Raw genomic sequence first — 47864 nt, forward strand, 5'->3', positions numbered from 1 at the left:
GCTGGAGCAGGTGGTGGTGAAGGTTTGGGTCTTCGCCGTCCGGCATCCACGGCGAGGATCCCGTCGGGAATGCCGGCCAGCCGAAGGCGATGTCCTCGGAGCCGAGCGCGCCAGGTCGTTGCGGCCACTCGGTGAGTAGGTCCTCTATGTGTATACCGGGCATGAGCCTGGCCATGTCGTCGGCCTCGGGTCCCAGTTCGAGGGTGTCATAGGCCCGGTCCCAGGGATCAGGGAAGGCGAACCCGGGCGATGCCACCCACGAGACCGGCGCGAAGACGCTCGACCGAGCGGGCGGAGTTGTCTCGACGGCGTGCGCGGAGCGTGCCGCGATCACCCTTCCCACCTGTGGTTCGTTTCCGACGAACTTGGCCGCCAGCGCGAAGGCGGCGGGGTCGCACTGCTCGGAGTCGCTGTCGAGGTAGAAGAAGTTGAGCAGGCCCGTCCCGGCTGGGAGGAGGTCACCGAGCCAGGGGGCCAAGGCATCGGTGTCGAGGATGGCGAGCAGGCTCAGCGGAAAGCCCTCGAAGGCCGGCCAGGGCGTGCCCGGTTCGAGTAGCGCCCGGCCGCCGAATCGACTGTGCCCGGCAGCCTCGCCCGGCCCAGCTGCGGTGAGCGCGAAACCGGGCCGGGCGAGGGCGACGAAGCGGGCGGCGAGTTCTGCGCCGAGACGTTCGGCGCAGAACTCGCGCAGTTCGGAGAGCGTGGTCTCAGGGTCCATCCCGGCATTCAAACACCCACCTGTGACAGGCGGGACAGCCGTTTCCCTCAGACCGCACCCAGCGGTGGCACGCCGAGCCCCCATGCCTGGCAGAACGTCTTGCGCCGACTCGCCCGCTGCTATGAACGCCGGACCAATGTCATTGAAGCCTTCTCCGACCTCACCGGCACCATCATCACCGTGCGCAGTCTGATCCGCCGAGCCTGGACCACCCACCACTGGGATACACGCCCCTACCAGCCACCTATCTGCGCGACTACTTACTCGGTGGTGGCCGCGTTGGAGACCGTCCGCACGTCCTGGACGGCGGTGCTGGACGCGGTGCGCCTGGACCCCGGCGCCGACGTCGCTGCGGTGACCACGGTCCAGCTCCGCGAGGTCGTCGAACGGCTCGTCGCCGCCGGCCAGTGGAAGCAGGGCGACCCCAACGTCCTGGTCGTGCTGGACGCCGGATACGACGCGCCCCGCATCGCTCACCTGCTGGGCGACCTGCCCGTCGAGATCCTGGGCCGACTGCGGTCGGACCGGGTGATGCGCCGGCCGACGCCCTCGCTCAAGGAGTACGCCCTGTCCTATTCCCAGGGCGGGCGACCGCCGAAGCACGGCGGCGAGTTCGTCTTCGGCGACCCGGCCACCTGGGGCACCGAGCAGGCCGTGACGGTCACCGACACTCGCCGCTATGGGAAGGCGACCGCGCAGGCGTGGGACCGGCTGCATCCGAGGCTGACACGTCGGGCGGCCTGGCTCGATCACGATGGCCCGCTGCCTCTCATCGAGGGCACAGTCATCCGTCTGGTCGGGGAGAAGCTGCCCAGCGGCGGGGTCAACAAGCCGGTCTGGCTGTGGTGGTCGGGCACCGACGCCACCCCGGGCGACGTGGACCGCTGCTGGCAGTCCTTCCTCCGCCGCTTCGACATTGAACACACATTCCGCCTGTTCAAGCAGACGCTCGGATGGACCAAGCCCCGGCTTCGCAGCTCGGAAGCAGCCGACCGGTGGACCTGGCTGGTGATCGCCGCCTATGCCCAGCTCCGGCTCGCCCGCCCGCTGGCCGCTGACCTCCGGCGCCTCTGGGAGAAGCCAGCCGAGCCGAACAGACTCACTCCCGCCCGCGTCCGACGGGGGTTCAGGAACCTGCGCACGAAGACCGGCACTCCTACCGGTGCACCGAAACCGTCCCGCCCTGGACCTGGCCGTCCGCCGGGCTCAAAGAATCGTCACCCCGCCACCCGTCATGACGTGGGCAGAGTCCTCGCAACCGGCGCGGCGTATACCCGTCCCGCCCATCGCAAGGTGGGCACCAAGCCGCGCCGCACAGTGTGAACCCGCAGCTCACGCCACCTACGACAACCGATGCACCTCCCACCAGGCAAAATGAGCGACATGGTCAACGACGGGAACACCAGCTTCGTGCTGCCGCGGGGGGCGACAGGTTTCTTCTGGCCGAAGGAGGGCCCGCTCCCCAAGACCGACCTGCGGGCGTTCCGCACCGCTCTGTATGCCGCTGCCCGCGGCGCCGGAGGCAAAGTGGGCGAGGTGGAGGAACAGGCATACCCGCGGACCTTCCACACCGCATCGGTCGTCGGAGGCGCAGGCGAGAGCATCGTCCTATGTCACGGTCATCACCCCTGGATCGCCTTCGCCCAGACACGTCGGAACTGGTACGGGGAGGAGTTCCTCGCACCGCCTCCGTGGGCTCATGCCTTTACCGACGCGGGCTTCGTCGTCCTGAGCAGCGAGTTGCTTGCCACACCGCTTTCCAACGTGGACACCTCAGTGCTCGGGCCGGGCGAGTGGCGTGAGGTCCGCTTCTACAGCATCACGACGTTGGGCGGAGTCCTCTTCAACGCATGGGACTGACAAGCTTAGCCCGGACATCGAACTCGCGGCGGCTGCGCAGAACCGGCCCTGTGGGCAGCGCAGGTGCGGGTTCACCGGATCGGATGCCAAGTGGCCTCCGGGGGCGACCTCCTGGGCGAAGCCCAAGGTCCCGATGGTCTGACTCGCCGGTTGTGCTCGTGGTTGCTCTCTGGCGAGACACCGCCGCCCCCGATCTCCCCCGTGGAGATCGGGGGCACTTTCGTCGCTTCCCGAGGAGAATCCCGCCATGGATGCAGGAGTTGCGGCCGTCGTCGGTGCGGCCATTGGTGGAGGCCTGGCCGGGTTGACGGCCACTGGGACGAGCTGGTTCAACCTTCGAGTGGCCCGGCTTCAGCACAAGGCACAGGAAACAGAGGCCGCTCGCCAGCGGCGCTTCGAGAGCCTGCGAGAGAGACGGGAACCGAGGTCTCAGGCATATGCGGACCTGGTTGATGTGGTCCAGGAGCTCCTTGATCTCTTTCGTGCGGTGTCGCAAGAAGAGGCGCACGCCCGGATCGACGAACTCAACGACTCTGCGCGGAAACGCCGCGCAGTCGTGGCACTGGCAGGGCCTGAGAACGTTGCGCGCGCCGCTGCGGAGCTTTCCCGCACGGTAGCAACGTTGAGGAACCGGGTCCTGCATCAGGACTCACATGCGCAGAGGACCGTTCTCGCCGTACAGGACTCCTTGGAAGCATTCACCGACGTGGCCCGCGCTGCCTTGGAAGACGACGGCACCGGCCACCCGCTGACCTAGGTTCTGTCTGGAATTCGGATCACGAGTTGCGAACCGGTCCTGAGCGCGCCGGATAACGCTGCCATCAGCCGCAAACGGTGGCGGTCCTACTCCAGGCGTCATTGGTAGCAGCCTGGGTGCCCGGCCGAACCTATGGGCCCCACGGCGGGGACGGCCCCGTTGGTCCTGACGGGGGCAATCGCCCCTGATCAGACATAGAAGCCCCCGGCAGCGCTCGGTGCAGGAGCAGCCGCCGGGGGCTGCACGTCGCCCAGGCCCCCGGGGAAGGCGCCGGGAGACGGCTCCACGAGGTGTCTGTCGCCTATTTCGGGTTGGCGGCCGTTCGTTCCTGCCCGGAGGCGTCTCGGCGCCACTCGCGGCAGCCGGTGCCCCGGCAGGGCGGTCCGGAGTGGTTGGAGTAGGCGGTAGCGGTGCTGTACTGCGGGTGGTCCGGGCCCAGGACGCACTGCTCCCACGCGGCCCGCCCATCGCTGGACAAGTGCGCACCGCCAACCAGCCCGTATCCACCGGATTTGAGCTGGTGCCACGTTAAGAGGTGTAACGACACCGGTTCCTCGCGTATACCTTCCCGTCTCGCTCACCGCGCTCGGTCCATCCGGCAGTGCCGGACCGACACGACTTTGTCGAGGCTGCTCCCACCCTCCCCATTGATCCCTGGGTCAGGCTGCCTCCAGCTTCATCCCGCCGCTACGACGGCGGGAAGATGGATGGTCTTGCACCTCCATTCGGAAACAGCAGCGCCTCGTGGCGCACTTGCAGTCGTAGCAGAGCAGACCTTCTCCGAACTAAGCCGTCACGCCGATTGATGACTTGTGTAGCCTCCGGTCGGTGGAAACGGGACTGAACGCAGACGACTGGTTGGCGGATACGCGGACGTCTTACGACACCCTCGCTGCAAGCTACGCAAAGCTGACACGTCACCTCTTGGACGAAACACCCGAGGAACGCGCGGTCCTGGCCCTGTTTGCCGACCTGATGCGTGCCCAAGGCGGCGGGCTGGTCGCGGACGTGGGGTGCGGGACAGGCAGGATCACAGGACACCTGCGGAACCTTGGCCTGGATGCGTTCGGCATCGATCTGTCACCTGGAATGATCGATGTGGCCCGTCGTGAACACCCCGGTGTGCGGTTCGATCTCGGTTCCATGACGGACCTCGCCTTGGCCGACGCCTCCGTGACTGGCCTGGTCGCCTGGTACTCACTGATCCACATTCCTGACGACGAGATCAGCTCGGTTCTTTCGCATTTCCGTCGAGTGCTGCGGCCCGGTGGGCCGTTGCTGCTCAGCTTCCATGTCGGCGATGAATCGCGGTTGAAGACTGAGGGCTATGGCGGCCACCCGATGAAGGTCTATGTCCATCGCCGGCAGCATGACCAAACGATTGAGTGGCTGAGCGAAGCTGGCTTCGCCGTCGAGACGCACAAGACTCTCACCTCTGCCGAGAGCAAGCTGGGAGGGATCATCCTCGCGCGTCGTCAACCTTGATCGGCTCCGCCAGTCGCGTGGCGGAACCGATCAGGTGGTCCATGCGGCGATCTCGCCGAAGGTTGGCAGGCCCAGATGGATGACTGAGTGCTTGAGAGCGGCATCGAGCTGGCTCGGAGAGCACGAACGGAGGCGCGGCGAGCCCGCGTGCACACCCGGCTCACCTCCGCTCGCGCGGAGAGCACGGGTCAGGGAGAGCCAGCCTGGTGTAGGCCAACGGCTCACCTCCGCTCGAGCGGAGGTGAACCGAAGGTGGAGCCGGAGACGATCATCCCGGTGTCGTGCTCTCCGGGCGAGCGGAGGTGAGCCGTGGGCGGTATGGGGCATGGCTCGTCGGTGTGCGTGTTGGCGCTCTCTGCCGTCCGGACCGTGGCACTCGTGCTTGGTGGTGGCCGATGGATGGGCGGTGATCCGTTATGTCCCTGGTCGGCGGGCTATGGAGCCTCTACGCCCTGCTGGGCCGGTTTTTGGGCCGCGAACTGTCCGCTGGAGCGAAGGTGTTGGGTGACGACTACCGTGCGCAGCACCGTGCCTTCCAGGTCCTGTTCCCGCCGCCAGGCGTCGTCATCGAGGCCGGCATCGTCGGCATCGAGGCCGGCATCGTCGGTACGGCGATCGACCGGCGGCTGCGGCTGGCCGTCACCGTGGCCGTGCCCGTCGTCGACGCTTCCCTGATTGGCATTGCCCTGTCGGGCGGGATCGGTGGCCGCGGTGCCGGCCTTTGGATACGCGTTGCCGGTAACGAACTTGCGGTGCGGCTGACTGAGACGGTGCGCTGCCTGGATTTCGGCAACAGGAATGAGCCGATCGGCTACGGCCAGGGCGAAGAGGTGGAACTGGCCTGCATGTTCATCGCTGCGGCTTGGTACCAGGTCCCTTGCCCGTACCCCGATCGGCTTCGCTTTCACTCCGCTGGTCAAGGCCGCCCTCGAGGGCCCCGGCGCGTTCACGTTCACGCGGCTGCTGGAGCTCCCGGACCGCGACTTTTGGTGGCTGAACGTCACCAACCAGCTCCCTGCAGCCGCCCAGGGCCTCCTGGAGGCTCTGCGCGCCCACACCAGGCCCGAGGACTGCGTCGGTGGGCCGACGTTCGCCGGCGTCCAGATCACTGCCGACGCCGACGCCGACGCCGACGTCGTCGTCGATGGTCCGCTCCTCGACTTCAAGAGCGCCCGCCACCGGCTGAAGGAGATGTCGCAGCGCACGGCATGGCAGCTGACCGGTTACCTGCTGCTTGATGCCGCCGACCGGACCGGATCGACACGGTCGGCCTCTACCTGTCCCGCTCCGGAGTCCTCACCTCCTGGCCCGTCAACGACTACCTCGCCCTGCTGGGCACCTGCCGCCGCGACCTCACCGAGCTGCGCGGCGTGTTCGGGAAACTCCTCGCCGGATGCCGGATGCCGGGGCCAGGCCGATGGCCGGTACTTCGGCACGGAGGATGAGACCGAGCGCGTCCGTCAGCTGCTGGAGCGCCTGGTACCGGTCGCTGGGCCCGGCTGTTGCCCGGTGTGCACCCAGCCGCTACCCCGTAGCCACCCGCCGGCCCCGGAAGTTCTGCACCGTCTGGTGCCGCGACCGGGACAAGGTCCTGCGTTGCCGCGGGCTGATGCCCGGCGGCCTTCGCCCGCTACTCCTTGCCCCTCGCGAGTAGCGCCTGGACCTCCGAGGCGACGCGGCGGTTGTGAGCCTCAGAACCCGAATCCTCAGGTAGACGGCACATTGTGTGAGGGGCCGTCGCCTGCAAGGCTTTCCCGGGCGTCGGTGCTCGGCGGGCGGCTGGCGAACTCCCCCGTCTCTACGTCAGCCTTCCGGGGTGCCCATGGTCCCGAAGGTCTTGCGCATCAGCGCGTCGATGGTTCCCGGCTTGTCGACCAGGGAGTCGAAGAGGTCCGCGAGCAGCCACAGCACGAAGCCGTGGACCATGGCCTCCTTGGGCTCGATCGTCCCGAACCGGTCGCGCCAGGCCACGGTGTCCATGCCCATGGCGGCAGCCATGAGGACGCCGGTGGCCATCGGCACCTGCTCCGGGTCGGCCAGCTCGAAGGAAGGCAGCCGACGGATCACGGCAGGGATGAGGTCGTTGAGCGGATCGAGCTGCTCCCCGCCTCCGGGCGACTCAGCGATCAAGTACCCGGTCAGCACCCCCACCAGGAACACCGTGCCCCGGGAGGCTTCCTCACGCCCGAGGGAGTCCATCGCCGCCTTCACCCGCTGCTGCGCCTCCTGGCGCTCCTTGGCGGGCGTCCGCTTCTCCAGGACCCGGTAGGTGTCCCAGGCCGCACGGACCGCCTCATCCATCACTACGCCGTCGCTGCTCATGAAGGCGACCGTAGGCGAGACGTCTTGATCCGCGAAGACCGGCACCGGTATCACGCACAGCCGTGTCCGCTCCGGTGACCGTCTGGATGATCAGGGCTGTCGCGTGGAGGGGGTGTGCCACCGTGTCCAGTCGGGCGGTGAGGACGTCTGCTGGTGTGTGGTCACGTCCTCGCGCGGACGGTGCGCCGCTCGTTGTCGAGGCCCTTGCTTCGGCTGTGCAGAGCTTGTTGTTCTGGGGCTGCCTGTCCGTACGGGATGTGCCGCTGCTAACGCTGGGAGGGGGTTTTGTTGGTGTGCGGCGAGGCGGCTGGTTTGGGGTGTTGCTGGTTCGCTGAGAGGGGGGATTGGCGGCTCGGACAGCCGCCCTCCTTGTGGCCTGTGAATGGGTGCGCCGGTGGCATCGGATGGGCGTCAGCAGGGGTGGGAGAGCTCTTCCTGGTCAGAGGGCATCGTAGTAGTGATCATGACTGTCGCGCGGTGACCAGGTTGCTGCCGCCGGATGCCCATCATGGGGCTGACCGGCTGCCATGGGCGTGCCTGTTCACAGCGGTTCGGCTGTGACGAACCACGCGACCGCGCGCGAGCCCGCCTGTGGTCACTGACTTCTTTCGCGCACTCCTGGACCGATTTTCCTAGCTGCTCCGTTGGATCGGGCGTGTGCCGCATCGCGCACTCGGTCAGAGAGCATGGGTTTAATCGATCCCTGGATGAGTTTTCTCGCTATTCACCCCCGCCCAGCGACACCACTGTGAACTCTTCGGTCTGGTCCTGTTGACGGTCGCTACGCCAGTGCCGCCACCGGGAGGCGACATACGCCCTGCGCTCGTCGCTGATCAAGGGAACAGTTTGCAAGGCGGATTCGGGGTTGGATACGGCCCTGAAGAGATCGGACATGACGGGGTGGGTGGTAAAGGTCGGGGGGAGCCCTTTTAGAATCCAACTGTTGTCCTTTCTGGTTAAGGTGACATATCCTTCTGCATCTTGAGCTGGTTTGAGCATGTCAAAAGTATAGAAACTTTCATTGCTTCGGCGCATGTGGTCCCGCTTTGAGCGCATGTAGTCATGGTCGGGATGGGGAGAGGTTCCTGAACGGAACTCAGCGTCGCGCCCATAGATAAGAACGTACTGGGGTTCGAGTACACGGCGGTTGAATTCTGGTGCATAGGTCTTGAGGAAGACCGACTGGTTATCGGGTTGTGAGAACCAGACTTTCCATTCCACCAATTGATCGAGTGCTTCCGTGAGTTTGGCAGTTGGTGTTTGGGTTCCTGGGCTGAACCAGGGCTTTGAGGGACTTTCGATCTCGATGCAGATGGGGCGCACATTAGCGGTGTCTCTGCGGACCCACATGAAGTCAGGAATGCGACGCCTGCCCAAGCCCTGGAGCTCGGGCAGGCTGATGACCGACCACAGGACGGGGCCATGGTGTCCAGCGCCGACGTCGTCAGCCGCTCCTGGTAGGAGGCATGGGTGTGCCTCCAGAAAACGCTGTGCATCTACCTCGGAGCAATTCGAGGACAGGAGTTTTCCCCATTCATGTGCAAGCCAGGTGGTATATGTTTTCCAATCCGTTGCTCGGGGGCGAGTCGGATCGTCACTTGCTCTGACGGTGTTGAAAACCATCCTTGAATCACTCCGGACGTGTTCGTAGGATCGCAACTTGGCGACCTAGGTAGTTAGATGCATCGTGGTGTGTTCGTCTGTTCTTCATGGACCGGTACGTGTAGCAGTTCCTTCCACCTTTATGCCCAGGTCATGCCCAGCTTCCGTAGCGCGTCCAGTGTCCAGGGGCGGTTTTTCTGATCAGTGGGTCGTGGTTTGGCCTGGGCTGATCAGTTTGGTGTCTGTTGGTGGTAGCGCTTCAAGTTCCGGTCGTGAGGGCCGGTGATGGAGGCGATGAGGGCGTGGGCTGTGTGCTGAGCTGGGACTTGGGGCCTTGACCCCTGATGTTGGACACACGAGACACTGGATCCTGAGGATCTGAGGACGGATATCTCGTGGTCATGAAGAACTACCCGCCGGAGTTCAAGGCGGACGCGGTCGCGCTGTACGAGTCGCGGCCGGAGCGAGTCGTCCGCGAGGACGGCGGACGCAGGAACCGGCTCAGCCGCCGGCCCCGCTGGAGGCTGAGAACGCGGCCTTGCGGAAGAAAGTCCGTGAGCTGGAGGAGGAACGCGAGATCCTGCGGAAGGCCGCCAAGTATTTCGCCGGGGAGACGCGCTGGTGAACCGCTTCCTGCGTGTCGCCGACCTCCAGCGCCGTTACGGCGTGAAGCGGCTCTGCAGCATCCTCGGCGTCAGCCGCTCGAGCTTCTACTACTGGCGCCGGACAGCCACGGACCGGGCCGCCCGGGAGGCGGCCGACGCGAGGCTGGCTGCCCGGATACGGGCGGTGCCTCAGGAATCGGACGGCACTTACGGAGCCCCGCGGATCACCGCCGAACTTCGCGAGACGAGTGGTGCGGCGGTCAACCGCAAGCGAGTCGCCAGGATCATGCGGGCGTCGGGTATCGAAGGAGTCCGGTTGCGCCGCCGGCACCGCACCACCGTCCCCGACCCGGCCGCGGCCAAGGCGCCGGACCTGATCGGCCGCGACTTCACCGCGGACGAGCCGAACACGAAGTACGTCGGCGACATCACCTACCTGCCCATCGGCGGCGGGAGATTCTGCTATCTGGCGACCGTCATCGACCTCGCCTCGCGCCGCCTGGCCGGCTGGGCGATCGCCGACCATATGCGCACGGATCTCGTCACTGACGCCCTGGCAGCGGCGATCCGCACCCGAGGCAGCCTCGCCGGATCGATCATGCACACCGACCACGGAGCCCAGTACACGAGCAGGGCCTTCGCCCAAGCCTGCAGGTCAGCAGGGGTGCGGCAAAGCATGAGCGCGGTCGGTTCCAGCGCGGACAACGCACTCGCCGAGTCTTTCAACGCGACCTTCAAACGCGAGACACTCCAGGAACGAAAGAGCTGGCCAGGCGAGCGCGAGGCCCGACTCGACGCTTTCAGATGGCTCCACCGCTACAACACCCGACGCCGACATTCCCGCCTCGGACAACGATCACCGATCGCCTTCGAGAACACCTTCCACCTCACACCAACTACGCTGGCGCCAGCCGCATAACCCGTGTTCAGGATTCGGGGTCAAGGCCCGCCTGCGCCTGGCCTCCGCTTCGCACAGGCGGCTACTCACCAATTGAGATGACTTCTTAACGCGCACACCCACCCGATCATGGTGACGAACACACGCTTCACCGCGCACGCGGAGAAGGCGGCAGCCAGGTAAGGAATCGCGTTGGTGGACAGCATGGCGCTGCGGCTGCGGCCCCGGCGGAGCCCACGCATACCGCGACTGCAATATTCGCGGGCTTCAGACAGGGGCTGCATAGCCAGTTCTACAGGGTTAGCCGCAAGCGCCATCAGGTCCTGTCAGAGGTGCCTGCTAGACTGTCAAAGACAGTGATTGAGAAAGGTTTTGAGGAACAGTCAGGGCCTCCCAGGAGAGCATCTGACGGGTCGACAGGAGGCTCCTTCTTGGTGTACACTAAAAGGAGAAAGACAGCGAGACCCACCGTAAATTCAGCACCACTCGAATCATAGCCACACCCGTATCTTGCGCCGGAGGTCGACACCCTCCGGCATATTTGTGCCCTAAAACAAACACGATGAGTAAACTAAGGATTACTATGAGTAATAAAAGTCAGAACACCACAGACCAGACCGCAGAATCGAACCAGGGACAGCACGACAACCCCTGCCGGCCCCGCCGCACAGTCAGGCAGCTGCTAAATTGCGGCGTTAAGGGAATCAACTTCTTCGGCAACGTCATCAGAATTATTCAGTTCTTCGAGGACCTATCATAACTACTAGGCATCTCAGTGAGGCCCGTGAATGCCACGAGGCCATTTTTTTTGCCCTGAACCAGAAGAAACAGACACGAGATTCCTCCGTATACCCGCAAAACACAGGAGAGATGCCCACCAACGAAAAACAACTAAAGGAGGCCCCTCCAAAAAATTAATTGGCAATCTTGATGCGTCATCCAGTTTGAGACTCCCATTGTTAGAGGTGTCATTCTTAAGATTGGAGGGGTGGTTAGTTGGTGCAGGGGGTGGGGTGTGGTCTGGGGTTGTGCCGGTTTTTGTGGGTGGTTTGGCGGGTGTTGGACGGAGTGTCTGGGTGTAATGGCTCGGGCGTTTTTTGCTTTTGGAAGGCGTTTTGCCTGGTCAGGCGTTTTTGGGAGGACGGTGGGGGGGTTGGCGGGTGGGGCGTCGTTGTTGTTCGGTGTGGTGGTCGAGGGTGATGGCCTCGAGTGAGTTCTTGGTGATTTTCTCGGTGCCGTCGTGGATGGCGGTGATCGCTGCTTGGCGGATGGGCGGTGTGAGGGCGCTGATGCGGCCTGCGGTGCGCTGGTGGAGGTAGCTGGTGAGGCGGGGGAGGGTGCCAGGGCGGTGGGCTTGTAGGTCGAGGGCGTTTTCGATGCCGGTGACCAGGTCGCGGAAGGGGTGGGTCGTGCCGTGGCGGGCGGGTAGGGGCCCGGCGTGGATGAGGGTGGCTCTGGCGGCGAGTTGAGCGCCGCGGATTCCGCTGAACAGGGGTGTGGTGGTGACGTCGATGCCGGCGTAGACGAAGGTCGCGTGGATGCGTTCGGTGAAATCTTTCAGGAGGTCGGCTGCTTCGGCGCCGTTGGTGGTGCGGGGGTTGAGGCGGTGGATTTCGTCGATGAGGACCAGGCGGGTCCCGGTGTGGTTGTAGGTGTGGCAGACGGCGTCGGTGATCTGGGTGGTGGTCATGCGGGTGGTGGTGGGGATGCCGAGGTAGCGGGCGAATTCGGCGGTGAGGGTTTCGGCGCTGGCGCCGGGGGGGACCAGGACGTACGCGACGGGAACCTGCACATGCCCGAGGCCGGGGGGTGCGGGGTTGCGGTGGGTGTGGGCGAGGTGGCAGGCGCGTCCGACGTTCAGGAGCGCGGTGGTCTTCCCGGCAGCCGGGGGGCCGGTGACGATCAGGGAGGGGCGGGCGGTGTGCTGCTGATGGCGGCCCAGGATTATCAGGGTGCGTACCTGGGTGGTCAGGGTGTCGATAGCCGGGGTGCGCAGGGTGACGAACGCGGAGTGGTAGGCCAGGCGCGCTTCGGTGGTGCGGGGCGGGTCGCCGGGCTGCGGCGGGGCTGGGGGAGGAGAGGTGGCGAAGTGTTGCCAGCCCTGCCAGGTTGTCACTGGCCACTGCGGGTCGTCGCCGGCGGCTTCCCTCACGCTGTTCGTGCTGCTGTTTTCTGTGTGGATGCTGGCGGCCGGCGCCGGGGCGTGGTTCACCATTTCAGGGCCTCCGTCGCCGGGTCGTAGAGGCCGTATCCGGTGTGTGGGGTGTGGCTGTCGGCGCCGTCGTCTTCGATGGTGTTCTCGTCCGGGCTGTCGTCGAGTTCGTCGAGGCTGTCGTGGTCGGTGGTGGGCCCGGTCCGGTCGGCGTCGGGGTCGGGTTCGCCCTGTCGGCCGGGCTCGTGCGGTCCGGCCGGCAGGGCACGGGTGGAGGCGGTGCGGGCCAGGAGGTGCTGTTCGACGCGGGTCGCGGTCTGGTTGCGGGCGCGGCGCATGAGCTGGTCGAGGGCGTCGGCGAGGTCGGCTTCGCGGGAGTCGTAATCGTGGCCGGTGTAGTGAGTGATCGTGGTGCGGATGTGGTTCCAGGTGTTTTCGTTGAACGGGTGATGGGTGTGGTCGCGGTGGATCCACGGGATCTCGGTCAGCTGATCGTCCGGGAGGCGGACCCAGATCTGCCGCAGGTCGTGGGGGTTGATGTGGACCTCCCATTTCCCGCCGCGGGCGGCGACGAGGGAGGCATGTCCTCGATGGGGGGCGAGGAGGTCGTGGTCGTAGGTGCGGTGGTGGATGCGGATGCCGCGTTCGGTGATGGCCTGCCAGCGCACGGGCAGCAGTTCGAGGTAGTCGGTGGCGGTCAGGGGGAGGGGGACGTGACCGGCGACGCAGACAAGCGCGGCCCACATCTGGTTGGGGGGGCAGGGCGGCCCGGGGCAGGACGGGGTGACGCAGCCTTCATGAGGGCGCATGTGCCAGTGGACGAGCCATTCGTCGAGGGTGTCCTGGAGTTGGGTATCGGCTGAACGGCTTCGTCACGGCCGCTTGGCCGACGCAAGTCAGCAGCTACGTCCAGCGTGGGCATGGAATCTGCCGCTTGCCGGGCGAGACGGTGCAGCGGGTTGTCGATCAGCGCCAACTGGTTCGCGATCTTTTGAATGCCTCCCAACGGATCTGCCTCAACCGGCACGGAGTCTGCCGGGGTGCCCGCGTGGTCGGGCGACACTCGCAGCCGGATGGTCATGAGACGTCCCGGGGCGAGGCCCGTTGCCGTCGCGCAACCGGACCACTGCCCCGTACAACCTCCGCATGACTTCGTATGTCTGATCGTTCGGCGCGTACTGGATTCGTGCCGCTCGACCCTTCGGAGGATTCCTTGATGCCGTACACCCCACAGCGGCGCCTCGCTGCCGCTGTGATCGCCGTCCTCGCGATCACCGCAGGCGCTGGCCTGACCGCCCCTGTGGCTGCCGCGGCGCCGGGCGGCAGCGCGGTCATCGCTCGGGCGGAGCAGGACGGCGTCATCCCCATTCCGGCGGGCTCCGCGCTTTACGGCGTCGGATCGACCGGGTTCCTCACCGGATCCAACGATGCGAACGGTACGTACCGTTACCGTTGGACGCGTCTCGCGGACGGCGCCACGACAGAGCTGGCGGGCCGAGCATACGGATCTGCCTCGGACACCGTTCTCGTCGCGGAAGGGGACGCCTACGTCCTGTACGACATGGCGGGCGGCGGCAAACCCGTGCGCATCGCACGGACCTCTCTGGACAGCAGCGAGAAGTTCTACCGAATCCTCGGCTCCACCCTCCTCATGACTGCCGACAACACGGCGGGTGGCACCGATCTGCATCTGGTCTCCGTGAGGAACGGCGAGCTGACGGACCGGAAGGTGGCCGGCCTGCCCCTTTCCGCCACGGAAGTCCTCGCGGACACCGACTCCCCTTCCGGCACCGCTCTCCTCCGATACAAAACGCCGACCGGTCCGGGGATCGCCCTGGTGAGCATCGCCACGGGCACCGTGCTGGAATCTCGTGAGTTTCCCGCGTCCACGCTGCTGAGCGACATCGCCGCTTCGGAGACATACATCGCCTGGGCCGACTTCACTCGCGGAACGGGCGCGGCGCTGTCCCTCGCCGCGCGCGGGTCCGACGACGTGCAGCGCACCGAAGCGGGCGAGGACGATCTCTCCGTCGACCTGCTGAACGATTGGATGTTGTCCGCGCGCCGGGACGGCGCCACGGCCACCTCCCCGGGCCCCCGTATCGCGCTCAGCGCGCGATCCACGAAGACCGGCTCGACCGTCCACCTGATGGACTACGCCAAGACGTTGCTTCCCTCGCCCGACGGGACTCTTCTGGCACAGGGCGGAACCCTGGAGCACGGAGAGGGGTTGTACCGGATCGCGCTCAACGACGAGGGCGCACCCGTAGCCACACTCGTCGCCAGTACCGGCGAGCCGACCGCGCTCACCCTCCGGAGCGTCAACGTCCCCAAGGTGATCGACAGTGACCAGGCGTTCACTCTTGGTGTCGCCCTGGGTGCGAACGTCAGCCGGGACAGCGTGAGTCTCGACGTCGAGCTGACCCATGTGGCCTCCCAGCGGCAGTGGACCGCGCGGGGGCGGTCGGTCGGATCGGGCGGGATGGTGGCCCCCGCGACCGTCGTTGTCCACTGGGACGGCGAGGTCGAGCCTCGGGCGGACGAGCGGACCAGGTATGTGGCCGCACCCAACGGCACCTACACGTATCGGATGAAGATTGCCCCTCTGAACGGCGTCGGCCCGGCCGTGGAAACCACCGGTACGTTCACCGTGGCCCGCAAACCCAAGCCCCACGACTTCAACGACGACGGCACGCCGGACCTGCTGGGCATCGACTCCGCGGGGCGGCTGAACCGGTACGGCACCGTCCTCGACCCGTTTCCCGGGGTGCTCTGGACGGGGCGTTCGGTGATCGGAACTGGCTGGAACATCTATGACTGGCTGGGGGCTCCAGGCAACCTTGGCGGTACGGCCCACGGGGACGTGCTGGCACGCGACAGGAGCGGAGCCCTCTGGTTGTATGAGGGGACCGGCGCACCCGACAAGCCGCTCGGGCCGCGCAGGCAGGTCGGCCACGGCTGGGGCATCTACAACAAGCTCGCCGCGGGCAGCGATGTCAATGGCGACGGTCGGCCCGACCTACTCGCCACCGACAAGTCCGGTGTCCTGTGGCTGTACAAGGGCACCGGGAACGCCAAGGCGCCCCTGTCGCCCCGGGTGAAGGCCGGCACGGGAGGCTGGGGAATCTACAATCAGATCACCGCTCCCGGCGACCTGGGCGGCGCCAAGGCGGGCGATCTGCTCGCCCGCGACTCGGCGGGCGTGCTGTGGCTGTATCTCGGCAAGGGAGACGGAACCTTCGCCGCCCGAACCAGGGTCGGCGGTGGCTGGAACGTGTACACCCGCCTCATCGGTATCGGCGACTTCATGAACGACGGACATCCCGACCTCATCGCCTACCAGCCGGGCCACACCCCCTTCCTCTACAGAGGCCGTGGTGACTGGCGCGTCCCCTTCTGGAAGCGCGTGGACACGTTCAACTCACTGAGCCCCGCCCCCGGCGAGTTCACTCAGCTCTTCTGACACGGCACTTGCCCGAGACGTTGGGAGGAAGCCGCGCGGCGGGCTCCTGGTGTCGCCACCGCCACTTGCCACGTCGTCGCCCGGGGCGATGTAGGGCAGGACGCCGTCGGCGTCGACGAGGTCCGCGAGGACGCGGTAGTGCCGCTGCCAGTCCAGCGGCCACGGGCAGTCCCAGTCCGCGTGATCGCGGTCAGCTGCGCCGCGCGCTGTGCCGCCCGCTTCGGGTCCTTCCCGAGGCCGCCCCTTCCGCCGGAGGTTGGCCGTGTGCTGCCCGCTGGGCACCACGCCTTCGCGCCGTTGGCCCCTCGCCGCGTCCTGCCGCGGCGTGAGGTGCCCGGTGGACCGCCGGTAGGAGCGGAGCGCGGCGAGCCTGTTCTCCCACGCCTCCTCTCCCGGCTCCCACACCATCCCGGCCTCCGGGGTAGGCAACAGGGTCTTGCGCCGTTCCTCCGCATACCCGCCCGCAGGACTTTGCGGTGCTGTCTTCCGGTTCCGGGGAGGGGGCTCGTTGTCGCGCCGCCGTGTCGCAGTCGGCATTCAGGACTGATCGGGTTCGTCCGGGTCCTCCGCATCGTCTTCCTGCAGCAGACCGCCGTCGTCCTCTTCGGCCGGGTCCGCCAAGGATCGGGAGAGGCCGGCGAACAGAGTGGGTGGAATCGCGCCGAGGCCAAGGTTGTTGCCGAGCCCGTAATCGATCATGGGCGGGGCCAGTGCCGGATTGGTGAGACCGGCATTCTTGAGAATCGCGGTGATCCCGGCGGTGGCGCCGAATGTGTTCGGTGGAAAGAGGTTGCCGATGTTGCCGACGGCCAGATTCAGGCCGGGGATGCCGAGGGCCGCTTGTCGCGCCAGGCCGGCGTCCCTGAGGAGACCGGGGACGCCGGGGTTGAATTTCGGCAGGGACGCAGCGACCTGGTCGGCGATCAGGCTGCGCACCTGGCCGATAGCACCGATCTTCGGCAGGGACCTGGACAGGTGCTGGGCCACGGCCTCTTCGGCTGAGGAGTGCCGCTCAGCGCATTCCGTACGGCTCGCCGGGACGTAGTGTGAACCCGCTTCTTGAGGCGCTGGAGTATTTCGAGGCTCGCTGCGTCGGAGGTGTCCGGTGGGCAGGGGGCGGCAGTCTTGAGCGCCGTGAGGCTCTCGGCTTCGCCTGACGAGAAGAGAATCTTCATCTCCCACGTGCACGCGGTGAACTGGGCCTCTGAGCCGTCACTGTCACTGGCGATGCCGTACAGCAGCCATTGTGCGTTCGCCGTGTACCAGACGTCGTCCCCGATCTTGTGCCCCGTGACGTCGTCGACGCTGAGCAGATCAGCTTCGGGAGGACTCACCCACGCAGACCACGACACCAGGGTCTCGTCGGCACCCAGTCCGTCGAAATCGACCGGGGAACTGAGATGCTCCATCGCGGTCTGTGCGACCCGCGACCGCACGGGACGTGGCCGCAGGAGCTCGCTCGCAGCATGCACCGGACCGCGGCCACACAGCTACGAAGGTCAGTCACCAGCCGCCCTTGTCGGTCTATGACGACCTGACCGGCCCCCCTTCAGCACGAAGCCGAGCAGCAGGAAATCGTGTTGGGCGAGCTGGCCTCCACCCGCATCCGCAACACGGCCAGCCGGCTGGGTGCGGGCGGTCAGGACTCAGAACATCCCGGCGGCCCGCACCCCAGTTACTGCGAGGAAAACGACGCCGAGGACCCCGAAGATGCCTCGCATGACGTCCGGCGAGAACCTTGGATCAACCCCGCCACCAGGCGAGCGCTGAACAATCACGTCATACACGCGCAGTCCAACATTGCGATAGTCGAGCGCGATAACCGTCGCGCCAGCACCCACGGCGCCTCCCCAGACCAAGCTCAGCCAGTCACCCATGGATTACGCCTCCCCGACAAATTGCCCCGGATACAGGGTCCCAGACCCTGCCCTGTCCATCCACGAGGACAATGGCTGGTGCACCAACCCCTGTACCACTCAGGGCTTCGGCATAGTCAACCGGGGTCCTTTTCGTGATCATTTGAGATGACGGGAGCGGAGAGTGGGCGGTTCCTGCGCATGGCCGTTGCGCCCCCGAGCACAGGCGTCTTCCCCGGACCGTCGGGTGGAGCGAGCCGAGTGCGCTAAGGGCTGTCCCGTAAATGATCTCTGACTGGCTTCGGGCATGGTGTGCTGCTGTGCGGCGGGTGGTCTATCCGGCGAGGGCGAGGTTGTGCATCCGTGCGATGCCGAGCATGGCGTGGTGGACGCTGTCGCCTTTGAGGCGGCAGTCGCGGAGGATCTTCCAGGTCTTCATGCGGGCGAAGACGTGCTCGACGCGGGCGCGGACCTGTTTGTGGGACTTGTTGTGAGCCTGCTTCCAGCCGGGCAGCTCCTCGCCCTTGCGGCGTCGGTCCGGTTGTCAGCGCCACCGGGCATTCACGACCGCCGCCCGGATTGCACTAGACCAATCCTCCAGGTGTCTTCCGTCGGACTCTTCCGATAGAAGACATTTGGCTGGATTGGTTCACACAGCGCCAGGTAAACGTCTCCCTTACTAAGGAGGACTTTCTCGCGAAACACGGTGCCCCGATTCCTGCGCGCCCGAATTACCCGAAAGGTGAGTTCATAGTCTCCTGGCGACAATCCAACGAACATGGGGCGCTTGAAGGTAGTGCCGCTCATCTCGCAAAGCGCCTCCCCTCCCCGCTCAATCGTGACGATCGACCATTTGAGTGTCATGCTACGAAAATTGTCTCGCATCGCACAGTGAAAGAGCAGCCCTGACTTCCCGCGCCTCCTTGTATACCAGAGAAGGAGGCGAACGGACGTAGGTATTTTTGAACCGCTCTCGGTTCTAATTACCCGAAGCGGCTGCTCTTTCATAATTTTCGACTCCCTCGAATTCATTTAATCGCGATCCTGGTTGAGTATTGGTGAGCTTATGCCCAAGCCGGTAGCAAGTGTGGAGCCAGCGTCGGCGACTTTGCCGCCCACCTTCGTCGCTCCACAGATGATCGAAGTGCTGAACAGGATTTGCGTTCCACTGATCTCGGGTGGACGACCCCGAATGCCCTTAGTCAGGTGATCTTGACCGTTTGTCAGGTGACTTTGACCGAGCAGAGCAGGTTCGGGTACGACTCGACTTAAGTGGGGAGCAAGGACGCAGCATCGTGATCCGGCCGCTCGACTATTCGCACAGCAAGCTCAGCAGGATGGCGCACAGGTGGGTGAGCCTGCCAGGACATCGAAGCCGTACCCGAAGGTAGCGAGCCCCGCAACGGCCGTAGCCAGTGTGACCGCGCTGCGCCATCGGCCCCGCAGAGCGGCGAAAACAGCCAGGCCGGCAGCGATCCCTCCGAACGCCAGGACCGGCAGGCCCAGCCAGAGCACGTCCGGGTTGGTCTCACCCTCGAAACCGCCGGACAGGCCCCGCCGGCCGTGCGGGAGCCAGACCGCGAAACCCGCCATCGCGCCGAGCACCGCTGTCATGCACCCCGCGGCACCGGTAACGGCTCTACGTCGGATCGTCTGTTCAGTTCTCATACCGGAGAGACGCATCGCCGTGGCTCCGGAGTTCCACTACGAGGCGTCAGGCACTGATTTCTCGCGTGCACCTTCCTGTCTCGCTAGTCGGACCCGGACCGTCTGGCAGTACCAACCCGTCCCGGCGTTGTCGGGGCTGCTTACCGCTCGGCCCGGCATCCCCCGAACCAAACTGCCCCCAGCCTCAACCGGATTACTACGACAACCCGGCGGTGAAGGTCTCTCACCTCACTCGATTCCATGGCGCCTCGTGGCGCACCGACCCGTTACGACAAACGGGCCCACGTCTTCCACGGCACAGTCACGGTTGCCGCCATCCGACTCTGGGTCAAACCATGAACCGACGGTGCGCCGCCAAGGCGGCGATGGCCGGTCAGCAATCGGGCCGAGCCGCGGAGCGATAGACGTGCTCTTGACCATTCTTGTCTTCGAATTCGACAATGAATGACAAGCCCATCTCCTTCAGGGCTGCGAGAAGGACAGCGACGCGGTCGGGGTCTACGAACCCGCTGAACGTCACAGGATTGAACGGCATCAGTTCAAGCTCAGCGAAGCTAGTCTCAACCTCGAACTCGGTCCAGCTCGACCGGCGGACCGCCCAGCCGGCGGAGTAGAACATCTCTGCCACGCGTTGAGCGTTGGCTGTTGTTGGGAGGGATCCACATATGTTGTTGCCGTGTTCAGCCTGTACCTGAGCAGCGGCATCGAGACGTGGCCCGCCTGTTCCGCCAGAGGTGAAGTTCACCCTGGACGGTATCAAGCAGATGTTTCCCGCCGGTGATCCGCCGGACAGAACCTAACGCCCCGCACGCGTCGAGGGCCTGGTCCAGACAGACGGCGGTGTGACGGGGAACCGGCCGCTCGGCACGCTCAAAGCGACCGAGATGGGTCCGGTCGATCAACGCCAACCTGGCAAGGTGCTGCTGGGAAAGGCGACGCGAGATGCGGGCCTCCCGCAGTTCATGACCCCACCGGTGCCATGGCCCAGCCTCGGGAGTCAGCTGATTCGGCTGCTGCCCCATACGACCGCCCCCTTCTCATGGACCCCCTTTCTGAAGGTGCTCCTGAAGCCTTGCCACGGCCTCAATGGGGCCAGCGGAGCCAGGATCCGGGGCCCCATGCCAGGCCTTCCGGCAAGGCCCGCCGACGGCTTTGATCGGTGATGCGAGCTGTGCACACCGTATCCGAACGCCCTTTCAAGGGACCTGACTTGGAGGTGGAGAGGTGCACGAACGAGCGAATTGCGCCACCCATCACCTGCTCGAACCGTCCGAGTCCGAGCCGAGCCGTTACACCAGCGACCACGCGTCACGAACCCTCTGCACCGAGAACACCCCACCCGGCCGGCCACAGTACGAGGCCCTCGCGAAGGCGGCGCTGACCTGGAAACGGGGTGACGTCACCACCCCACCGCCGGCGGACCTCGCCCAGCACGCCCTCCAGCTCACCGGGTACGCCCGCCTCCTGCTTCGGCACACCACCGCAGCCCTGCACAGCCTGCCGCCCGGACACGAGGCCGTGACCCTTGGCACGCTCACATGCCAGGAAGCCATCCGACAGCTCAACGCCGCCCGCCGACGCGACGCGCTCACACACACCCAGGCCCGAGCCCGCCTCGTCCAGGCCCTCCACACAGCCCTCGACCGCGCCGAACAGGCCACAGAAGCCTCACCAGCGGCCGAGCGATAGAAGCACCCGCGGACCGCCCACAAAACAGTCCGCGGCACGGGGCCCTGCCAGCCCTCCCGGTACGACCCCGTCACCCGAGCAACGCCAACCGGCGGCGCTCCCGCACGGCCCGACACACCGGCCGACGAAGCAGTCTCTGCGGTGCAGCAGAGCTGCCTCGTGCGAGCGCTGCGGCTGGTTCTTCCACGACTCGAGGGCCCATGCCTTCCGTCGGTCCAGCTCCTCCTGGTCTTCCAGCTCGCGCACCATCGGGTCCGCACACCGTAGCTCCCACGCCAGGTAGTCCCGGGGCGCACACCATTTCTCCAGGCTGGATATCGCAGGGGTGAAGGCATCGCCGAAGGGTGATGCGCATCACATAGGCACTCCATGTTCTACCTTGCCCACGGTAATCAAACCGGACCGCATGATTCCGAATCGTGCCGGGTGGATCCCCGAGAGCACCTTTTCAGGCCTCCTGGCGCAAGGCGCCCGGTGGAGGGTTAAGGGAGTTGTGGCCCTTATGTGCGACTGACGCCCGGGCTCGCACCCTGCAAGGGGTTGCGCACTGTCACCGAATTGGTTCAGGCAATGAAGTGCCAAACCTATCCATACGCGTCATTCCTGCAGCTCAGGAACGTGTCGGCAAGGTCAGTTCCCTTGACGTGGAGAGGTCGCCTGATCTTCACTGACGCTCGCCTTGTGGCGATCGTGTGACCTTTTAGGGGTGGGGGCTGTGGAGATGTCGGTTCGGCGTGTTCGAAGACGGGCGACGTGGAGCGTCGTGGGCGCAGTCATGCTGTCGCTCTTTGCCCTGCCGCAACCGACCGCTCAGGCTGCTCCACGGGCCGCTGACACCGCCGATTCCGCGGAAGGTCAGCAGGCGTTGGCTCAGGCGGCGGCGTCGGGTAGCCGGGTGGAGGTGGTGGGGGAGCGTTCGGAGCGGGGGACGGTGTTCGCGAACCCGGACGGAGCCACCTTCACGCTTGAGCACTCTGTCATCCCCGTGCGTGTCGCGAAGGCTGACGGCGGATGGCAGGCACCGGACCCGACCCTTGTGCGGCGGGAGGACGGATCGGTCGGTCCCAAAGCCGCATCCATAGATGTGGCCTTCTCCCGCGGTGGTCGTGATCCGCTGGCTACGATTTCTGATCAGGGCCGTCGCCTGACCGTCGAATGGCCCGAAACGCTTCCCGAGCCTCAACTCGACGGCCCGAGCGCTCTCTACCCCGAGGTGATGGCCGGTGTCGACCTGAAAGTCACCGCGACGGTGGAGAGCTTCCAGCAAGTGCTGGTGGTCAAGACTCCCGAAGCGGCCGCTGACCCGGAACTGAAGAAGCTCACGTTCGGGCTGACGACACAGGGCCTGAGCGTAAGGCAGGGGGCGGCGGGAAACCTCGCCGCTGTAGACGGCAACGGCAATACCGTCTTCCGGGCGCCGCCGGCCCAGATGTGGGACTCCGCAGGTGCGGCGCCCACTACGGAACCTCAGGCCAGGGCAGCCGCCGAAGACAAGCCGCTCGGCGAGAGCGATGCGGAGCCGGGGGATGCGTCAGAGGCGGACTCCTCGGGGACGGGCCTGGCGCCGGGGCAGGGGGACAACGTCGGCGACGTCGATGTCCAACTGGACGAGGGCACCATGGCGATCGTTCCGGACAGCGCCATGCTGGAGGGAACGGACGCGGCGGCATTCCCCCTGTTCATCGACCCGAAGGTGACCTGGGGAGAATCGGAGACGACCCTTCTGCGCTCCGACGGTTACGAGTCGTACGGCTGGGGCAACGGGAGCGACGGCCAGGGCATGGGGGCCGGGAAGTGCGGTACCTGGAACAACTACTACTGCGGTCCTGGGTATACGCAGCGCCTGTACTTCGAGTTCTCTCCGGCAAATCTCAAGGGCAAGAAAATACTGGATGCGACGTTCCGTGTGACGGAGCCCTGGGCGTTCCAGTGCAGCCCTCGCACAGTCGATCTGGTGCGGACGAACAACATTTCCTCCGCCACGACGTGGTCCTCCCGTCCCAAGGAACTGGACTGGATGGTGGACCGGTATGTGTCGGCGGGGCGTGGGTCGCTGTGTGACCCCGACTCGCCCCAGGCGGCGATCGAGTTCAACGACAGCTCGGAAGAACCGAATGAGAATTTGACACCGACCGTGAAGGCTTTCGCGGCCGGCAGTTTCTCACGGTTGACACTGGAGATCAGGGCGCACGACGAGTCCGACGCCTCGGCGTGGAAGCGGTTCAAGAATGATGCGGTCCTTGCGGTGGACTTCGTCGGACTTCCGGCCAAGCCGACTGGCATTGGGATCATCACCGGCTCCGGCACAGTCTGCGAGAAGAGCGCGTCCGACCCGTCAGTGGTCTCAGATCCCGAGCCGTCGCTGACAGCTACTACGCAAACGGCCGCCGGCGGCGAGAGCGAAGCCCAGCTGCGCATCTACTTCGACGTCGACCGGCGGAACGCTGACGGATCCTGGTCCGATGTAGATCCGGGGAACGGATCGGAGAGACCCTCTACCGGATACGTGGGCGACGGAAGGAAAGTGACGCTTGCCTGGTCAGCTCTGAGTGACGGCACGTTGTACCGCTACCAGGCGTGGACGTGGTCGTACTCCGGAGCAGCCCACCTGTCCAGCACCGCGTCGGGATTCTGCTACTTCAAGATCGACCACACAGCCCCGAAGGCGCCGTCAGTCACGTTCGGGACGACCTACAGCCCCTGTACGGCCCAGGCATGCGTTCCGGCCGGTGGTCCCGGAGTGAAGGACACCTTCTCGTTCGGACCAGGTACGGGGGACGTCAACGCCGCATACACGTACCGGCTGTCATCGGACACCGCATGGTCCTCCGACCTCGTCGGCACGACAGCCAAGAAGGACATCACGCCGCAGCACTCGGGGACGTACCAGCTACAGGTGCGTGCCAAGGATTCGCTCGGACGGTGGGGCGCGACGCGCGTGACCGATTTCGTCGTCGCCGTGGGAGAAGGCCCGGTAGGGCGGTGGCATTTCGACGAGGCGTCGGGAGCCGCCAAGGACTCCGCCGAGGCGGGGACGGCCCGTCATGACGCCGTCCTGAACGGTGGTGCGGTGCGCGACAACCGCGGGCGCAGAGGCGAGCTCACTCGCGACTCCGCCGGCCAGCCGCTCGCGGAGCCCGTGACGGACAAGGGGCTCGCGCTGAACGGTAGTACTGGGTACGCGGCGACGAGCGGGCCCGCCCTGGAGACGCGGGCTTCGTACACCGTGTCGGCCTGGGTGAAGCTCGACGATGGCTCGCAAAACCGTACGTTCGTCAGTCAGGACGGGGCGCACCGCAGCCCCTTCTACCTCGGTTATCAGTTGGACGTAAAAAAGTGGACGTTCCGGGCTGTTAACGCGGATGCGGCGCCGGGGTCCACCTGGTCCTATCAGCGAGTGGTATCCGACAATTCTGCAGCGCTCAAGGTCTGGACGCACCTGACCGGTGTCTTCGACGCCGAGGCCAAGGCGCTCTCCTTCTATGTCAACGGCCGTCTTCAAGGGGCACCCGTTGCCTACACGACGGCGTGGGCGGGGCAGGGGCCGGTACAGATCGGACGGACGAAGTATTCCGACACGTACACCGACTACGTAGCCGGGTCCGTGGACGAGGTCACGCTGTGGCAGCGAGCCCTCCCCGGCGAGGAGATCGCCGAAGAGTCGAAGCTCCTGACAAGTGGAGGGTTCGCAGGAGCGGAGCTGGTGGCGGAATGGACTCCCGACCATCCCACGGTCACACCAGGCCGTGACACCGCAGCGGATTACGGGCGTGACCTGACCCTGTCGGGTGGCGCTTCTGTGGACGGTGCGGAGATCGTGCTGGACGGTGTGGACGACGCAGCCACCACACCGGGCCCTCTCGTCGATGACACCGGGTCGTTCACAGTGACGACGCTCGTGACCCTGGACGAAGCCAAGCTTGCCGCGCAGCCGGTTGGTTATGTCGGCCAGGTGCTCGGGCAGCGGACGGCAAGCGGGTCCGCCTGGGGCCTTTGGTACCAGGTCACGAATCACCGGACCGTTCTGGACGAGGAGACATTCGAAGAGCGGAACGTCCCCGTTGGCTTCTGGAAGTTCGGCCGACTGAACGCGGATGGCTCCTTCACCGCTGTGGCGTCCGACGAGGAAGCCTCCCTGGGCAGCCCGGTGCGACTTACCGGCATCTTTGATGCCCAGGACGCGACGATCGCGTTGCGTGTTGGGGACCAGAGTCCTGAGGCAGCCCCCATGGCTTTCACTGCGAACTCTGGTTCCGGGGACTTCGCCATCGGAAAGGGAGTCAGTTCCGGCACCTGGCGGCACTTCCTTCCGGCCCGTATCGCCGAGGTCCGTGTCTGGGCTGGGGCCATGGTCGGTGAGGCCCAGTTGGCCTCGGTAGTAGGTAGCTGAGGCAGGCAGTCACGGGGCTATGGCGGCGCGGGTGCGTGGCGCCGCCATAGCCCAGGGGCTCGTTCAGTGGCCCTGATTCATCTTGATCGCATTTTCGGCATGACATTCGGGTGGGGATGGGCAAACCATGGCTTTTGGCATAGGCACCTCAAGCAGATGGCGGCGGGTGGCGCGGCGTCGGGACAGCCGACTACTGGTTTCGGCACTGGCGCTGGCTGTCCTTGTTCCCGCAGGTCTGAGTCCGGTGGCGTCCGCCCAGGAGTCAGGTCTCGGACGTCCGGATCTCCCGGAGCAACGCGTCAGCAAGGTGGAGAAGGTGACGGGGCTGGGGGCCAAGGCCGCCCGTGACCGGGTGGCGAAAGACCGGAAGACCAATGCTGCCCAAGCCAAGGAGGCCCAGGCGCAGCAGCGGGTCAGTTGGCCCAAGGGCGGAGCGGCGACGGGCCGTATTGCCTCCGGCGCCAGCACAGAGCTGAGCCCCGGTGGCCTGCCCGTCACGCTGTCCCGGCCCATAACGAAGGGGCGCGCAGATGTGTCTGCCGGCGGCGGGTCGGCCGTTGACGCACGGGTGGAGGTCCTCGACCGGGCAGCAACCGATCGGCTGGGTATCACCGGCGTTGTCCTGACAGCTGTCGCAGAGTCCGCAGGTCAGTCCGAGGTGTCCGTCGACTACAGCCGCTTCGCCTCCGCGGTGGGCGGTGGCTGGGCAGGACGGCTCCGTCTCGTTCAGTTGCCGGCATGCGCACTGAGCACCCCTGAGAAGCCGAGCTGCCGCAAGCAGACCCCACTCGACTCGCACAACGACTTCGGCAAGCACACCGTGTCCGCACCGGTCGCACTGCCAGGCGCAAAGCCCACAGCGGCCCCGCTCATGGCCGCGAATTCCGCAACGGCAACCGTTCTGGCATTGACCGCCACGGCCGCAGGTTCCGGCGCATCACCCAAGGGCGCCGGCGACTACACGGCGACGAAGCTCTCGGAGTCCTCATCCTGGCAGGCGGGTGGCAGCTCCGGCTCCTTCATCTGGTCCTACGGATTCACGCTGCCCCCGGCGGCTGCGGGCCCCGCGCCTTCGCTGGGACTGTCCTACGACTCGGGCAGCATCGACGGACGAACCGCGACGACGAACAATCAGGGGACCTCGGTAGGCGAGGGCTTCTCGGTGACCGAGTCCTACATTGAGCGGTCCTACGGCAGTTGTGACGACGACGGACACGAGGACGTCTTCGACCGCTGCTGGAAGTACGACAACGCCAACCTCGTCCTGAACGGCAAATCGACACGGCTGGTCAAGGACGACACCACCGGCAAGTGGCGACTGCAGGGGGACGACGCCTCCCAGGTCACCAGATCCACTGGTGCGGCAAACGGGGACAACGACGGTGAGTATTGGACCGTCGTCACGGGCGACGGAACGAAGTACGTCTTCGGCCAGAACAAGCTCGACGGCGCGGACAGCGAGCGCACGAACTCCACATGGACCGTGCCGGTCTACGGCGACGACACGGGCGAACCCGGGTACAGCAACGGCTCCGCGTTCGCAGACCGGTCAGTCGACCAGGCGTGGCGTTGGAACCTCGACTACGTGGTGGACACCCACGACAACGCGGCCACCTACTGGTACACCGCCGAGTCCAACTACTACAAGAAGAACAAGGCCACCAAAGCCGATACGCGGTACACACCTGGCGGGTATCTCACCGAGATCAAGTACGGCCTGCGCAAGGGCGCCCTCTTCACCGACAATGCCGACGGCCGCGTCACGTTCGACTACGCCGGGCGCTGTACCTCGTCCACGGCTGATTGCTCCAGCCTCACCAAGGACACCTCCGAGCACTGGCCGGACGTGCCCTTCGACGCCATCTGCGCCAAGGACAGCACCGACTGCAACGGAACCTCGGCGACGTTCTTCTCCCGCAAGAGACTGACCGGCATCAACACCCAATCCTGGTCGGCCGCGACCAGTACCTACGTACCCGTGGACTCCTGGGACTTCCTCCAGGAGTACAAGGACGGCGGAGACATCGGGGACACCTCCGACCAGGTCCTCACTCTCAAGTCGATCACCCGCACCGGCAGGACCGGCACGGCCATCACGCTCAAGCCGGTCACCTTCACCTACCAAATGCGGGAAAACCGGGTCGATGCGACCGACGACATCCTGCCGCTGACTCGGCCGCGTATCTCGACGATCATCTCCGAGACCGGCGCCATCACCGAAGTGACGCTCTCCAAGGAAGAGGAGTGCCTCCGCAGCGAGGTTCTGGGAGCCGCGCAGGACACCAATACCCGTCCCTGCTATCCGCAGTACTGGAACATCAACGGCGCGAGCGAAGCCTCGGTCGACTGGTTCCACAAATACCGCGTACTCGCCGTCTCCGCCGCTGACCCCAGCGGGAAGAACGAGATGGTCGAGCACGAGTACGTGTACAGCGGAGCGGCCTGGCACTACAACGACGAGCCACTCACCCCCGAGGACGAACGAACCTGGTCCGACTGGCGCGGCTACCGACAGGTCACCGTCTACAGCGGCGCCAAGAGCACTACCCGCTCCAAGACCGTCTCCCTGTACTTGCAGGGTATGGACGGGGACAAGAGGAAGAGCGGAACTCCAACGTCCGTCACGGTTGCCGCGCTGGCCTCTCCGGCGCTCGGAATCGCGGCCATCCAGGATAGTGACCAGTTCGCAGGCCAGTTGCGGCAAAGCGTCACATACGACGGCGCCACCGCCATCTCCGCGAAAATGACCGATCCCTGGTCCTCGGAAACCGCCCGTCAGAGCGTCCCCAGTGCGGGCGACCGCATTGCCCGCTACGTTCGCACCCGAGCGACGACGAACTACACCTACCTCACCAGCACAAAGAAGTGGCTTTCCACCGGAAACGCGAACTCCTTCGACGCCTACGGCATGACACAGGCCACATCCGACTACGGAGACATGGACAAGGGCGGTGACGAAACCTGTACCCGCACCTGGTACGCACGCAATGATGCAGCCGGACTGACCTCCCTGGTTTCCCGTGTCCGTACGGTGACGAAGAGCTGCGGCATCAAGGAAGACGCCCTCGCTCTTCCGGCGAACACTGCCGCCCGCGGGGACGTAGTCTCCGACGCGGCCACCGTCTACGACAGCGCCACGGCGACCGGCTGGAGTGCTACCCAGCAGCCGGCGAAGGGCGAGGCCACCTGGATAGGCAGGGCGACCGGCTACCCGGCTGCGATGGTCAGCAACGAGCGCCCCCCGACCGGTTGGCAGCGGGTCGCCGGCACTACGTACGACACTCTCGGCCGTCCCAAGGCTGTCACCAACGCCGAGGGCAAGACGGCCACGACCGCCTACACCCCCACTGACGCCGGACCGCTCACCAAAACAGTGGCCACCAATGCCAAGGGTCACAACGCGGTTACCTTCATCGACCCGCGACGTGGGCTGGCCGAACGAATCTACGACGCGAACCTGAAGAAGACCGAGCAGGCATACGACGCCCTCGGCCGGGTGACCGAGGTCTGGCAGCCAAACCGCATCCGCGGCACCCAGGACCCCAACCTGAAGTTCACCTACAGCCTCAGCAACACCACTACCTCCTCCGTTGCCACCTCGACCCTCAAGGGCGACGGAACCTCGTACAACACCAGCTACACCGTCTACGACGCCCTGCTGCGCCCCCTGCAAACCCAGTCTCCGACACCGCTCGGCGGGCGGCTCCTCACCGATACCCGGTACGACACCCGAGGGCTGGCGGACCAGACGTACGCTGACATCTTCGACAAGATCAGCACACCGGACGGCGCGTACACCAGGGCCGAGTACGGCGAAGCCCCGAAGCAGACCAAGACCGTGTTCGACGGGGCCGAGCGGGCGACCTCCAGCACTCTGTTGGTCTTCGGCGTCGACAAGTGGACCACCAGCACCAGTTACACCGGCGACTCGACCGCGTCCACGTCAGTGGACGGCGGCAACGCGACCCGTACGATCACCGATGCGAGAGGCCGCACGGTCGAGACCCGGACCTACGCCGGTGAGAAGCCGGACGACACCGCGTTTGGGGCCACGCTCGGAACCCCGTACACGTCGACCAAAACCGCCTACACCAACGACGGACTGCAGACTTCGGTAACCGGTCCGGACCAGGCGAAGTGGACCTACACTTACGACCTCTTCGGCCGCCAGGTCAGCACGAACGACCCGGACAAGGGCACCTCGGTCACCGCATACGACGCGCTCGACCGGGCGGTAAAGGCCACCGATTCACGAGGCCAGACACTCCTGACGTCGTATGACGAACTGGGCCGGGTCCAGGGAACATGGTCCGGCACGAAGACCGACGCTAACCAGCTCACCGGCCGCGTCTACGACACCGTCGCCAAGGGGCAGCTGACCTCCTCCACCCGCTACGTCGGCGGACTGAGTGGGCAGGCATACACGAAGGCCGTCACCGCATACGACAGCATGGGCCAAGCCACAGCCTCGCAACTCACCCTCCCCCATGACGACCCGCTCGTCGGCGCCGGCGTCCCGGCCACGCTCGAGTTCTCCACCGACTTCGGCATCGACGGGGCCGTGCAAACCACCCGCGAGCCCGCGGTTGCCGGACTCGAAAAGGAACCGGTCGAGTACAAGTACAACAGCGTCGGCCAGATGACGTCCTCGGCCGGCTACACCGACTACCTCCTCGGCGCGAGCTACTCCGCCACCAGTCAGACGGAGCAGCTGACCCTTGGCATCGGCGGCCCCGAAGGAAAGAACGCTTACATCAGCAACACGTACGAAGAGGGCACCGGCCGACTGACGGGCACACACGTCACCGACCAGACCCACTCGTACATGCTGCAGGAACTCAAGTTCACCCAGGACGACGCCGGGAACGTCACCTCGATCTTCGACGGAACCACCGCCGGAGGCACCGCGGAGCCGGACTACCAGTGCTTCGACTACGACGGCTATCTCCGCCTGACCGAGGCCTGGACACCCAAGACCGCTGACTGTTCCGCCACCGGGCGCACCACGGCGAACATCGACGGACAGGCTCCCTACTGGACCAGCTACACCTACAACACCGCCGGCCAGCGCACCACTGAGACCAACCACACCACGGCCGGCAACACCACCACCAGCACCACCTACGGCACCGCGACCGGCCAGCCCCACCCCGTCACCAGCACCACGGGTGCGAAGACCAACACATACACGTACGACACCGCCGGCAACACCCGCACCCGCCCCGGAACCCAGGGCACCCAGACCCTGACCTGGAACGCCGAAGGAAAACTCGCCACCACCACGGAACCGGCCGCCGGATCCAAGCCCGCGCTCAAGACGGACTACCTCTACGACTCCGACGGTGAACTCCTCATCCGCCGTGCCACTGGAAACGGCGATACCGTCCTCTACCTCGGTGCCACCGAGGTCCGCCTGACCACTACGGGCACCGCCAAGACTGTCACCGGTACCCGCTACTACAGTGCCGCCGGCCAGGCCATCGCCGTACGCACCGCAACCCTCGGCACAGCTGGCAGCGAACTCGCCTTCCTCGCCGCCGACCACCACGGCACCAGCAGCCTCGCTATCGACTCCATCACCCAGGCCATCACCCGCCGCTACAGCACCCCCTTCGGCTCACCCCGCGGAACCGAACCCACCACCTGGCCCGACGACAAAGCCTTCCTCGGTAAGCCGGCCGACAAATCCACCGGCCTCACCCACATCGGCGCCCGCGAATACGACCCAGGAATCGGCCAATTCATCAGTGTCGATCCCATCCTCGCCCCCGAGAACCACCAGTCACTCAACGGGTACAGCTACGCCGACAACACCCCCGTCACAGCATCCGACCCCACCGGGCTGATGCGGCGCCATGACAGCAGCGGCGGCGCCGACCCCGGAAGCGACAACTGCTACGCCGGCAACATGTCCGCCAGCTGTGACGGCATCGGCGGCAACAACATGGGAACGAGTAGTGACTCAGGGGGCAGCGATGGATCAGGCACAACAACCTCCGCTACAACTGGTGGAGGTTCCGGATCCGGAACCTATCTGACCTACATAGCTGGAGCGAAGAATATCCCCGTCTGCTTTGTGTGCCTTATCGGCGCCGCGCCGGTGGTCGGCCCCCTGACGCCGAGGGTAGGTATGCAGAACTTCTGCGCGAGCGACCCAATCAACCCGGCCTGCAACCCTGAGGACGCTGTTTTGGGTGGTGGCAGTGATGGATTCAGAGAGTTGGCCGCTAAGTGGTTGCTGGGTGCTCTGCCGCCGAGCGGGCGCTACGGCGAGGATAGTGAGATAGCCAGGGAACTAATGATGACCGACGAGACCGCCAGGCAACGAGATGTGATTAGTTCGAGGTACTACAACGAGGGCATCGTTACGGATAAGATTGCAAAAAGCATCTCTAACGATGGAATCTTTAGTCAATTGAGGAAGGATGTTAAGCCGCTGGTGACAGGGGATCACAACTTGGCCACCGTTGGCCTTGGGTCCTACACGACCGAGTATGAGGTTCTGCGGGCGAGCCCGAAGGGTTTGCAGGTTCGGATGACCGTAAAGAATAACATGACGATATCCTCGTTCCTGCGGCCTGCGCTGGGTTATGAAACCTCTCGTGCGAGATTCGTTGAACGTGGCTGGGATCAGAATGGGTATCAGAACCAATTTGGTAAGGCGTATGGAATGGAAGTGACGTTTCGGACGGTGATATATAGACACGGGTACCGCGGGCTCGGAGGTTGACCGACGGGGCTTTAGGGTGATGCTGGGGCACTTATCGGGGGCCTGGCTTGTTAAGAGCCGGCGAACTCGTAGGGCGCACCAACGTTGTCAGCCTGAACAGCCCGGCTTCGCGGCATCGGCGCCGACGTCGTCACCGCCAGACGAAGGCGGTCCTGAGGTGAGCGCAAGAAGCCGATGCCCCTGCGCTCACCGCGAATTAGAGCCGTCGCCGACGTATATCCTGCCGAGCAGACACTGAAACAACTGAAGTATCTTGGGGGTGGGATGTGAACCGACCGTTGTTCGGCCTGGCATGCGCGCTGATCCTGGTGGCGTCAGCGTCTGCGACCGGCTGCTCCGGCAGCAGCCCGAAGTCCTCATGCCCGGGGGCGGGTGAACGGCCCGAAGGACTCAGTACGCGGGACGTGCTTGGCGCCTACTCGAGCTCTGTCGGAACCTTGACCCTCGACAGTGACGGGACGTTCACGACGGTCGGGTGGCCCACAGACCTGGAGGGCGCCACCGGCAACCCACAGAACAGGACTGGCAGCGGAACCTGGAAGCTGACCGCCGCCAACGACCCGGACCGGTCTGTCTCCTTCGCCTTTCACACGATCAGCGGCTACTGGGACAGCGATGTTCGTGGCGGAAACTACGGGGACGGACTCATGGTCAGCGGCAGCCGAGGGAATCCACGTTTCTACGCGTTCGTTGGCGACCCCGACAACTGCGACCTCGTCACCTTCGCACGCGAAAGCTGAGCTTGACTCTGTCGGGGATCTTGGTGTCGTCTGCTCAGTCTCGGGCGGACCGCCAAGACCTCGGCCGAGGAACCCCGTGTTCGTCCAGGTAGTTCTGGAAGGCGGTCGGCGGCCGTGAAGGGGGTGCTTCTCCTGTCGGCGGCCGTCGGCTGAGGCGCTCGATGTTTGCGGCGATGGCTGTGAACACGTGCTGTAGGTGGGCTTTCCGCTGTCCCCGATAGCGGCAGCGGCGCATGCCGTGTCCGTGAGCGAGCTCGTTGATGGTGCCTTCCACTCCGGAGCGGACCGCATAGCGGGCCTGCCAGGCGGGTGTCTGTTGCTCGGCGCGGACGCGGAGTTGCAGGTCACGGAGTTCTCGCGGGGGAAAGCCCACGGTCCGGGCGCTGTCGGTGGTGGTCGTGCAGCGGGCGCGGACCGGGAAGGGGCGGCACTGGCTCTTGGTAAACCGCGCCACGATCAGAGGTGCCGCGGTAGGTGAGGAGGTCGGGTAGGGGCCGTGCCATCCCGCGCTGGTCTCGCCCTGCGGACAGGTGACCTGGTGGCGGTGTCGGCGTACACGTGAACGCGGCTCTGGCAAGATTTTCGTAGGCGGAGATCATCGCGGTGCCACGGTATGCCGGCCCGTATAGCGTCGGCGAAGGTGGGCGATCAGGACGACGCGTTGGCGGAGAAGAGAGACGCCGGCACGTCCGGCCATGATCCGTTTCTGCAGCTTGACATCGGTGATGCGGCCTTCGTTGACTCCGGAGTTGTAAGGGGTCGTGATTTCCCTGGGCGACGGCATGTCGGTCTTCGTGCAGGGCTCGGGCGAGGCCGGTGAGAGGAGCGAGTCCGCTCTGTGCGAGGTCACTCAGTCAGCCCGGCAGGGGTGCCGCGTCCTGGTCGTCGACCATGGTGGCCAAGCGGCGGACCAGGTCGTGGGTGAGCTTGAGTTCAGGGCAGTGTTCGAGGAGCCGGGGCAGGCGCTCGTTGATGTGCGGGCTGCGGTGGTGCGGGCGGGTGGTGATCCAGCGGGCCGCTTCGCGAGGTGAGGGTGGGCGCTCGCGTGGCTCGTCGATGGGCAGGCCGCGGCGGAGCGGTGCGACGGCCATCTTCACGCGCTGATAGTGACCGAGGTAGCCCTTGGTCTGCAGCTCTTCGTGCAGGATCTTCGCGCTGTGTTGTCCTTCGTCCCAGCGTTGTCGCAGGTAGTCGAGGTAGGGGTCCAGCGTGGAGGGTTTGCGGGGCGGCCGGCGCATTACTTCCTGCCAGGTGCGGGCACGGGCGTACTTGCCGACTGTGCGGCGGTCCAAGCCGAGCTCGCGGGCCACGGAGCTGTGGCTCCGGCCGGTGCGGGTCAGGGTTTGGACCGCCTCGAACAGACTCTGGGCATGGCGCCCGGCCCTGCTGCTCGCTGCGGCGTTCTCGGTGGTCTCCTCGGTCGGCGGGCGATCATCCTCGCTGACCGGTGGCAGGGCTGCGGGCAGGCAGCTGCGGTGAGCAGAGGCGATGTCCTGAACTCGGCGGGACAGGCCCTGCCATAGGTGAAAGCGGTCGCTGACCTGCACGGCTTCCGGGGCACCGGCTGTGATGCCCTGCCGGTAGGTGAGGGAGCCGTCGCGGCAGGCGACCTCGATGCCCGGGTGTTCACGGAGCCAGCGGCCGAGCTGTTCCGCGTCACGTCCTTCCCAGAGGGTGAGTGGAAGCCGGGTGGTGGCGTCGACGAGGAGGGTGCCGTAGGTGCCGCCGTGAAGAGCGAAGTCGTCGACCCCCAGGACCCGGGGCGTGACCAGTGGTGGCAGCGACACCCGCATCAACTGGGACAAGACGGCGACCCTCGAGAGCCTGATATTCAAGATCCGAAGCATCCGGGATCCGCCGCGGCCGGCCAGCACCACGCCGATGTCCTCCACCAGGCGCTGCAGTCGTGGTGTCCGCCGCTGGTAGCGCACGGTCAGGCCCGGTACTTGCTCGGCGAAGGTCGTCTTCGGGCAGGTCGTGTTCTCGCAGTACAGGCGGCGTACGGACAGGTCGATACGCAGAGGGCGGCCTGCGAGCGTGACGTCGACGAGGCGCCGCGCGTAGCGGCTGTGGCACCACTCGCTGAGCTGACCACATTCCGTGCAGCCCGCTGGTTCACCGGATCTCGTGCGGGCGCGGACCGCCACCACCGCATCGGAAACCTCAACCGAGACCACCTGTACATCGGACAACTGCGGTAACAAGCTTGCCAGTTCAACAGAGCACAGTCACAGGCTGCCCACCTGCGGACCGGCATACCGTGGCACCGCGATGATCTCCGCCTACGAAAATCTTGCCAGAGCCGCGTTCACGTGTACGCCGACACGTCAACCGTACTGAAGGGTATGACCAGGCGTCGGCTTTGGGTAGCGACGATCCTCCGACGCGATCCTGCGGCAGCGACTGCTACAGCCAGACCGAGGCGGAGCCGCGCCAGACCGGCCCGGCCCAGCCGCCGGCTCCGCAGCTGTCCGCTACTGCACCGGGTTCGGCCCGATCTCCGGAATTCAGGGCCGGGCCCGGGCCGGCGTGGGGACACTGGGGATGCCGATGGGCGTCAGGGGGACTGATGGGTTACACCGCTGTGCATCCGGTCTGGGGTCGGCTGGACGCGTCGTTGGACGATCTGGGGTGCGGCCGTACCTGGGCGGAGGTCCACCGGGCCAAGGGGCTGGGGCTGGCGTGCCCGGAGTGTGGCGGGAAGGTCTTTGCCCGGACCTCCCAGCACGGCCTGCGCCACTTCTACCACCAGGTGCGGCCGTTGGACTGCGAGCTGGCGAACGAGTCGCAGGAGCATCATCTCCTCAAACTGGAGCTGGCCATGGCCGCCCGCGCCGCCGGGTGGCGGGCGGAGCTGGAGGTGAGCAGTGAGCTGCGGGACTGGCGGGCCGACGTGCTGGTCTTCGATGAACAGGGCCGGCCCGTCGTGGCGCTGGAGGCCCAGCTGTCCCCGATGACGCCGGACGAGGCGCGGATGCGCACGGACCGCTACGCGCGCGACGGGGTGGCGGTGTGCTGGGTCGGCCTGCAGGACCGACCCTGGGCGCGCGCCGTGCCCGCGCTCAGGGTCCGCGCTCCAGCCGGGAGAGGTGAATCCTGGACGGTGCGGCACGGGCTGGCCCGCTACACCTGGTCGCCCCGCACGGCGAAAGGGAAAGCGAAGTGGGAGCACATCACCTGCCCGCTCGGCGACGCCCTCGCATGGATCCTCCAAGGGGAGGTGCGCGTCCACACAGCAGTGAACGGCACGGTCTGGTGGACGGCGCCCGCCTACGAGGAACGGGCGCTGGCCCGTGCCCGGATGGAGGCCGAAGCCGCCGACCAGGAGGCCGCCGCGAAGTACCGCCGTGCAGAGACCGCGGCCGCGGATCGGCGCCGCCTGGCCGCCGAGCGGCGGGCACTGGACCGTCAGGCCGATCTGGAGGAGCGGCAGGCCGAGATGGAGCGGCTGACGGGGTTCTTCCGGCGCACCGGCTTCGACCTCACGGCCTGGGACACCTTCACCCAGCTGATCCGCTCCGCCTCCGGTAAAGCGATCGTGTACGGGGAAGAGAGCGGCCGCTACGGCAACGGCCTCCTGGTCCACGCCCGGACACTGGGGGCAGAGGGCGGATACGCCCTGGCCGGCGTGGTCTGCCCCGACCCCGCAGCGCTCACCCGGTGGCCGGAGAAGCTCACCATCCTGGTCCCCGACCACACCTGGCTCGCCCGACTCCGGGCCACCGCCCGGGTGCCGCTGCGGGTCGCGGTACTGGATCCCCGCACGGGGCGCAGCATGTTCGAACGCATCCACCCAGTGCTGGATCCGATCGCCGGAGTCAGGCCGACCCGGTGAGCCCACCATTCCTCGTGCCTGAACCGGCCGACCGACACCGGCGTCACGTCACACCGGGTGCCCCTGGTCCTGCCGCCTGAGAACGACGTCGACTGTCACGCTACTCAGGCGGCCGGCCGGAGACCCCCACGTACCAGTCCTCGGCCTCCGTCATTCCGTCCATGCTCGGCTGGTAGGGCTTGACGATGTCGTCCGCGTCCTTGAAGTACACCGTGGTGCAGAGCGGGTACTCCTTTCCGGTGGGGGCGGCGACCGTCTCCCGGGGGGCCACCCACACGAATTTTCCCGGCTGAGCCCACTTCTCGCGGGCGAAGGTCAACGTGGGGTCCGCCGTCCCCTGCCGCAGCAGGTCCGACCAGCTCATGTACGTCACCTCGTGAGCGTAGAACGCTAACTCTGCTGCATGATAGGGGAGTTGACAGACTCGATCGCTGCTCACTCACCGCCGCCCGCCAGTGCGCCGGTCCCTCGCCGCAGCGCTCATCCCCAGTGGCCACGCTGTCCGCCCGCTCCCGCTTACGCACGCGCCTACGCCTCCTGGACGGACGCGCATCGTCTGCGGCCGCGGCCATGGCAGCGGCCGCCAGCTCACCACCGGGCGATGTGTGGCGTGCGCATGCCGTGGGCCGGGCGGTTTTGCCAAGGAGCGCCTTCGCCGAACGCTCCCTCCACGTCCCGGATATGCGAGAGGATGCTCCTGTGATCAACGGGGATCTCTCAGCACGGCTGGCCGGCGCACGCGGCCGCCTCATCATCGAGCTCAGCTGCGCCCTGACCCGCTGTGGCGCTCAGGTGCCGGAGGACCCCGGGGTGGTCGAGCTGGCCGACCTTTTGGACGGCGCCGCAGCGCCCCTTCAAGACACCACCCGCTCCGCCGCCAGGGCCGAACTGGCGGTTGCGGTGGGTCACCTGAGAGCCGCGGACCGCCTCGGCGGACTTCTGCCGACCGTGACGCTGTGGCACCTGCGCCGGGCACTCCAGCGGGCCGCCGCCCTCCCGGATCCCAGAGAACCCGCCGCCTCCACTCGTGTACCGGCATCGCAGACCTGCTGAGCCGACCGCAACGGCTCCAGCCGCTGGTTCTGGAGGGGCCCCGACCACGAGCCCGCTGACGAGGCGGGGGAGAGGAGAACCGGTATGACCGAGGACCGCGGCGCCGCAGGCCCGTACATCGAGTACGACGGGCTGCCCGTCCTGCACGGATCGGAGGTGAAGCTGCCGCTGATCCATCCGTACGCGCCGGTGGAAGCCGGGCGCTACATCACGCCCGGAGGCGGACGCCTGACCATCCGCAAGAGCGAGAGGAACTCCGCGCATCTGCGGGTCACACTGGACCACCTTGGCTGTCCCGCGCAGTGCACCCCGGACAAGGACGCCACCTTCCGGCGGCTCGCCCTAGCCACCGAGGGCTACTGCGTCCATGCGGGATGCCGCCACCGGCCGGCGTTCTCGGACGGGGTGATGCGGTGCTTCGAGGTGCGCAACGGCAGCATTCCGCTTGCCACGTTCGTGCGCGCCGTGCTTGCGGTCGAGCTGGGCGATCTCACCCCGGCCGGTCGACTCGTCGAGGAGGCCGAGGCCCGGTTCGGTCCTGTCCGCCCGGCAGAGAAGCTGGACGGAGAAGACCAGGCGGCGGCCGGTCAGGACCGTTAGACCCAGGTTTGGCCAGTAGGTCCCGCACTAGCAACGCTCGACAGGCTGAAGCCAGTTCAAGCTCGGCGGTACACTCCCGCCGCCGGCCCCCCAGGCGCCAGCGTCGTTCAGCGGTCCGAGGTCGTCGACCTACGGAGCACCGTTGAGCAGTTCGGCTGCGCGCAGCAGGAACGTGACGTCGAGCGGGCGGAGTCGTCGTGGTGCTCATCCCCGGTGGTTCGCAGCCGGTTGCCTTGTCCGGCGACACGCGGCCACCTCTCGCGCATCGGCACCCGTACTGCCTCCGCCGGGAGAAGGTCAGCGGCGTGGTAGCCGCTCATCCACCTTGCGCAACTGGGCAGCCGGATCGTCGTAGGGCAACAGGGAAGACGTGTCGACGAAGGAGACAACGGCGGGCCAGAGTGCCGACGCGGCGGGGGAGTCGTTGCCAGCGTGGCGCTCGGTGACGGCCGCGGCCGCCCCGGCCAGCAGGTCGGCGAGCTGGACAGAGGGGTGGTCGGAGCTGGAGCCGCGGACGACGCCCGCGACATCATCTCCGCGCTCCCGCGTGAACAGGGTCATCCCGACCGGGCTCCGGGCGTAGAGCTTCACCGTGCTCAGGGCGTTGTCGGTGAGCATGCGCTGCTCGTCGGTGAGCAGGCTGACACGACCGAGGCGGTGACCCCAGCGACGAGCTGTCTGGGCTGCTGCGGGTATGAGCATCTCCAGCAGAGGGAAATCCGCGCCCTCGTCGTGCAGGGCCGCAGCGTAGGCCCGAGTGGAACGCAGCCGTGCCAGCAACTCGGTGACCTGCTTGCGCGTCGAGGCCGCCCAAGCCCGTTCGATCACCGTGAAGAACGCTTCCGACGCCTCCTCGTGGCGGGCTGCTCCCCGCTGGGAAGCCAGTGCCACGAACGCAGACATCAGATCCCCGAACAAAGGACCCCGTAGGGCCCGCGGCCCCTCAAGGGCCAAGGTGCGTGCCAGAGCACGGGCCTGGTCATCGGCATACAGGTTGCCTCCCTCGGCGTACTCCTTCTCCTCCAGCAGCAGGTCGATCACCTTGGCCGAGGCCGCGTACTCCTTCTCCACGACGTACACCGAGCACCTGTCGTGGAGCGCACCGCCCGGCCCCCACAACTCCTGCAACAAGGACAGCCTCTGCGCATGGTCCTTGAAAAGGCGGAACTTAAGCTCCCCCGCCTGGCGGATGCCGCCCCGCTCTCGCAGGGTCTGCACCAACACTGCGGCCTCCACGTCATCGACGGCGACCGAAGCGAAGACCAGGAACCGGCGTTGCCTGCCGACGAGCTGCTCGCCGTCCCACCCCGACTCGTCGCAGGCGACCCACCGCCCATGACTCTCGTCATCCGCACTGGGCTGCTACTGCGTGAGCTGCGTGTACTTCTCTCCGGTCAGTGGCACAGCGCCATTGTCCACGCCCGGCAGCAACGACTGAGGCTGGTGCCGGTCAGAGCCAGTGGGCGATGTGTTGCTCCCAGGGGTGCAACCAGTCACCGTGCCCCTCCTGGCGACCGCCCGCCGCCTCAAGCCGGCCCCCAGATGGAGAACCCTTGGCCTCTTGCGCCTCGCCCGGGCTGCAGGAACCATGACCGACCACCCGGACAGAGCCCCCGTCCTGCGGTTGCGCGAAGCACTGCTCAGCGCTGCCCAGACACACGAGGTTTGTCCTCACCCCTCACTGCCGTCCGGTTCTTAACGTCGGCCACCGCAGGAACTTCCTGCTCGTCCTAGCCGCGGCGCTCGGCGCGCTGACCCGCCCCGCCACCTGCGCCGTACGAGGTGCGTCTGCCGGTTGGGGCAGAGCGCGCCCCGGCGTGGGCCGACCGCTTCCGGCTACCGCTTACGCGCACCCTGATGCCCCGGGGATCGGCGGCTGACCAGCGGGCGTGTGGGTGAGCTGGTCCAGGAGGGCGCGCAGTTCGCTGCGGCGTATGTCGAGATGGGCCGGTGCGGGGCCGGGCTGCTGCTGGGTGGATACAGTTGTCAACTGCGGCGCCCGGACTTCCAGCGGTGCGCCGGCCAGTCGCAGCCGGGCGGGCCAGGGCATGGACGGGAGCCGGTAGACGGCATCCTGGCACCAGGCTGCTGCCCCGGCGCTGGCCTTGGCGGCGATCCTGCGTGTGAGCCCCTGATGCGGCCGGTAGTGCGCGCGGGGTGTGGAGATGAGCAGACACGTCGGTGACAGCGGGGCGAAGACCTCGACCGTCTCGGGCAGCAGCGGGGGAGTGAGGCAGAAGGTGCCGTCCTTGCGGCGCAAGGCCACACCGCTGTCGCCCAGGATCAGCAACGGCTCCGCCGAACGCAGCACAACCAGTCGACGGCCGGGACGGTGAGAATGTCGCGGGTGCGCTCGAAAGCGCGGATCACGGCCCGCAGCGCCGAGCGGGGGTCAGCGACCACCGAAGAGCCGGGAGCGGTGCGTACTGCTGACCAGAACACTTCCATCCGCTCCGCGTCCGACATGGGGCGCCCCAGCTGTTCCTCGCAGAAACCCACTGCCTCCGAAGCCCACAAAGCCGGAAAGAGCTGCCGGCCGACCTGCTCGTCGAGGGACCTGAACGCCTGCGTGCGCACGACCTGCCAGGCCAGCGCGTCCAGCACGAGAGCATGCCGCGCCCCGCCCAGCGGGCACCGTCCCTCACGCACGGCGCGCAGAACCGGCGCGCACGGACCGTCGACATGGTGATCCAGATAGGTCTCCAACGCCACGCGCCGTTCGCCGTCCGTGAGGGGGTCGGTGTTGAAGTCCCGAGCACCGCCGCGCGCCGCACGGGAGTGCGATACTCCGCGCCGCTGCGCCACCGCCCCAGTACGTGTCCGTCCTCGGCGAACGCCCGCAGCCAGTACTTCGGCACCAGGTGGTGTGCCCTGGAGGTGTTCGCCCCCATCCCACCCTCCTCTTACAGCGCCGCACCGGCGGACTCGGACGGCTCAAGCCCGGCTGCGCCGCTGGCCGCACGGGCGCATGGGCCCCGCGGCCGGGCGGGGCTACTGGGATGTCGTGTTCCGTCCCGGGGCGCCGCCCGCGGGTTCTACGGTGCACGGGTGAGTACAGGAGTGGTTCGCGCCCCGGGACCTCCGGCTACAGCGTCGGCTTCGCATGTCGCGCCAGGAGGTCGTTGAAGAAGGCATCCAGGAGCTGTTTCCCGTCTGGCGTGGCGAGCTCCCAGCCGCCGAAGCGGTAGATCTCGTATCCGGCCAGCCTCAGCCGGCGGTCCTCGGCGACCATCTCCGCGTACAGCCGCGGCACAGCGGTGTGGGTGATCCGGCCCTTCCCGTCGGGCGGATTCGCGATCCCGTAGTGCTGCACCCCGTCGACCTCGATGACGATGCGGGAACGGTCAGGGGCCAGGAGCAGGAAGTCCATCCGCTGCCGGTACAGCGCCCCGGACTGCTTGCCGCTCCTGCGGGTGTAGGGGTCGTAGTGGAGGTAGACCTGGGGTATCAGCGCGGGCAGGTCGAAGCCCCCTTCTTCGGCATAGCGGGCGCAGTAGGTGATCATGAGGAGTTGCTCGGGCGGGGAGTCCAGTGACCGGTACAGGCGCCGGTACAGCGCGTCGGCGGCGCTCTCCTCCTCGGCGTCCGGCTGGTGGTTGTTCATCCACCAGGCGACCATCTGCCGCCAGGTGAGCCCGTGTGGCGGCAGGGGATCGGTGAACACCAGACAGGCGTCCGCGTGTCGGACGATCTCCACGTCGTTGTTCACCGCATCGCGCAGCACGATCTGCGGCTTCTCGCCGTCGGCGGCGAAGATCAGGTTTTTGAAGACGCCCGACGGCCCCTTGGAGAAGCGGCGCTCGTACTCCAGCTCCTGCAGATCCTCCAGCGCGTCCCGGGTCGGGCCGAGGATCTGCTCGATGCAGTCCCGGCGGGCCTGCCAGCTGTTACGCATGCCGTTGTCGCGCCAGTAGGTGCCGAAGCCGCGGGGCCCGTCGAACGTCCGAAACGGCCACGACGGCGGCTTGAGTGCGAGGCGTTCCAGAACGGCGCGGTGGGCCTTGATGACGATCGGCACGCTCTCGTTGTCCAGATGCCTGCTCTTGCCGTCGGTGCCATGGGAGACGAAGTCGTGGTGCAGAAGCCCGGTGAGCGCGATGGCCACGTCCAGGTCGGTGTGACCTGCCGACGGGCCGAACCGCAAGGACTCGACCAGTTCGGTGTCGAGCACCCAGGGCTGCGCCCATCCGTCGCCGCTGCTGAAGAACGCCGTCAGCTCCACGCCCACCCCCGTCGTGATCCTCCAGGACATCGTCGGCCGTCAGCGACGCGACCACCAGAGGGCGTGCGACCCTCGCGCCGTCGCGACCACATCCGGCCGTCTCCGTGTCCCCGCACCTGCCACCGTTTCGGCGCCGCCGTCACACCTCGGCGTTACTGGGGCGTTCGGGCCCGAGGTAGCGCACGGCCGGGAAACGCTCAGCGAGGCGCATCACCACGGTGGCGTGCCCGCGCGCGGCGAGGTCGCGCTGGGCCTCTTTCATGTTGAGGATCTTGTCCATGATGTAGATCTCGGTGCAGGGACCGAGGTCGATCTGGTGCTCGCCGAGGGTGAAGAGCATCCCCTCGTAGCCGGCGGTGACGCGGAACATCCCGGCACGGATGTCCCCCAGTTGAGCGAGGCCTTCGGCACTGTCGACGCCCACGGACACGGTGCTGCCCCGCAGCACCATCTCCTCCCCGTCGAGCAGGGAAAGAATGTCCTTGACCTCGCACGCATCGCGTTTGGTGAAGTCGTCCGGTACGGGGAAGAAGCGGCCGGTCCTGCTCTGCAGCCGTGTCAGGTCGTCGAAGGCATCGGCCCACAGCTGGGCCTCGCCCGGCTCCAAGCCCCCAGGCGCCATGGTCGTGCTGATCGGTGCCCGCATCCGGCCGGCCGGCTCCCCGGCGAAGGCGAGTTCCATGAAGCGACCGGGCGTGGCCTGGCTGAGCAGCCGAAGCACCGGCACCATCGTCTGCGGCATCGCCGCCTCGGGCGGCTGGAAGGAGAACTTCAGCTGGGCGGAGAGGTCACGTTGGTCATATCGCAGCCGCACTCGCATCAACCCGGTCATGTCACTGCCGTGAAGAGTCCCGCCACCCGTGCCGCTCACCCGGTGCGTGAAGGACACGGGCAAAGAGGCGAGCGGAACACCCGAAGGTAGCTGCACGACGACCTGCCCTCGCAGTGGCGGCGTCACCTCCTGGCGGGGCGAGGTGATGCGCACACCGCCCACCTTGATCCGCTCCAGCCCCAGCCCGGCGGGGCCCGACAGGGCTGCTTCGGCGAGATTGTCCGCGCTCAGCTCCACCTCTCCGCCGAAGCGCATGGTCTCCTCGAACCGCAGCCTTCGGCGCGCCTCCTGCCGGTCTCCGTCGGCGAAGCGGACCCGCCCGGTGAACCGGATGGCGCCTTGCCCGTCCGGGTCGGGTCCCCGGGGCGTCAGGTGCACGACCGTCCGACCGCCGGCGTCCAGGGATGTGTGCACCTCGTGGTGGGGGGAGATCTCCTGGACTCGCGTATGCAGCGCGGTGGCCCGCTCGGCGTAGTCGGTGATCCCGCCGGCCAACGTGTCGCGCTCGGCACGCGCCTCGGCGATGCGCTCCAGGATGTAGTCGGCGGACTCCTGCATGGCATAGCGCACCAGATCGGGATGGGCCGCGAATTTCTCGTCCAGCCAGCTGCGCCCCCGCCACCGCCGCACGAACGGGAACTCCCCGCGCAGGCCGTCGAACCACCGCTGTTCGGCAGGGTTCGCATCGATCGGCACAAGGAGATCCCAGTGGTCCGGCTGGTGACGGGCTGCCGACACCAGCGACCGCTCCACCTGCCTGCGGCGCCCCGCACTCATCCGTCCGGTGAACGACTTCGCCTCGTACACGACCAGTTCACCGTCGGCGGTGTACTCGAACAGATCCCGGCCGCCGTCCCCGCCTGTCCCGTCGACTGCCTGCGCCTGCTCCCGCAGGCGCATCACCAGCAGCGTCACCAAGGACTCCGACAGCCTGGGGTTCTCGGCCAGCTTCTCCCACGGAACTCTCACCACACACCCACCCTACGGGCCCCCTCTGACATCCCGGCCCCGCTCCGTACGCCGAACCCCCGCCACAGCCCTTCGACCCCGGCGGGCAGGCCGAATGGTGCCAGGGGCTGCCGATCGGCCACCGTCGGCCGTCTGCTTGTCGGCCGGTACGGGCCTGCCGGTATACGCGGCGGCCCGTACCGGCCCAGGACCGTCCGACTTCCGGGTGTTGATCAGGCGCGCAGGGGCCCATGAGGACCTTCACCCCGTCGGCCCTGCTCGCCCTGCCCGGGGAGCCGGGTCGGACGGGGTGGGCGGGCCGGCTCTGGCGCGGGCCGTCCTGGATCTGGCCGCGGCGGACGCGGACGCCGGCGTGGGCCTGGACGAGCGCACCGCAAAGTGGCACAAGGCCGCGGCCGCCGACGGGTGGCTCGCCGACCGGATCTGGGCCGCGCACCTGGCCGCCGGCGTTCCCGGCCGCTGCCTGCACGGTGACCCGCATGAGGCTCCGGCCAGCCCGCATGAGGCCCTGACCGGTGCACATGACGATCCGCCGGCCACTGCCCGGCCCGAGCCGGAGGAGCAGGCGGCGTCGGAGGCGGTGCGGTGGCACGAGGTGGCGTACGGGCTGGTGCCGCGCCTGCTGGCTAGCCCCCCGTATCCGGAGCCGGCCCGTCTCGTCGCGGCCATCTGGCGCTCCTGCACGCCGACGGCCACCGCCGCTCTGGAAACCGGGGCAGCGCCCGTGCTCGGCCGCCCGCCCACCGCCGCGGACGTCACTGCGGCACTCCCTGACAGTGCGGCGCTCGCGGACACCGCGCTCGACGAGCCGCTCGCGCCCTGGCTGAGGGTGTGGAGCTGGTCCCCAGTCCTGCCCGCGCGCCTGCTTACCGCCTTCGGCCCGCTGCTGGACGGGCTACGCCGCCTCGCTCCTGGCGGCCCGTCCGATCCGCGCAACGGCGCCCGCCCGGCGCAGCCCCCCGCCGACCCTGACGCCACCACTTTGCTGGACCTCGCCGCTTCACAGGGGCCCCCGGCCGCCGCCTGGGCCCTGGCCACGACCCAATCCGCCGACGCCGAGGTCCACGCCTACCTCGTCGGCCGCCTGGTGGCCGACGGCCCGGCCGCCTGGACCGCGGACGTCCCCGCCGTCCTCACCGCGCTCGGCGCACCCGTGCTGCGCGCCTTCTACCTCGCCGCCGTCCAGGAAGCCGCGGACCAGCCCGGGACCCTGCCGGGCCGCAACCTGGACCACGCGATCGCCGCCGCACTCGACCTCCACCCACCGGCGCCCCAGTCCGGCCCGGAACCTGAAGGGCTGCTGGAGCGCTACGCGCAGACGGCCCTGTTCGGCCTGCTCGCCGAAGGATGGGCCCGCCCCGCCGGACCGGCCGGCCTCCCTGCTGCCCGCCGCCCTGGACCGCCTCCACGCCCTGGCCGAGCCGCTGACCCACCCCGCCCCGGCGCCCCCGGCCCCCACGGGCGGATCCGGCACGCGCCCGGCCACCGGCCAACCACCAGCACCGGCACCGGACGCCGCGGTCCGGGCACTGGAGCTGCTCCTCAGCTGCACGGTGAACGCGGCGGTCCGGCCCGGAGCCCCGCTCCCCGGCAACGTCCTCGACACCCTCGGGACAATCCTCACCACGAGGTCCGACGCCCCGGCCGTGGCCGCCGCCTTCGGCACCCAGCTGATGGCCCTGAACATCTGCGCCCCCGACTTCATCGCCCGCCACCGTGCCGCACTCCCCACCCTGAACCCCGACGGCCCCACCCCGGCCGCCGCGTGGCTGGAAGCGGGCCGCGCCGACCCGGAGCTCCTCGCCCAGCTCGACCGCACCGCCGTACTGCGGAGGCTGCGCCCGGACGCCGGCGGCACGGTCGAGCACCTCGCGCACGCCCTCACCGCCGACCCTCACGCCCTGGGCGATCCGGCCGAGGTCCTGGCCGAGATCGCAGCCGGCCCCGGCGGCCCGGACGCCGTCTCCTGGCTCCTGCAGGTCATGGCCTGGCGCCTGCAACCACACCGAGGAAACCTCCTCTTCCAGCCCTTCCGCCTCACCCCGCCCCCCGCACGGCCGGCCACCGACGACGAACTCGCCGCAGTGACGACCGTGTGGCAGGCCGCCCTCACCGCGGACCTGCCGCCCGGCGCGCTCGCCGGCGCCGGCTACTTCGCCGACCTCGCCCTCGACGACCCGACGTGGCTGCCCCTGGCCCGGACCGCCGCCGCACACACCCCGCCACACGCCCCGGCCACCGCCGCCTGGCGCGCGTCCATACACCCCACCGACCCGGACGCACTCCAGCTCGCCACTCACCTCGTCGCCCGCCCTGCGGCCCGGTGGAGCACCCGGGACGTCCTGCCTTCCGCCCGAGCCCTGCTGCAGGCCGCCCAGGTTGTCCCCCACCACCCGCACGCCGAAGCCGTCGCGCAGCTGCGCGAGGCGCTCGTCAACGCCGGAGAGGTCGACGCCGCCCGCCCGGCCACCGGTTGACGTCAGCGTCCCGGCGGGGGCTGTTTGCGACCGCGGAGCCGGCCGCGCGAGGTGAACGGCCCGCTCCCGCGCTGCCTGTGACGCCCAGCCAGTGGCGGGATCGGCCGGTCCTGCGGGAGGATGCCGGCCATGACGATGAACGAGAGCCGCCCTTGTGGCTGCCGGTGCGGGGGTGTCCCCGCCCGCGGAAAGTTCTTGCCAGGCCATGACTCGAAAATCGTGCCTCAACTAGAAGCGGACCATGGCAGCCTGATCGACTTCTGGGTTTGGTACGAGAAAGCAATGGTCGGCACACCGCCCCCGCCCTCTACCAGCTGAACGGCTGCTTCAGGGCTGAGTCCCAAGAGGTAGCCAGGGACGACCCTGGCCAATGGACTGCATGGCCGACGAAAGCATCCTCGACCTTGTCACACATCGTGCCGACGGTAGGGGCCAACCGCCCTGGCAATCGTCGGTCCAGGTTCGGCGTCAGAGCCCAAGCCGCTGCTCGCCGCGTTCAGCCTGCTGGTAGCCGCGGTGAGCCGCCTGCGCCTGGCCGGGCCGCCCGACCCGCGGGTACGCGGTCTCGTGCTTGCTCCACAGGCTGATGATCTGCGGGTTTTTGTCGGTGGTGGTTCGGCAAGCTGATGTCAGTGGGTGAGTATCGGATTCTCTGCTGTTCAGTGGGTCGTCGTGGGTGACTCGGTTGCTGTCAGGAATGCCGATTTGGGGCTGACTTTTTTGGTGAGGATGCGGGTCAGTTGGTTGCCGGTCGGTACAGAGTGGAGTGCGTTGTTACTGGTCACGGCGGTGCGACTGCGCCGGGGCGTCGCTTGGTGAAGGTGGGCAGTGTGGCCTTTACGGCATGGACTTCAGGTTGTAGTGGATTCCTGTTGCGGTGAGGCGGAGTTGTTCGCCGTCCTGGACGGTGATGAGGGGGAAGAGCGGGCTGTCCGGTGCGC

32 protein-coding genes and 5 pseudogenes (1 of these 37 cut by a window edge) are annotated in these 47864 nt (G+C 67.0%); 15 read left to right on the forward strand and 22 right to left on the reverse strand.

All coding sequences use genetic code 11. From position 1 onward, the window contains the following. A protein-coding gene (locus tag ACFYPA_RS29310) for a DUF1963 domain-containing protein (RefSeq protein ID WP_389135228.1) crosses the window boundary here: on the reverse strand, nucleotides 1-718 show its 5' portion. 122 nt of this gene lie to the left of the window's left edge; 718 of the gene's 840 nt are visible here — the first part of the coding sequence; its start codon is at nucleotides 716-718; its stop codon lies off the left edge, out of view. A 53-nt stretch (nucleotides 719-771) separates the two neighbouring features. Between ACFYPA_RS29310 and ACFYPA_RS29315 the strand changes: the two are divergent. From ACFYPA_RS29315 to ACFYPA_RS29335, 5 genes and pseudogenes are all read left to right on the forward strand, one after another. Further along, nucleotides 772-964, forward strand: a pseudogene (locus tag ACFYPA_RS29315) (IS5/IS1182 family transposase); the annotation flags it as partial. 15 nt (nucleotides 965-979) lie between these two features. After that, nucleotides 980-2041: pseudogene (locus ACFYPA_RS29320) on the forward strand (transposase); the annotation flags it as partial. 60 nt (nucleotides 2042-2101) lie between these two features. Next, complete coding sequence (locus tag ACFYPA_RS29325) at nucleotides 2102-2578, forward strand: hypothetical protein (protein ID WP_389135230.1); 477 nt, start codon at nucleotides 2102-2104, stop codon at nucleotides 2576-2578. 247 nt (nucleotides 2579-2825) lie between these two features. Then, nucleotides 2826-3335, forward strand: coding sequence for a hypothetical protein (locus ACFYPA_RS29330; RefSeq protein ID WP_389135231.1), 510 nt, complete (start codon nucleotides 2826-2828; stop codon nucleotides 3333-3335). Nucleotides 3336-4175: 840 nt separating this feature from the next. Next, on the forward strand, nucleotides 4176-4820 hold the full coding sequence (locus ACFYPA_RS29335; RefSeq protein WP_389135308.1) for a class I SAM-dependent DNA methyltransferase: 645 nt from the start codon (nucleotides 4176-4178) through the stop codon (nucleotides 4818-4820). Nucleotides 4821-5254: 434 nt separating this feature from the next. On the opposite strand, the gene ACFYPA_RS29340 is transcribed toward ACFYPA_RS29335, so the two are convergent. The 3 genes from ACFYPA_RS29340 to ACFYPA_RS29350 form a co-directional block, all read right to left on the reverse strand. Further along, a complete protein-coding gene (locus ACFYPA_RS29340; protein WP_389135232.1) occupies nucleotides 5255-5740 on the reverse strand; it encodes a hypothetical protein in 486 nt (161 codons plus the stop codon). A gap of 883 nt (nucleotides 5741-6623) precedes the next feature. Further along, the gene (locus ACFYPA_RS29345; protein ID WP_389135234.1) at nucleotides 6624-7142 is read right to left on the reverse strand and encodes a hypothetical protein; all 519 of its coding nucleotides are present in this window, start codon (nucleotides 7140-7142) and stop codon (nucleotides 6624-6626) included. A 720-nt stretch (nucleotides 7143-7862) separates the two neighbouring features. After that, complete coding sequence (locus ACFYPA_RS29350) at nucleotides 7863-8765, reverse strand: Shedu anti-phage system protein SduA domain-containing protein (RefSeq protein WP_389135237.1); 903 nt, start codon at nucleotides 8763-8765, stop codon at nucleotides 7863-7865. Between the two features lie 409 nt (nucleotides 8766-9174). Between ACFYPA_RS29350 and ACFYPA_RS29355 the strand changes: the two are divergent. After that, nucleotides 9175-10268, forward strand: a pseudogene (locus ACFYPA_RS29355) (IS3 family transposase); the annotation flags it as partial. 1102 nt (nucleotides 10269-11370) lie between these two features. Here ACFYPA_RS29355 and ACFYPA_RS29360 read toward each other — a convergent pair. Both ACFYPA_RS29360 and ACFYPA_RS29365 read right to left on the reverse strand, forming a co-directional pair. Further along, a complete protein-coding gene (locus tag ACFYPA_RS29360; RefSeq protein ID WP_389135310.1) occupies nucleotides 11371-12363 on the reverse strand; it encodes a TniB family NTP-binding protein in 993 nt (330 codons plus the stop codon). A 92-nt stretch (nucleotides 12364-12455) separates the two neighbouring features. Continuing rightward, the gene (locus ACFYPA_RS29365; RefSeq protein WP_389135240.1) at nucleotides 12456-13145 is read right to left on the reverse strand and encodes a Mu transposase C-terminal domain-containing protein; all 690 of its coding nucleotides are present in this window, start codon (nucleotides 13143-13145) and stop codon (nucleotides 12456-12458) included. A gap of 470 nt (nucleotides 13146-13615) precedes the next feature. On the opposite strand from ACFYPA_RS29365, the gene ACFYPA_RS29370 reads away from it, so the two are divergent. Continuing rightward, nucleotides 13616-15862, forward strand: a complete 2247-nt coding sequence (locus tag ACFYPA_RS29370; protein ID WP_389135243.1) for an FG-GAP repeat domain-containing protein — start codon at nucleotides 13616-13618, stop codon at nucleotides 15860-15862. Between the two features lie 78 nt (nucleotides 15863-15940). Here the strand turns inward: ACFYPA_RS29370 and ACFYPA_RS29375 are convergent. The 7 genes and pseudogenes from ACFYPA_RS29375 to ACFYPA_RS29405 all read right to left on the reverse strand — a co-directional run. Further along, nucleotides 15941-16344, reverse strand: a pseudogene (locus ACFYPA_RS29375) (helicase associated domain-containing protein); the annotation flags it as partial. Nucleotides 16345-16399: 55 nt separating this feature from the next. Further along, complete coding sequence (locus ACFYPA_RS29380) at nucleotides 16400-16849, reverse strand: hypothetical protein (RefSeq protein ID WP_389135245.1); 450 nt, start codon at nucleotides 16847-16849, stop codon at nucleotides 16400-16402. 659 nt (nucleotides 16850-17508) lie between these two features. After that, entirely contained in the window at nucleotides 17509-17739 is a 231-nt protein-coding gene (locus ACFYPA_RS29385; RefSeq protein WP_389135247.1) for a hypothetical protein, read from the reverse strand. Nucleotides 17740-18052: 313 nt separating this feature from the next. Further along, nucleotides 18053-18259, reverse strand: a pseudogene (locus ACFYPA_RS29390) (transposase); the annotation flags it as partial. Nucleotides 18260-19047: 788 nt separating this feature from the next. After that, nucleotides 19048-19386 (reverse strand): hypothetical protein, encoded by a 339-nt coding sequence (locus tag ACFYPA_RS29395; protein ID WP_389135249.1) that lies wholly within the window; start codon nucleotides 19384-19386, stop codon nucleotides 19048-19050. A gap of 373 nt (nucleotides 19387-19759) precedes the next feature. Next, entirely contained in the window at nucleotides 19760-20014 is a 255-nt protein-coding gene (locus ACFYPA_RS29400) for a hypothetical protein (RefSeq protein WP_389135252.1), read from the reverse strand. A 52-nt stretch (nucleotides 20015-20066) separates the two neighbouring features. Beyond that, nucleotides 20067-20408, reverse strand: coding sequence for a helix-turn-helix domain-containing protein (locus tag ACFYPA_RS29405; protein ID WP_389135255.1), 342 nt, complete (start codon nucleotides 20406-20408; stop codon nucleotides 20067-20069). 202 nt (nucleotides 20409-20610) lie between these two features. Here ACFYPA_RS29405 and ACFYPA_RS29410 point away from each other — a divergent pair, with 202 nt between their 5' ends. The 4 genes from ACFYPA_RS29410 to ACFYPA_RS29425 all read left to right on the forward strand — a co-directional run bounded on the left by ACFYPA_RS29410 (nucleotide 20611) and on the right by ACFYPA_RS29425 (nucleotide 32935). After that, nucleotides 20611-21075 (forward strand): hypothetical protein, encoded by a 465-nt coding sequence (locus ACFYPA_RS29410; RefSeq protein ID WP_389135258.1) that lies wholly within the window; start codon nucleotides 20611-20613, stop codon nucleotides 21073-21075. 775 nt (nucleotides 21076-21850) lie between these two features. Further along, nucleotides 21851-25465 carry a LamG domain-containing protein gene (locus ACFYPA_RS29415; protein WP_389135313.1) on the forward strand — a complete coding sequence of 1205 codons (3615 nt, stop codon included), beginning with the start codon at nucleotides 21851-21853 and terminating at the stop codon, nucleotides 25463-25465. Nucleotides 25466-25592: 127 nt separating this feature from the next. Next, on the forward strand, nucleotides 25593-32195 hold the full coding sequence (locus ACFYPA_RS29420) for an RHS repeat domain-containing protein (RefSeq protein ID WP_389135261.1): 6603 nt from the start codon (nucleotides 25593-25595) through the stop codon (nucleotides 32193-32195). Between the two features lie 437 nt (nucleotides 32196-32632). After that, complete coding sequence (locus ACFYPA_RS29425; RefSeq protein WP_359319874.1) at nucleotides 32633-32935, forward strand: hypothetical protein; 303 nt, start codon at nucleotides 32633-32635, stop codon at nucleotides 32933-32935. A 34-nt stretch (nucleotides 32936-32969) separates the two neighbouring features. Here ACFYPA_RS29425 and ACFYPA_RS29430 read toward each other — a convergent pair whose 3' ends face one another. Then, nucleotides 32970-33512 (reverse strand): transposase, encoded by a 543-nt coding sequence (locus tag ACFYPA_RS29430; RefSeq protein WP_389135264.1) that lies wholly within the window; start codon nucleotides 33510-33512, stop codon nucleotides 32970-32972. Between the two features lie 277 nt (nucleotides 33513-33789). Further along, nucleotides 33790-35112 carry an ISL3 family transposase gene (locus tag ACFYPA_RS29435; RefSeq protein WP_389135266.1) on the reverse strand — a complete coding sequence of 441 codons (1323 nt, stop codon included), beginning with the start codon at nucleotides 35110-35112 and terminating at the stop codon, nucleotides 33790-33792. 392 nt (nucleotides 35113-35504) lie between these two features. On the opposite strand from ACFYPA_RS29435, the gene ACFYPA_RS29440 reads away from it, so the two are divergent. Next, on the forward strand, nucleotides 35505-36770 hold the full coding sequence (locus ACFYPA_RS29440) for a competence protein CoiA (RefSeq protein ID WP_389135269.1): 1266 nt from the start codon (nucleotides 35505-35507) through the stop codon (nucleotides 36768-36770). Between the two features lie 100 nt (nucleotides 36771-36870). On the opposite strand, the gene ACFYPA_RS29445 is transcribed toward ACFYPA_RS29440, so the two are convergent. Then, complete coding sequence (locus ACFYPA_RS29445; protein WP_359355875.1) at nucleotides 36871-37134, reverse strand: hypothetical protein; 264 nt, start codon at nucleotides 37132-37134, stop codon at nucleotides 36871-36873. A 335-nt stretch (nucleotides 37135-37469) separates the two neighbouring features. Between ACFYPA_RS29445 and ACFYPA_RS29450 the strand changes: the two genes are divergently transcribed. Both ACFYPA_RS29450 and ACFYPA_RS29455 read left to right on the forward strand, forming a co-directional pair. Beyond that, nucleotides 37470-37823: a hypothetical protein gene (locus tag ACFYPA_RS29450; RefSeq protein WP_389135271.1), complete on the forward strand. Its 354-nt coding sequence runs from the start codon at nucleotides 37470-37472 to the stop codon at nucleotides 37821-37823. 84 nt (nucleotides 37824-37907) lie between these two features. Then, nucleotides 37908-38423 (forward strand): DUF6420 family protein, encoded by a 516-nt coding sequence (locus ACFYPA_RS29455; RefSeq protein WP_389135274.1) that lies wholly within the window; start codon nucleotides 37908-37910, stop codon nucleotides 38421-38423. 297 nt (nucleotides 38424-38720) lie between these two features. Here the strand turns inward: ACFYPA_RS29455 and ACFYPA_RS29460 are convergent, their stop codons facing one another. The 6 genes from ACFYPA_RS29460 to ACFYPA_RS29485 all read right to left on the reverse strand — a co-directional run bounded on the left by ACFYPA_RS29460 (nucleotide 38721) and on the right by ACFYPA_RS29485 (nucleotide 45920). Beyond that, nucleotides 38721-39647, reverse strand: coding sequence for a hypothetical protein (locus ACFYPA_RS29460; RefSeq protein WP_389135275.1), 927 nt, complete (start codon nucleotides 39645-39647; stop codon nucleotides 38721-38723). 619 nt (nucleotides 39648-40266) lie between these two features. Beyond that, complete coding sequence (locus tag ACFYPA_RS29465) at nucleotides 40267-40734, reverse strand: hypothetical protein (RefSeq protein WP_389135277.1); 468 nt, start codon at nucleotides 40732-40734, stop codon at nucleotides 40267-40269. Next, on the reverse strand, nucleotides 40707-41135 hold the full coding sequence (locus tag ACFYPA_RS29470; RefSeq protein WP_389135280.1) for a hypothetical protein: 429 nt from the start codon (nucleotides 41133-41135) through the stop codon (nucleotides 40707-40709). The genes ACFYPA_RS29465 and ACFYPA_RS29470 overlap by 28 nt, the downstream gene beginning before the upstream one ends. A 373-nt stretch (nucleotides 41136-41508) precedes the next feature. Further along, nucleotides 41509-42675 carry a hypothetical protein gene (locus ACFYPA_RS29475; protein WP_389135282.1) on the reverse strand — a complete coding sequence of 389 codons (1167 nt, stop codon included), beginning with the start codon at nucleotides 42673-42675 and terminating at the stop codon, nucleotides 41509-41511. A gap of 109 nt (nucleotides 42676-42784) precedes the next feature. Further along, entirely contained in the window at nucleotides 42785-44449 is a 1665-nt protein-coding gene (locus tag ACFYPA_RS29480) for a hypothetical protein (RefSeq protein WP_389135285.1), read from the reverse strand. Nucleotides 44450-45446: 997 nt separating this feature from the next. Next, complete coding sequence (locus tag ACFYPA_RS29485) at nucleotides 45447-45920, reverse strand: hypothetical protein (protein ID WP_389135286.1); 474 nt, start codon at nucleotides 45918-45920, stop codon at nucleotides 45447-45449. 79 nt (nucleotides 45921-45999) lie between these two features. Here ACFYPA_RS29485 and ACFYPA_RS29490 point away from each other — a divergent pair, with 79 nt between their 5' ends. Further along, nucleotides 46000-46923 carry a hypothetical protein gene (locus ACFYPA_RS29490; RefSeq protein WP_389135289.1) on the forward strand — a complete coding sequence of 308 codons (924 nt, stop codon included), beginning with the start codon at nucleotides 46000-46002 and terminating at the stop codon, nucleotides 46921-46923. Nucleotides 46924-47864 lie beyond the last annotated feature (941 nt).

This window comes from Streptomyces sp. NPDC005775 (assembly GCF_042871565.1).
GTDB lineage: Bacteria > Actinomycetota > Actinomycetes > Streptomycetales > Streptomycetaceae > Streptomyces.

What these genes read in the sequence shown, in the direction of transcription:
- ACFYPA_RS29325 (WP_389135230.1), top strand. Translation starts at nt 2,102, where the DNA reads ATGGTCAACGACGGGAACACCAGCTTCGTGCTGCCGCGGGGGGCGACA.
- ACFYPA_RS29345 (WP_389135234.1), bottom strand. Translation starts at nt 7,142, where the DNA reads ATGAGCAGCGACGGCGTAGTGATGGATGAGGCGGTCCGTGCGGCCTGG.
- ACFYPA_RS29440 (WP_389135269.1), top strand. Translation starts at nt 35,505, where the DNA reads ATGGGTTACACCGCTGTGCATCCGGTCTGGGGTCGGCTGGACGCGTCG.
- ACFYPA_RS29445 (WP_359355875.1), bottom strand. Translation starts at nt 37,134, where the DNA reads ATGAGCTGGTCGGACCTGCTGCGGCAGGGGACGGCGGACCCCACGTTG.
- ACFYPA_RS29455 (WP_389135274.1), top strand. Translation starts at nt 37,908, where the DNA reads ATGACCGAGGACCGCGGCGCCGCAGGCCCGTACATCGAGTACGACGGG.
- ACFYPA_RS29365 (WP_389135240.1), bottom strand. Translation starts at nt 13,145, where the DNA reads ATGTGGGCCGCGCTTGTCTGCGTCGCCGGTCACGTCCCCCTCCCCCTG.
- ACFYPA_RS29405 (WP_389135255.1), bottom strand. Translation starts at nt 20,408, where the DNA reads ATGGGGCAGCAGCCGAATCAGCTGACTCCCGAGGCTGGGCCATGGCAC.
- ACFYPA_RS29420 (WP_389135261.1), top strand. Translation starts at nt 25,593, where the DNA reads ATGGCTTTTGGCATAGGCACCTCAAGCAGATGGCGGCGGGTGGCGCGG.
- ACFYPA_RS29350 (WP_389135237.1), bottom strand. Translation starts at nt 8,765, where the DNA reads ATGGTTTTCAACACCGTCAGAGCAAGTGACGATCCGACTCGCCCCCGA.
- ACFYPA_RS29330 (WP_389135231.1), top strand. Translation starts at nt 2,826, where the DNA reads ATGGATGCAGGAGTTGCGGCCGTCGTCGGTGCGGCCATTGGTGGAGGC.
- ACFYPA_RS29475 (WP_389135282.1), bottom strand. Translation starts at nt 42,675, where the DNA reads ATGTCCTGGAGGATCACGACGGGGGTGGGCGTGGAGCTGACGGCGTTC.
- ACFYPA_RS29395 (WP_389135249.1), bottom strand. Translation starts at nt 19,386, where the DNA reads ATGAGAACTGAACAGACGATCCGACGTAGAGCCGTTACCGGTGCCGCG.
- ACFYPA_RS29370 (WP_389135243.1), top strand. Translation starts at nt 13,616, where the DNA reads ATGCCGTACACCCCACAGCGGCGCCTCGCTGCCGCTGTGATCGCCGTC.
- ACFYPA_RS29385 (WP_389135247.1), bottom strand. Translation starts at nt 17,739, where the DNA reads ATGGGTGACTGGCTGAGCTTGGTCTGGGGAGGCGCCGTGGGTGCTGGC.
- ACFYPA_RS29415 (WP_389135313.1), top strand. Translation starts at nt 21,851, where the DNA reads ATGCTGTCGCTCTTTGCCCTGCCGCAACCGACCGCTCAGGCTGCTCCA.